Raw genomic sequence first — 57,671 nt, 5'->3', positions numbered from 1 at the left:
TTTACAAAAAATATCAATCCAAAAGCAAAATTTGAAATGTTTTTCAGAAAAACACCATTTAATAATGGATATATAATTTTATCAGGAATCCACACACTAATTAATATCTTAAAAGAATTACACTTTAACAAAGAAGAGATTGAATACCTAGAAAACCTTAACTATTTTGATAAAAAATTTTTAGAATATCTAAAAACATTTAAATTAAATATAAAAATAAATTCAATTGCAGAAGGGAAAATTGTTTTTCCTCATGAACCCATACTAATCATTGAAGGAAACTTAATTGAACTTTTACTAATAGAAGGACTAGTATTAAATACAATAAACTTTGAAAGCTTAATTGCAACAAAAACAGCAAGAATTAAAGAAGCTGGTGCTCAAAATCTAGCAGAACTTGGACTTAGAAGAGCACAAGGAATTAATGGCGCACTCTCAGCAAGCAAAGCTGCTTATATAGGAGGTGCTAATTTTACAAGTAATGTGCTTGCAGGATATAAATATAATATTCCTATAATTGGCACAATGGCTCATAGTTGGGTAATGAGTTTCCCAAACGAAGAAGAAGCTTTTTGGGAATATGCAAAAACATATCCAAATAATGTCAATTTATTAATTGATACCTATGACACTCTAAAAAGCGGACTTAAGAACGCAATAAAAATTTTTAAACAATTACAAAATCAAGGGAAAAAAAATTTTTCTGTTAGAATTGACAGTGGAGATCTTGAATATTTAAGCAAAGAAGTTAGAAGAAAACTTAATGAAAATGAACTATTTGATGTAAAGATTATAATATCAAATGAACTTGACGAAGAAATTATTATGTATCTAAATTCAATTCATGCTCCCATTGACTGTTGGGGAGTTGGAACAAATTTGGTTACAGCAAAAGGAGAATCTAATCTTTCGGGAGTATATAAAATGATATCTATTCAACAAAATGGCAAATTTATCCCCAAAATGAAAATATCAAATAACATTGATAAAGCAACACTACCTTCTCAAAAAGGAGTTGTTAGAATATATTCAAACAACCAAATGATTTTTGACCTAATTTTTTTAAAAGAAGAAGAAGAAGAAATAAAAAAAATTTTAAATTTAAAAAAACAATTTACAATCTTTCATCCTACACAAGATAATACTTTTAAAGAAATAAAAACTTACGATAGTTTCGAATTTTTAATACATACAATTTTTGAAAACGGCAATATCCTCCAACCCGACGAATTAAAATTAGAAAATATAAGGGTAAATGTTCAAAATGATCTTAAAAAAATTGATCATACCTATAAAAGACTCATAAACCCACATATATACAAAGTAAGTATTACTGAAAAATTAAAAAATCTAAAAAACACACTTGCTAAAGCAAATAATATAATATAATTCCATGTACAAGATATATAAAACAAACAAAATAAGTAATATTTACAATAAAGTTAACGAGCTAATTCGAAATGACAATTTATTTAAAAAAGAAACTATTATCCTTGTCAAAAATAACATTTTAAGTGATGAAATCAAAAAATATCTAGCAACCATAAATGGGATTTCCTATAATCTCAATATCAAACACAACACTATTAAAACGATATATAATATTTCAATAGAAAATCCAAATATAAAAAAATTTTTAGAAAACAATACTTTGCTTTTTTATACAGAAACAGAAACATTAGTTTTATACTATATATTAAAAGATAATCAAACACAAAACACCTCACAATTTCAATCAACAAAAAACAGATATGCATTTGCATCAAAAATGATTAACCTATTTCACAAATACTACTCTAAATTTTTATATCTAATTGATACTTGGAGATCAAATAACTTTTTATTTGAAGATAAAAATAAACATTACTATGAGTCAATACAAAAAGAAATATTTGAACAACTATTTGTAAATCAAATCAATATTCTTGATTTACAAGAAAAAATCAAAAAAGAAATAACAAATACCAAACAAGATATTGAAACAAAAAGAATAATAATAATTGGAGAGAGTAGAGAAATTGACAGGAAAATTCTTCACTCTCTGCAACAAATTTTCAACATTACAATATATGAATTAGTACTCAAAGATATAACACAAATTCACTCTAATCTTATAAATGAACTAATACCAATAAAAATCACCAAATTGCAACCAACCATACAACTTACAAAAGAAATTGATATTCAATCATTTAACGAAATAAACTTCTTATCAAGTTTAAAAAATAATATTATTAAAGATACACCTCTATCAAATTTAGACGATAGTTTTAAAATCATACAAGCAAAAACAAAAAAACGAGAAGTAGAAATTTTAATAAATAACATCCTACATTCAACACAAAATAACAATATTAACATAAATGATATAGTGATAACCTATCTTGCAAAAGATATGGACATGTATTTACCATATATCGAAGAACTTTTAAGTAAATACGAACTTGCTTTTACTATTCTAGATTCTCAAGATATCTTAAAGAGCAAAAGCATAATAGCATTAAAACAATTAATGAAATTATTCATCTCAAATAGAGGAACTATTAGTAATTTTAACAGAAAAGAAATAATTGAATTTTTAAGTAACATAAAAGTAATGAATAAATTTAATATTTCAACAAATGAATTAGAATATCTAATCAAATTTAGTGATGCTATGAATATAAATTTTGGCATGAACAAGACACATAAAGAAAAATTATCCTATGACCAAAATTTTTTAAACTCATGGGAAGATGGATTTAATAGATTTTTAATGTCTTTAATCTTTAATGATAAATATGAATGCAACAATTGTAATGAAAATATAAACTTTCAAGATCCAGAATCAATAATAAAATTAATAAGCATAATAAGAAGCCTATATGAAGATATCATGTATTTTAAAGACCAAAAATACACAATACATGAATGGGCAGAAATAATAGATATATTTATAGACAAATATATTAAGCTTGATGACGAAAATAGAATTGATGCATATATAAGTACAAAAATACAATACCTAAAAACTTTTTCAAAAGATGCTAATGAAAATCTTTATAAAGATTACATAATAAAAATCAAAGAAAAAAAAGTTGATTTTTCACTATTTAAAGCAATCTTTGAAGACACCATAACACAAAAAACACATCAATTAAATAATAAAAGTACAGGTATACTTGTAGCAAGCTGTGATAAAATTGAATATCTACAAAAATCCGAAATTCATTTTTTAGGAACTCACGAATTAGACTCAAATATTTATTTTGATAATATGGATTTATTAAATGAATACTATGATTATATAAATCTGGAACAAGAAAATATTTCAAACCTAATTAAAATAATTTTTGCAGCAACACAAAAATTGTATCTTTATTACTCACAAAGCCAATATCTAAATCCAGATATCAATAATCCTAAAATAATAAACAAAATAATAAATCACATCAAAGATACAGGATTAGATATAAAAATCGAAACACACCCAAATGAAAATTATGATCCTGAATATTTTAAATGTAACAAAGCCAATTACCTAATTAACTATGACACAGAAGCTTTTAACATTGCAAAATCACTACAAAAAGGTCAATCTTCAAATTTCAAACAAAAAAGACTTACCTTAAATAAACAAATTACACTTGATATAGAACATATCAATAAAGCCATAACCAATCCATACAAATATTTTTATGAAGAAATACTAAATGTACAAATTAAAGATACAAGTTATATTAATGATATTAAAGAGAAACAAGAAGAACAAATCATTGATATTGATAATTTCAACTATAAACTAATGAGTATAATATCAATACATGAATATATCAAAAATAACACTAACGAACACATATTAGAAAGAATAAATAATATAATCGAAAACCAAATTCAAAGAGGAATAATTCCCATAAACATCAAAAAAACAAAAATAAAAGAAGAATTCATAAGAAAATTATTGCAAATCAAAAATAATATTGATATTAATTTTCAAGATTTTTTTAAAATGCAAAAGGCTGATATTACATTAAATAAAAATATATTTATTGATTTTGAAGATAAAACACTGGAATTCAAATTAAATGGCAAACTTAAAAATATATATAAAATAGACAATCAATATTTTTACATCTATCTAGAAAAAAAAGACTATGGTCAAGACAAAATTATAAAAAAAATAAATCTATACATGCTAGGATTAATGATAAAAACTGCAATTACAAATATAAAATCCATTAAAGAAATAAAAATAAATTACGAAACTTCTAAATTATCAATTGAAAATCAATACACAAATGAAGAAATAAATCATCTAGACATTGAAAATTTATTAAAACAAATAGCATATATTTCAAGCCACCCTACTCCCATTTACAAAGATTTAATACAAAAAAGTTTGCTTAAAATAGAAAACATAAATGAATTACCCATAGCACTAAAAACACAAATAAAATATCAACAAAAAAGTATTAGTATCAACAAAAATATGGAATTCATTCTTAAAGATAAAGACATTACATGGTGTCCATATTACAATCGCTTTAGAGACACTCATGATTTAAATATAGAAGCTAATTTAGAAACATTACTTCAAAATTTTTATGCTAAATTTATTAAGGTATAAAATAATATGAAAGAAATAATAGATAAAATCAAAAACAACGACAAAATATTAATTGAAGCTTCAGCAGGAACTGGAAAAACATATACACTAGAACACATTATCACAAATCTACTTACAACTACAATGTATACTCCAAACGAAATTCTGGTATTAACATTTACAAAAAAAGCAACGGAAGAAATGCATACTAGAATATTAAAATCAATTGAACATATATATCAAAATGCAAAAACAGACAATTTATTAAAAAATATTTATGAACAATCAAACAAAATATTTATATCAACCATAAATAAATTTGCATTATACTCTCTAAACAATTTTCAAATAGAGACAGAAAATTTTTCAAAATACACAGTAAAAGAAAATTTTACATCAGAAATAGACGAAATAATTTATGAATTTTTAAGAAAAGAAAATTCACTCAAAAAAGAATTAAAAATTAAGGATGATGAATTTGAAATTTTCAAATCTAAATTTACAAATACAAAAGACATGATTCAAGCTTTAAGACAAAGTTATAAAAGACACAAGACAGAAGAACTTGGAGATTGGCTAGAAGCTCAAACAACTTTTAAACAAATACTTCAAAATAAAGAAAGATTACTTTGCAATTACAATATAATAATAGATGAATTAGAAGAAATGAGCACAGAAGAAAAAAGGGCTTTCCTCAACAAACATAATCAAGGAATAAAAATATCAGAAATAGAATATAGCCACGCAACGGATATAATACACATTACAGAAATACTTACAAACAATAAATTTTTATGCAAAATAATAGAGGCTAATTTAAAGAAAAATGTTACTCTATCACCCAAAGAATTAAGCATACAAACTTCTCTCATACAACTTAGCAATGAAACAAACACAAATAAAGAAAATAAAAACACACTAAAAAGATTTGTTATTCTCAAAGTTGAATACAAAATACTTCAATATATAGAAAAAGAACTTGAAAATATCATTAATACAACAAACGTAATAGACCAAAAACATATAATGACAAACTTTAAAAAACATTTAGAATCTTCTGAACATAAACTATTAACTTCAATTAAAAATAGACATAAAATCATACTAATAGATGAAGCACAAGACTTAGATCAAACACAAATAAAAATATTTGAATTGCTTAACTCTTGTGGAATCAAAATAGTATTTATAGCTGATCCAAAACAAATAATTTATACATTTAGAAATGCTGATATATCATTTTACAACCAAGGCATAAAAGATAAAATTAAAAAAGATGCAAGGATAACTCTATTAACAAATTACAGATCAAATAAAAAGTTAGTCAAACCTTTAAATATTATGTTTGAACGTATCTATAATAAAACACACACAGATAAAATTGAACAAATAGAATTTGTTCAACTGCAAACTGAACCTAAAAATGACAACAATAAAATCTTTATAAATGATCAAGAAATAAAAGCAATAAATATAATACAAGCTGAAGAAAATGATAATGTATTCCAAAAGACAGCATTAATAATAAAATATTTATTAATAAACGGAAAAATCTATGATAATAATCAACCAAGACAAATTGAAAAATCAGATATAAAAGTACTATGCAGAACAAGCAAAGAAATAAATTTCATAGACAGAGAACTTAAAAAGAATAATATAAAAACTCATAAAACCAAAGAACCTTTTTTTAAAACAAAAGAATTTAACGAAATTTTCTATCTAGTTAAATGTTTAAGTAAAAAGCAAGACTTTAAAACTTTAAATTACGTCTTAACTAGCAAAATGATCAATTTGCCATGGGAACTACATCTCAATTTAATTCAAAATAACAAAATAAAAAATATAGAAGAAGCCATTAGTGACATAATATATTTACTTGAAAATCAAGAAATAACATTAATGCAAGCAATAGATGAAATCATCTCAAAACAAGATTTATGGATCAATCTTGTAAAAGATCTCAATAATGATGAATTCACTAAATTTGCACAATCAAAACAAAATTACAAAGAAAATTTGATAAATGAAAATAAATTTGAAGAACTTCAAAACTATGAATCAAGCCTAAATTTCATTTTAAAAACTTACTATAAAGACAAAAACATAGAATCACTAATTTGTATTCTAGAAGATCTAATACTTGGAAGAGATATTGAAAATATTGAACAATATGAGGAACAAACTAATAATGACAATCAATCCATAGAAATTTTAACCATTCACAAATCAAAAGGTTTGGGTTTTAATATTGTATTTTTAATAGGTGATACTCAAAATAACGATACTCTAATAAAAAAAACAGACATATTTTACAAATATTACTTAAACAATAAAATAAAATATGATTTTTTAAAATTAAAAGAAAATCAACAATTGGCTAAAAATAAAATTTTAAATGAAGAAAAAAACATTTTTTATGTAGGAACAACAAGATCCAAGTTTGCACTATTTATTATCAATCAAGGCACAATAATAAATAAAATGTTAAGATCAGCAGAAATAAATACAATTGATGGAATAAATCTAAATTTTAATATACCTAACCTAAATAACTATAATCAATATAACCAATCAGACATCAATAATGATCAACAAAAAGCAATAACATTAATCCCTCCACCACCAATAAATAAATATCTATTTAGACAAGAATATATACATAGCTATACAAGTCTTACATCAAGCTATAATACTGTAAATCAAAATATAACAGATGATGAAACTTATGATAATGACGCAATTCACAACAAAAATACACTTCCAAAGGGAAAAGATATTGGAAATATTTTACATGAAATAATGAAAGACATAAATTTTAATGATGCAAAAGACAGTTTAAGCAATTTTAAAAAAAACAATAGCATGCTTGTACAACAAAAAATAGAATATTTCAATTCAAAATTAAATACACCTATGATACAAGAACTACTGATAAAGATGATTTATAATATGCTAAATAAAAAAATTAATTTTATTGATACAAAATTATGTGAAATTCAAGAATTACAAAAAGAAATGGAATTTTTAATCAAAATAAATACAAAAATTTATAAACAAATGTCCCTATTCAAACAATATAATAGATTAGATTTTATGTTAAATAACGGATATATAAAAGGAATTATTGACCTAATATTTAAAATAAACAATAAAATATATATTTTAGATTATAAAACAAACTATCTGGGAGAAAATCTGCAAGATTATCGATTATCCCACTTAACAAAAAAAATGAAACAAGAAAATTATGACTTGCAGTACAAAATCTATACATTAGGAATAAAAAAAATACTCTTTAAAAATAAAGAAGAATATGAAAAACATTTTGGGGGAGTAATATATCTCTTTACAAGAGCATTTCAAGAAGACATTCAAACACAAGATCAAACACAAAATGGAATTTACTCTACCATACCAAATTTTCAAGAAATAGAATTAGAACAAATATATTTACAACTAAAACATTAAAGGAACATATGAGAAATTATTTAGTCTTAAGAGAATTCCTACAAGAAGAGCAAAAAAACTACTTAAATCCAGAACTCAAAATTTATGAAATAATTGAAATTTTAAATATAAATGTAGAACAATATTACAAATCACATTTACTTACAAAAAAAATACAAAATGACAAATATGAAGAACTTACCATTTTTTTAATATTCATATTTAATTACTTCTCTAAAGGACACTTAAGAGCAAATATTGATCTACTAATACAAGATATTCAAAACACAATCAACTGTGCTTCACTCGAATTAGAAGAAGAAAATCAACACTATCAAAAATCAACACACATATTACAAGAACTTACAAAATTTTCAAAAGAAACTAAAATAAAAGAAATGATCTTATATTTAGAAAAAAATAATATAATAAAAAATTACAATCAAAATGAAAAAATAACAACTCCTTTAATATTAGAAAATAATATTTACATTTACACTCAAAAAAATTTTAGAGAAGAAGAAGAATTAATAAAACAAATAGACAAAAGACTTAAGAACAATAAAACAGAAATAAGTGATGATAGAATACAGAACATCATGGATCACTTAAATATTACAAATTTAAGTAAAGAACAAATAAACTCAATTAAAAAAGCTTTAAAAAGTAATTTTTTTATACTAAGTGGTGGACCAGGAACAGGCAAAACAACAACAATTAACTATATTCTCAAAGCAATTGACATACATTTAGATTGTAAACAAAACGTAGCTCTTGTAGCACCAACCGGAAAAGCAAGTCAAAAATTGAAATCAAGTATTAAAGAATCATTTAAAAACCTTGAAACACAACATAGCACAATACAAAAACTATTAAAAATGTCATTCATAAATAAAGACGACAAATATGATGAGAATAATCCCTTAGAATTCGAAATAATTATAATAGATGAAGCATCTATGATAGATGCAAATACCTTTTTAAGATTATTAAAAGCATTAAAGACAAATACAAAAATTATAATAACAGGGGATAAAAACCAACTTCCATCAATAGCTGGAGGAAATGTGTATTCCAGCCTTACAAAAATAAAAAAAATAAATGATGATAGTGTAGAAATACTGAAAAAAAATTTTAGAAGCAATAATGAAATAAATTTATTAGCCAAAGCAATATATAAAGAAGATATGGACTTAATTGAAACTCAATTTAATGATAGCAAAAACATAATTCTAAAAAACCTAAATAAAATAAATATTGAAAATGAATTATTAAAACATACAAAAAAATTATACAATAACATTCCTAATTTCAATCTTAACTCGTTAAATGACAAAGAAATTGAATCAATAATTCATACACTGCTTAGTAACACAATTTTATGTTCAAAAAATCTTGGAAAATTTGGCACACAAAAAATAAATGAAATAATTAAATTATATTTAAAAAAATTATATGGAAATTTAATTGGACAAATAATTTTAATTACTCAAAATGATTATAAAAATGACCTATTTAATGGGGAGAGAGGAATACTTTTTAAAGAAAATTCTAAAATTTATGCTCTATTTAAAAGAGAAAATGAAAAATACAAAAAAATAAACTTTAACTTAATAAATAAATATGAACTGAGCTTTGCAACGACAATACATAAAAGCCAGGGCTCTGAATACCAACACATACAAATTATAATAGAAAATCACCCTTTCTTAACAAAAGAATTACTCTACACTGCAATAACAAGAGCTAGAGAAAGTATAGAAATAATATCAAACAAAGAGATAATTAAAAATGTCAGTTTAAAGAAAATCAATAGAGACTCCAAAATTACAGAATACATAAACACGTTAAAATAAATTGACAAATAAAAAGAAAAACAATATAATCATAAGGTATTGCATTTGGGGGTGTAGTTCAGCTGGTTAGAATGCCTGCCTGTCACGCAGGAGGTCGCGGGTTCGAGTCCCGTCGCTCCCGATAATGGATTTCTAAAGCACAAAAACTTTAACAAAGATCGTATAAAAAATTAATGTTTATGAATGCTTAAATTAATCTAAAGAAATCTTTTCAAGATTTATCTTGCTTAAGATAGCCTTAACATCATCCAAATTGCAAAGTTGTCCCTTAAATGCTGTTGCGGTACCTGATGTAACTGCAAACTTAAAAGAATCGCCAAAAGAATGTCCCTTGTGATAAGCATATACAAATCCAGCAACAACAGAATCTCCTGCACCAATAGTACTCAAAGAATCAATTTTAGGCACACTAGCTATATAAACATCCTGATTATTTATAAAAATAGCCCCCTCACCTCCCATTGAGATTATGATATTTTGAACACCCTTTTCTACAAGTTTATGGCCAACATTAATTAAATCTTTATCAGAAGTCACATTTATACCCAAAAGTTCTTTAAGTTCATTAATATTTGGCTTTATCAAAAAAGGCTTAATTTTTATAATTTCTTGTAATGCAGGACCACTAGTATCAACAATAACCCTCAAATTACTTGACAAATTCTCAACTATCTCATTATAAGCTCTAAATCCAAGTGAACTTGGAATACTCCCAGACATAACTAAAATACCCACATCTAACTCTTTCAACTTCACAATTAAAGATCCAAAATCTTTCTCAAGAATAACAGGCGAATTACCATTAATTTCTGTTTCTTTTCCATATGACATCATTTTAATATTAATTCTAGTATTGTCAGATATATTAACGAAATTATGTCTTATTTTCATTAAATTAAGATAGCTCTTTATATAATCACCTGTAAAACCACCCAAAAATCCAAAAGCAATACTTTCCATTTGAAAATTTTTAAGCACATTACTTACATTTATTCCCTTTCCTCCAGCAAGAAAACTACTCTCAACAACATGATTAAGATGCTCCTGCTGAAACCCTTCTACAACTATCTTATAATCAATAGCAGGATTAAGCGTAAGAGTATATATCAATTAAGTCTCCTTTATTATTAAGTTGTTTAATTGTATTACTTAATTAATTAAGTAATACAATTAAACAACTTAACATATTATAATTATATGATATAATTGTAATATATAATTTCTATTATAATAGGAATTATACACTATATCAAGGAGCTTCCCTATGCAAGATTTATTTTCTAAAAAATTAATATTATTGAATTACGAAGCCAAAAGCAAAGATGACATAATTGAAAAAATGGCCGACATGCTAAATGAAAATGGATACCTAAGAAACAAAGAAAATTTTATAAAAGATATTAAAAAACGAGAAGAAATAAGCGGAACGGGTCTTGAAGAATATATTGCAATGCCCCATGCAAAAGGCAATTTTGTTGAAAAACATGGAATAGCAATATTAAGAGTTAAAGACAAAGGATTTGACTTTGGTGCTGCTGACTTAAAACCCTCAAAACTATTTTTTATGATAGCTGTTCCTGAAAATACAACTGGTAATGACCATATTAAAACAATTTCTTATCTTAATAACATATTTAATAACGACATCCTAAGACAAGAAATTATGAATACAAACGACAAAAATAGATTTTTAGAAATTATTTTAAATACTCCTAACAGTGATACAATAATGAATAAAACGAACCTTGAAAATTTTATTTTAGCAGTAACTGCATGTCCCACAGGAATTGCCCATACATATATGGCAGCCGATAGCTTAAAAAGAGCAGCAAACGAATTAAACGTCGAAATTAAAATAGAAACTAATGGCTCTAGTGGAATTGAAAATCCAATAAACGAAAAAGATATCAAAAAAGCAAAAGGAATCATTATTGCATCTGGTAAAGCCGTTAATAAAACAAGATTTAATGGTAAACCACTAATTGAAGTAGGGGTTAAAGACGGTATACACAAGGCAAAAGAACTCATTCAAGATATCATCAATAACAAAGCAAAAATCTATAGAAGCAACACATCACAAAAAACAGAAAGCTCAATAACAAATAATACAAGTAATACGGAAATATATAAACACTTAATGAATGGTGTATCTTTCATGCTTCCATTTGTAGTATCTGGAGGAATAATAATTGCAATATCATTCATGTTTGGTATTAAAGCTTTTGACCCAACCGATCCAAATTACAATAAAATAGCAGATATTTTAATGCAAATTGGTGATGGTAATGCTTTCTTCCTAATGATTCCAATACTTGCTGGTTACATTTCATTTAGTATAGCAGAACGCCCTGGTCTTGCACCTGGAATGATTACAGGACTAATGATGAGTAAAGGAAATGCAGGATTTCTAGGGGGAATATTAGCAGGGTTTATTGCAGGATATGTTACTTTAACAATAAAATCAATAAGTCAAAAAATAATACCAAAAAACATAAGCAGTATTAATCCTGTCTTAACTTATCCATTTTTCTCAGTACTAATAGCTGGATTTTTAACATATATATTATTAACACCAATTGCATATCTTAATTCGTCTATAACAAATATGTTAAATTCACTAAGTGGAACAAATATGGCATTACTAGGTGCATTACTTGGAGGAATGATGGCAATAGACATGGGTGGACCGGTAAACAAAGCAGCTTATGCATTTGGAATTGCAATGATAACTGCAGAAAACTATATTCCTCACGCAAGCGTAATGGCAGGAGGAATGATTCCCCCAATAGGAATTGCACTTGCAACCAGCATTTTTAAGAACAAGTTTTCACAAGAAGAACATGAAGCTGGCAAAGTTTGTTATGTTTTAGGAGCATGCTTTATAACAGAAGCCATAATTCCTTTTGCAGCATCAGATCCTCTAAAAGTAATACCTGCTTGCATAATAGGTTCATCTATTGGAGGTTTTCTATCTGCATTATTTCAAGTAAAACTTATGGCTCCACATGGAGGTATTTTTATTCTACCAATAATAACTAATCCATTAATGTGGATAGTATCAATCCTAATTGGAAGTTTAATAACAGGAGTATTAATAGGATTTATGAAAAGAGATAAGAAATAATTCTTATCTCTCATTTATATTTGAAATAAACATTTCAACAAAATTAATAAACTAATCTCAACTTTATTGGTTTTTGAAGACTTACAGTCTTAATCATATCTAAATTAAGTTCTAAGGTATTTGAATTAATTTGATTAAATCCAAGCTGTTCTTGAATTTTTCTTGATGTCTTAATTTTAATTTTAAAGTTAGAATTATCAATCAGAGCACTTGCATTATCAGTAAAATCTGATAAAAAATACATCAACACATCTCTATATTCTTTTTCAGACATTGGTATTTCTTCTGAAGGCAATAATGCCGCAAGTTCATCATTTATATATTCTTTATTCTCATTAATCACCTTAGTAACATTCTTTAAATTTAAATCAATATCAATAATATTCTTCCCATTTTTATTTTCTATCTTAAACAAAGGCAGATTTTCTTTTGCAAGATAATATCTTGCAACTTTTATCAAACTATCAAACTTAACAACTAATTTCAGAGAATCACCATTTGATTTAATATCTAAAAGTTTTAAACCTATTTTCTCCCCATCATCACGAAAATACTGCTTTATCTCATCAACAGGAAAAAGCGACATCTTGGCAGCATCACCTCCTACAAGAGTTGTAACAAGCTCTCTTCTGATCCTTTCAAATTCTTTATTAACATTAAACACTACCGATATTGTTCCGCTAGCATTATCTTGTAAATCAATTTCTGAAGACGCCGTACAAGCAATAAAGATCAAAGTAAAAAATATCAAGTTATAAAATTTATCCATTTAACAATCTCCTTAGCACATATACACAAACCTATATACATGCACAAGCTATTATAATAAAATATTAAATATTAAAACAATAAAACCAAAGGGGAAAGAACAAATGCATGATGCAACATTAGATATATCACATTTTCAAAATTTACTAGATAAAAGCTTAACACCATACCATCTAATCAATTATATCGAACAAAAATTATTATATTATCTTAATGCCAAAGAACTTAAACTTAATGAAAAATGGAAATTAGAAACGGGATATTATTACATAAAAAAAGAAGGAACAAGTCTTATTGCATTCAATATTAACACCAATAAAATACACGAACCATTTCTAATATCATCAGCCCATTCTGACAGTCCTGCATTAAAACTTAAAATAGAATCTAGCAAAAACGAAGGTAATGTATTCTCTCAACATATTGAAATTTACGGTGGCCCAATAATCTCAACTTGGACTGATAGAGACTTAAGTTTAGCAGGAATTGTATATTTCATGAAAGAAGGAATAATTAATTCACAATTAATCACAATTGACAATATCGGTACTATACCAAATGTAGCGATACACCTAAACAGAAAAGCAAATGAAGGATTTACATACAACACTCATGAAAATATAGTTGTTATAACAAGTTTTAAAAAAAGTATTAAAGAAATTATCCTAGAAAAATTACAAATATCTCAACAAGATTTCTTATCATGTGATTTAATATTCACAGCCTCTGAACCTTCTAAAATTATAGGCAGTGAAGGTGAATTTTTAGCATCAAAAAATCTTGACAACAAATCAGGATGTCATGCCATAATGAATGCATTTGTTCACACAAATAACAAAAAAAACAAAGTGGCTGTATTTTTTGATAATGAAGAAATTGGATCTCTAACGTCTAGAGGAGCTAATTCAACACTACTAACAGAAATTTTAGAAAGAATAGATTATGTCTTAAATTTAGGACAAGAAGAACATATGATCAAACTCCAAAAATCATTTAATATCTCAATGGATGGAGCACATGGAATACATCCAGGATACATATGTAAACATGACCCCTACTACAAAACAAGTCTAGGGAAAGGTGTGGCTATTAAAAGCAATGCCAATTTTAAATATGCAACAACAGCAAATGGATGGGCAAAACTTAAAGCTTTAGCTATAAAAAATAATATTAAAATTCAAGAAATACTAATGAAAGCAGATACAAATTCCGGAAGCACAATTGGTCCAATTGCAAACTCAAAAACAGGTATTGAAACAATAGATATTGGCACTCCAATGTGGGGAATGCACTCTTTAAGAGAAACTATTGCAATATCAGATCACATAGAAGCAATTAAACTTTTAAGAGCATTTTTTGAAAATTGGAATTAAAATCTGAAACACATAAAAGAAATAATTGTAGTTGAAGGCAAAGACGATGCTAAGAAAATAAAAGCTCTATTTAAATGCACTATAATTGAAACTGGTGGGTTATATCTACAAAGAGCAACTATTAATGTCTTAAAAAAAGCAATAGAAACAAATGGTATAATTATTTTTACTGATAGCGACAAAGCAGGAAGTATTATTAGAAAACAAATACTTAAAAGAACAGGTTATTTAAATGATAATAACAAAATTAAGCATGCCCATCTTAAAACTCAAAATCAAGAAGTTGAAATATCTTCTAAATCTGAACTAAAAGAAATTTTACAAAAAATAAGCACCTTTTATAATGAAAAACAAAAAGAAAATTTAAGTTTAAAAGACTTAATAGAACTTGGAATAACAGGACCCCAATCAAAAAAGAAAAGAGAACAAATACAAAAGCATTTTAACTTAGGAAATGGAAATAACAAAAAATTACTTGAAAGACTCAATTACTTTAATATAAAACGAAAAGACATAGAAAAAATAATTTTACAATAAAAAAACTCCCCCAGAAGGACTTGAACCTCCGGCCAAGTGGTTAACAGCCACCTGCTCTACCGCTGAGCTATAGGGGAATGAATACCTAAACATTATGCTAAATTGAAAATCTTTTGTCAAGTAGCCAAATTAATAACAAAAAATTAACAAATCTACAAAATTTTCAAAATGGCATCAGCAAGAATTTTAGAATCTAAATTTCTAAGCTTGGAAGACCTAATCGCCCAAGCTTCTTCATCAAACGCTAAATTTCTAACTTCAACCAACAATTTGGTTTTCACAATATTATTTTTCAACATATAAAGATTTTGTCCTTTAATATAAGGAGATCTTTTAAAATCTGCTGTCATTTTTTCAATAATACTCTTCGAATGAGTATCAAATCCTCCTTCATCCTCAGAATGATAATAAAATCCCATACATCTAGGAGCGCCAACACTATTATCAGCATGCAAACTAATATAAAGCATATCCTCTCTCTTAATATTTCTATATTTATTTACAAATTTATTTACAACAGATAATCTTTTCTTCAAACCTTCCAAAGTACCATTTATCCAAGAATCAACCGTATCTGTCTTATTTAAATCATAATCATTATAAACTTCATTCTTAACATTAACAAAAGTATTATTAGCCGTCACACTATCTCTAATTAAATGATCGGGAGATAAAATTGTCAGTTCAACATTAGCTCCATGTTCTTTAAGATAAACATAAAGCCTTAAAGCAATATCATAAACATATTCATCCTCAACAACAAAAATTTCATTATTAAGTCCATCTTTAGCCTTAACAATAGCACCAGGATCAAGTCCCCCATGTCCAGGATCAATTATTATTAATTTATTTTTTAAACTATTATTTTTAATCGGACGAGATTGAACAAGATTTTCAAAACTTTTAAAAAGCTGACTTGCTTTCTTATATGCATTAAGAGGAGAATGCCAATCCTCTGAATAAAATTCACTTGGCTGGCTTACTTTTTTAGGCTTATACCAATAATAAAAAATTCCATTAAATTCAAAGATAGGTATTTTAGGCTCAAGCACAACTAAAGAACTAATATCAAAGGCATTTCTATGTTCTAATACATTAGAAAAATCCAAATTCAACTTCTTATTCTTGGCAGAAACAACATTTGCAATAGCTTTAACTTTACTCTTAGAATTATCATCATCACCTACAATTCCATCTAAAACTTTATCATCAATAATTGAGCTTTTGCTCTTATCATAAATTTTAAGTTCCTGATTATACACGATATGATTTCCATTTAAATTATTCCAACTTTTTAAATCTTCAAGCAAAATTCCATATTGACGAGCAATACTATATAAGGTCTCACCAACAGACACTTTATGAGATATAAAAGTTTCATTATTTTTAGCCTTTTCCTCCAATTTCAAAACACTAGGAGTTGCTAAATCTGATTCTACCAATCTAGAAACATCTAAAATCGAATCTGCCTTTAAATTTATTGCATTATCTCCATTTAAACGAACAAGATGTTTTGCGGTAACACCATAAATATATGCTATCTTACCAAGTGTCTCCCCCCATCTTACATAATGAAAATGCACATTGCTAGAAGCTTTCTTTAAATATAATTTTTGTCCAATTACCAAATTTTTACTATCTAAAAAATTAAATCGCATAATATCTGAAATACTAATATCAAAATCAACAGAAAGTTTTGAAAGTGAATCACCTCTCTTAACTAAATATGGCTTTAAAAAATCAGGCTCATCTAAATTCAACCTAGAACCAACCTTAAGAATTTTAGAACTTAAATTATTCCAAGCAATCAATTCCTTTTCTTTTACGCCATATTTCTTTGATATATCTTCAATAGTATCCCCAACTTTAACAATATAAATTTTACTATCAGTGCCATATTTAACAACCTTTGCTTTCTGATTATATTTTTTAGTATTAACCTTCTTAGTATTAAGCTTATTTTTAGATTTAGAAGAACTTGGAATAAATAATATACGTCCAATTTTAATATTTTCTGATTTTAAATTATTTGCAATTTTAAGTTCTTTTACTGATACCTTATATTTAATAGAAATTGAATATAAAGTATCTCCTTTGACAACTTCATGCTTAAAATTAGCATACAAATCAATAAAAGTTATTATATATAAAATACTCCAAAACCATTTAATTTTCAAAATAAAAGGCCTAGTATTTCTCCTTAATTCCAGTATTTTGAACAGTATAATCATAAATGATCCAATAATAATCATACTTTTTTAAAAAAAAGGTATATCGCTTGGCAACATAAAAATGACCATCCTCAAAATACACATCAGAGACAACTCTACCCGTAGAATCTGTATAAGAAGTCTCAACAATAGAAAATTTACTTGGAACTTTTGAAATATAAGAATTACCATTATTCCACAAATATTCCTTATATTCTTCAATCATATTGTTAGAACCCGATTTAAGCTCTTGTTTATAAAGATATGATTTATTTTGATCATTTAAAATAAGACTTTCAATATCAATATATAAAAAGAATTTTTCTCTCTCTCCAAGTCGCAATGCTGAAAACAAATATTCAATAACCTTATCAGGAGATAAATTTTCTCGTTTTAAAACATTTTGTACCTCACGATTGGAAGCTAAATTAGAAAAGTCAAATTCTTCTGCAAGATTATCCACTTTAGGTTTCAAAAATAAGGTAATAACATTAGATTCTACACGTTTTTGAGGGTCTGAAATATTTGGGAAAAATACGCCTTTAACAAAGTAAACACCATCTTTATCAAATTGTACAAATTGATTTAAACTCATTACTACAGAAAATCTCTCATTAGGTCTTAAAATCAGAGTTCTAACAGGAATTGCAATATTTTTTGATCTATTTTTTACATATTCAAGTGATCTCTTAACCTTTATATTAGTAGTATCTGTAACATCAAAATCAAAACCAAAAGTATTAACATCTCCTACCTCAAGGGTAATTAAATCATCAGATGAATTACTAAGCAAAACTTCAATAGAAACATTACTATTCACACGATAAATTGATTGATTGAAAAATTTTATCTTAAAATCAAGACCCTTATAATCCCTAGGAAAAAATATCGAAGGAATAATCATAAAAAATATAACAAACAATAGCTTTCTAAATTCCATAAACCCCTCAAAATCTAACTAATATTATACATAACGAAACAGAACATATCTATTAATATATAATATTATACTAAACTACAAAAACAAAAAGGTAAAAAATGAATATAGAAAAAGAATTGACCACAAAATTAAAAAACAATCAAAATTTACAAAAAATGCAAAAATTTATTGAACAAAATATACATTTTACACTAACAGGATACGAAAAATTTTTTAAAGCTTTCTTAATTCACAAAATAAAAAAATATAGTAATAATAAAGTTATACTAATAGTTAAAAATGAAAATATATCAGATGAAATTAAAAATGATTTAACACAAATCACAGATCAAATATACGAACTTAATTACTTCAGCCCTCTTATATACAAAGGAATTGGCTCAAAAAGTAAAGTTTTCTGTGATCGAGTAAAATTTTTAATCAACTTTTATGAAAATAATCCTGGCATATATATTGTTTCATTAAAATCCCTACTTAGTAAAATTCCTACAAAAAAGGATCTATTTAATAACATATATAAAATCCAAACAGATAAAATAATTAACATAGAAAATTTTGAAAAAAAACTTATAAAAATGGGATACGAAAAAACAATGAGGGTTACATTACCCGGAGAATTTACAATAAATAACAAAATAATAGATATACATTCATTTAATCACAAAGAACCAACAAGAATTTCACTTAATAATGACAAAATAAAGCAAATCAATTATTTCAATCCCCTAAATCAATTAAAACAAAAAAATGCTATTTATGAATTTAACATAATTCCAAAAAAAGAAATAATTTGGAACAAAGAAAACATAGATAAATTAAAAAACTACATCAAAGAATCTGAATATAAACAATTCTTTAAACAAATTGAAACAAAATACAACGCAAGAACAGAAGAAGTATTTTATCCATTATTAGGAGAGACTCTCTTAAGTCAGGAAATAAATGAAAATACAATTACTATAAATTTTGAAATACCAAATTTAAAAGAAGAAATCAAACAGATATATAAAGAATACGATAGGCTCTACACTCAAGCAATAGAATCAGACCTAAAAATAGTATCACCAAAAGAAATCTTTATAAATCCCAACGATTTAAAATTAAAAACCAATATATATTTTATAAAAACTCCTATAAATCAGCAAACAGAAAAGCCGACAAAAGAAATTATAGAATTTAAAATTGAGAGCGAACGTAGATTTTTTTCAAATATTATACTTGCAAAACAAGAAATACAAAATTGGATTGATAATGGATTTCAAGTAATTATTACAGCAGAATCCAACTCACAAAAAGAAAAATTAAAATACATTTTTCAAGACATACCTAAAATCAAAGTTGAAGTTATTAAAATATCAAGCTCTCTTATAATAAACGAAGAAAAAATAGCTATTATTACTGAAGCAGATATTTTTAACAAAAAACAAAAAACAAATAAAACTTTCGAATCATCAAAAACAAAACCTATAGATTCATTTATTGAGATTGAAAAAAATAGTCATATTGTCCATATAAATCATGGAATTGGAATATTTAGACAAATAAAGAGAATCAAAACAAGTCTTATTGAAAAAGACTATATTGAAATTGAATATGCTGATAATGAAAAATTATTTATTCCTATTGAACAAACACACCTTATTCAAAAATACATTGGAAATGAAACTCAAAATATAAAACTAGATAGAATCAGTTCAAAAACCTGGGAAAAGAAAAAAGTTTATGCAACAAAAAAAATTGATAAAATTGCAGATCAACTTGTTTCACTTTATGCAGAAAGAGAAAATATTACAGGATTTCAATATCCTCAAGATGATGAATGGCAATTATTATTTGAATCAGAATTTCCATATGATGAGACTCCAGATCAATTAACAGCAATATCTGAAATCAAACAAGATATGATGAGTTCAAAAGTAATGGACAGACTTTTATGCGGAGACGTTGGATTTGGAAAAACTGAAGTTGCAATGAGAGCAGCATTTAAAGCTGTTATGGGGAAAAAACAAGTAGCAATACTATCTCCAACAACAATTCTTACAGAACAACACTTCAATACATTTAAAAAAAGATTTAAAAATTTCCCAATTCAAATTGCAATGATTAGCAGATTTATAACAAAATCAAAAGAAAAGGAAATTCTTCGCAATTTAGAAACAGGAAACATTGACATAATAATTGGAACACATAAGATACTATCAAAAAAAATAACATATAAAGATTTGGGTCTCATTATTATTGATGAAGAACAAAGGTTTGGTGTTAAAGAAAAAGAAAAACTAAAAGAAATAAAAGTCTCTGTCGATTCTCTTGTATTATCAGCAACTCCTATTCCTCGTTCTCTTCACATGTCATTAATCAAACTAAGAGACATTTCTGTTTTAAAAACTCCACCCCAAAACAGAATTAAAATAGAAACTTACGTTGAAGAATTTAGTGAAATATTAATTAAACATGCAATCGAAAATGAACTATCAAGAGATGGACAAGTTTTTTTTGTACACCATAATATTCAAGAACTAGATTCAATAAAAGCAATGATAGAAAAAGTAGTCCCTTATGCAAGAATTGCAACTATCCATGCAAAACTTACGGGTGAGCAAATTGAAAACATTATGCAAGATTTTATAAATAAATCATATCAAGTATTACTAGCAACAACAATTATTGAAAATGGAATAGACATTGAAAATGCAAATACAATAATCATCAACAATGCAAATAGATTTGGGCTTGCACAATTATACCAACTAAGAGGAAGAGTTGGCAGAAGTTCAAAAAAAGCATTTGCTTATTTTTTATATAAAGAAAATTCAAATCTCAATGAAGGTGCCATTGAAAGACTAAGAGCAATATCTGAATTTTCAGAACTTGGAGCAGGATTTCAAATTGCAATGAAAGACATGGAAATAAGAGGCGTTGGTAATTTACTTGGAAGAGAACAACACGGAGAAATTGAATCTATTGGACTAGATTATTATTTAACAATGCTAAATAAAGCAATTGAAAAACGTATGGGAAAAAATTCAAAAAAAAACGAAATCAACATTGAAATCAATTACAATGGATTTATCCCTAATAGCTATATAAATAATGAACAACATAAAATATCAATTTACAAAAAAATTTCAGCAATTCAAAGTGAAGAAGAAAATAACAAAATAAGATCTGAAATTTATGATCGATTTGGACCAATTCCTAACGAACTAAATAGCCTACTTATTTTATCGGAACTAAAATTACTTGCACAAAAACTTAATATTACAAGCCTTAAAGAAAGAAATGGATTACTTGAAATTGAATATTTAGACATAAATAGCATTCCTGCAGAAAAGATCATGAAAATTATTAAAGACAATCCTAATATCTTAAAATTAAATCAAGAATATCAAAACTCGGTTTTTCTAAATTTAGGAAATATTAAAGAAACAGATAAAATAAATTGGATATACAAAAATTTGTATCTATTATTATAATAATAATTAAATGAAAAATATAATAATACTAATAATAAACACGGGAAGTTCTTCATTAAAATTTACACTTTATGAATATCAGTATCAAAGTGAACAAATATTAGCATCAGGAATAATTGAAAAAATCAAAACAACCCAAGCAATAATCAAAATTAAGTTTAAAAATAAACTTTTAGAATTAACAAATTTAAACATTAAATCTCACAAAAAAGCACTAAAACATTTGATTAAAACTTTAACAAACAAAAAAACAAAAATTATTAATTATTTAGATCAAATTCAAGGAATAGGACACAGAATTGTACATGGAGGTGCACAATTTAAGAACTCAGTAATAATTAATCAAAATGTATTAAATGAACTAAAAAAAATATCTCATCTTGCACCTCTTCATAATCCAATTGCAATAAAAGTAATAGAACAAATGTTTATATTATTTCCAAATGCAAAACAAGTCGCATGTTTTGACACATCATGGCACCAAACCATGAATCAAAAGGCATTCTTATATGCCACACCATATTCTTGGTATAAAGACTATCATATTAGAAAATATGGATTTCATGGTCTCTCATATGCATATATAACAAAAAGAACTGCAATAATACTCAATAAAAATATAGAAGATCTAAATTTAATAATATTACACCTAGGAAATGGAGCAAGTATTAATGCTGTTCAAAAAGGAAGATCTTATGATACAAGCATGGGCCTCACTCCACTTGAAGGCCTTGTAATGGGCACAAGAAGTGGAGACATAGATCCTACCATTATCCCCTTAATGAGCAAAATACTAAAAAAAACTACAAAGCAAATTGAAAATATTCTTAACAAAGAAAGTGGTATGCTTGGTATATCATGCAAATCAAATGATTTAAGAGATATTTGGATAGAAAGTAACAATAATGAATATAATTCTAAACTTGCGGTTGAAATAATGACTTACAGAATAAAAAAATACATTGGTTCTTATCTTGCAGCTTTAGACTTTAATATTGATGCAATAATATTTACAGCAGGAATTGGTACTAGCGATTATGAGATAAGAAAATTATCCCTTCAAGGATTTGAAAAAATTGGAATTAAAATTGACTTTCAAAAGAATAATTTAGCAATAGATAAAAACACAGAATATGACATATCAAGTAATCAAAGTAATATAAAAATACTTGTAATCCCAACAAACGAAGAACTAACTATACTTGAAGATACCTATGATCTAATCAAAAACAATTAATCATAAATATACAAAAAATGGCTCTTTACTATAAAACATTTTTTTTAATTAGACAAATAACATTAATAGCAATTACTTATTGCATATTCCATATTAAAGCAAAACTTTATTTTTAACATCCTCAAGTATACCCTCTCCCTTAACAATCTTTAATAAAGCAAAAACAAATTTAAAAGACGTGCCAACACCCTTAGAAGTAATAAAATTATTACTAATAACAACATCTTCATTAACAAATTCACCATCAGTAATATCATTTTCAAACCCTGGATAACACGTAAATTTACTCTCACCCAAAAGTCCCTTTGCAGCCAGAACAACTACTGGCGATGCACAAATAGCCGCAATCAACTTGCCCTGTAAATTCATATTTCTCAAAATACTATCTAAATCCTTAGATTCAAAAAGATTTATAGCACCTGGCATTCCCCCAGGAAGTATTATCAAATCAAAATGATCTGCTGTGCAATTTGATATCTTCTCATCTGCCCCAAAAACAAAACCCCTAGAACTTGAAACAAATTTACTATCATTTAAACTTACAACTTTCAAATCAACATTACCACGCCTTAAAATATCCATAGGAACTACAGCTTCAATTTCTTCAAAACCATCTGCAAGTATAATTGCTACTCTCATAATACAAACTCCTTAATGCTGATGGAGGGACTTGAACCCACGACCTCTCGGATATGAGCCGAATGCTCTAACCAACTGAGCTACATCAGCCTGTAGCCATTAAAGTGTATAAATTCAAAGATATTTTGTCAATATAAATAGTACTATCAACAAACAAAACATTTGATATAAATTGAAAATAATAATTAATTTATAATTACAATATAAAAAATATACTCAAAAAATTTTAAAATAATAAGGAACTTGAAATAAGTAAACTTAAAACAATATGATATACTTATGAATCAAAAAAAGATTAGTATGGTTTCAAATGAAAAAAATTATTTATATAATTGTTTTTTTAATTAATAATAATTGTTTTTGTTATGACTTTTGGAGTACAGAAAATAAAGAAAAACTAATAGAACAAATAGTAAGTCAAATGAATGACAAAGAATTATTGGGACAAATGTTTATGATAAGTTATCCAAAAGAAAAAATAACAAACTTTACCCTAAACTTCATCAAAGAAAAAAATTTAGGTGGAATCAAAATTTTTGGATGGAATGCAAAAAATTTATACAACTTAATAGAAAGTATAAATAAAGCACAAACAATTTCTCAAAAGAATAGATTTAAAATTCCCTTATTTATAGCAACAGATCAAGAAGGTGGATGGACACAACATATAAAACTTAAAACATCAAAAACAATAGGAAATCTTGGAATCACAGCAACTCTATCACCAAATGATGCCTACTTTACTGGATATCATATAGCAAATGAATTAAAACAACTTGGAATTAACATAAATTTTGCCCCAATAACAGATATTTACAGTAATGAAGAAAACTTCATAATAGGCCCAAGAACATATTCAAATAATCCACAAATCGTATCTCTATTTGCATTGGCTTTCTATAAAGGACAAAAACAAGCAGGCATCATCTCAACAGCAAAACATTTTCCCGGACATGGCAATACTGTTATTGATTCTCATATAAAAATGCCAATAATCAATTCAGATTTCAAAGAAATTAAAAGAAATGAATTGCTGCCATATAAAATACTAATACAAGAAAACATTCCAATGATTATGAGCGGACACTTAGCATATCCAATGCTTACAAACGGAAAAGAAATACCTGCATCCTCATCAACTAAAATTATCAAGGAAATTCTTAGGCAAGACTTAAAATACGACAATTTAATAATAACAGACGACCTACTAATGAATGCAGTAAGATATCAAAATGAAAGCATTTATGACACAATTGAACGAATTATTAGAACAGAAACTGATATTTTATTAATATCATTAAATGAAGATATACAAAATAATGCTTACAATCAACTATTAAACCTCATGCAAAAAGACAATACAATAAAAGAAAACATTATTAAATCTAACAAAAGAATACTTAGAATAAAATTAGAATATCTAAAAGAAAAAAGAAACAAAGAAGAACTTTTCCCAAAATATGACAATGCTAAAGAAATACCTACTAAAGAAGCTGAATTTTTTTTTGAACAAAATACATTAAGAAGTATAACAAAAATAAAACTATCAAAAAAAATATCAAAGCATAAAAAAACGCTATTAATATCACCTTATAATACAATGATTAAAGAAGGTAAAAAAATATTTCAAAATAGTTATGGCTATTATTATAATTATTATCCACTAAATAGCATAAATATCACACAATTAAAAGAAATAAAAAATTTAATTGCACAATATGAACAAGTTATTTTTAATGTATCAACACCTGCTAGTTTAGAGTACATAAAAAATTTAAAAGAATATAAAAATAAAATAAGCATCATTGTATCTCTTACCCCCCAACACATTAAACAACTGAACTGGATAGAAAACATAGTAGTAGTATATGGAACTACAACACTATCATTTAAATCTGGATTTTTAACTTTAACAGAAGATTTTAATCCAAAAGGACAAATACCTTTAATGAATCTCAAGAATTAATAGCATCTTTAATATATGCAATTATTTGATTTTCTAAAAGGTTTAAAGCAGTATTTTTAATCTTAAATCCACTAGCATGTTTATGTCCCCCTCCTCCAAAATATTTTGCAAGTTCTCCCACGTCAAAATATTCCTTAGAACGAAGTCCTGCTAAAATAGAACCATCTTCTATTTCTTTCAAAATAATTAATATTTCATTATTTTCTACATTAGCAAGAAGTGAATAAAATAGTTCATTAACTCCACTAACATTATTGTCTCTCTTAGCATTAAAGGGTAAAACCGTTAACAATACCTTACCATCAAAATATGTTCTAAGATTATTTAGCATCATACTAAGCACATCTATTGAGGCTAAACTTTTAACAGATTCAATATAATTATAAATATCTTTAAGAATCAAGCCTTTAGATACAAGTCTAGATACCATTTCAAAGGGTGCAGGATCATCTCTTGAAATAAATCTAAAAAATCCTGTATCTGTACAAAACCCCACTAAAATATACCATGCCTCTTCCTTAGTAACTTCATATCCAAATGCTCTAATTAATTTTTCAATCAAAAAAGTTGTTGAAGGTGCACCAGAATCAATATATCCAAGGGTATCCAATTTGTCTCCTGAGGAATGATGATCAATAACAAGAATAGGCATATCTTTTACATAAAAAACAAATTCATCTCCAATGCGATCAAATACGGAGCAATCCAAAATAATAACAGCATAATCTAACAAATTAACATTCGGCCATTTAGACAAAAACTTCTCTTTAAAAGGAATTATTTCCTTTCTCACAAATGGACCTTCATTTAACAGAATAATTCCTTTGCCTATTCTGCGCAAAAAAGAAGCTAACGCCAAAGATGAACCTATACAATCAAAATCGGGATCCTTATGCCCAACAATGATAAAATTGTCATACTTTTTAATAAATTCAATAACATCAATCATAAAAAAACATTAACAAACCTTTCACATAAATCAATAATTACATCTCATAATTAAACATTTTACAATATTTTAATATAAAATTATAAACATTATGTTATAATTGAATACGTTATAAATTCAAGAGGTTTTATAAATGAATGATAATGGACAGGATGCAATTATAAAAGCATTTCAATTAGCTGAAACTGCAAGAAATAACGCATATTCTCCTTACTCAAAATTTAAAGTTGGAGCTTGTATTAAAACTAAAGACAATTTATTTTTTCAAGGTTCAAATATTGAAAACGCAAGCTTTGGAGCAACTAGATGTGCAGAACAAGCTGCAATAATAAACATGATATCATCTGTTGGAGTCCAAAAAATAGATTTCATATTAGTCACAACAATCCCAGCAAGTGTCCCATGCGCAATATGTCGTCAAGTAATGTCAGAATTTTTTGAAGAAGATACTAAAATATTAATAACAGATCCTAATCAATTTAACATGAATAAAAAAGTTTTTAAAATTTACACACTCAACGATCTACTTAAATTTCCATTCAATAAAGAAGAACTATCAAAAATATTTAAAGCAAATAAAACAACGTGACATATAAATCTTATATAAAAAATCAAGTCTCAATATCAACTCAAAATACCAAGAGAAACGATAGCCTTTGCAAACTCGCTTAACTGATTGGATTTCATAGTACATGCAGATGCATCAAAAATATCTAAAATAATTCTTTTCTCATCAAAATTAAATTCATGTTCCAAAATTTCTAATGACAAAAAATCAATCATTGGAATAAATTTATCAATAAAATCATATATTCCTTTATCAAAATCAAAATTTTCATAATAATAATTAAACATATTCTCTAAAGCCTTTTTATCAAAAACTTTAAGAAAATCGTAAAAAACATTTTCGACATTCTTTACATTATTCATTAAAACTTCATCTTTAGAAATACATCTTTTGCATTTTTTAACAAATAATTGAGATTGCAACATAAGACATCCCTCCAATTCCCTTTAGTAATATAATGAAATTAATTGAATATTAAAAAAAATAATGTTATCTTTACACATAATAGGATTATGCAATAAACTAAAGGAAAAGTGCAAATATGATTAAAATAATTAATAGCAAAAATATCAATAAATGCACTCAATTCAATCTTGAAAACCTACAAAAAAATGAAATTTATATAATTTATATAGAAAATAACGTTAATGCGATTTCATATTTAAAAGCAAAAATACAAGATAAAGAAATTCAAATCAATAATTTTTATATGGATCCAAATTTTCACTCAGAAGGAATAGAAAAAATATTAATTCGTAATCTAATCCACTATGGAAAAAAAAATAAAATACACAAGATATTATGCAAAATCAATGATATCAAAGAAGAGCTTAAAAATTTAGGATTTGTCAATAACAATAATGAATACGAAAAAGATTTAACTCATGAAATAAAAAAAGATACAATAATTATGAGAATAGGATTAATTTCAGTACTAGCAGAAGTAGCATCAATAACATCTAAACTTACCGTTGGCATTCTTTTTAATTCATTTGCTCTCATAGCAGATGCACTTCATGTTACATCGGATTTCATTTTATCGACAATTACATATTTTAGTTTAAAAATTACAAATAAACCAGAAACAATTCATTATCCTTACGGATATAAAAAAATGGAAAATCTAATAGCATTAATTATAGGAATCGCCATAATAATCTCAGGATTTACAATATTTATAAACTCAACAGGACTAAATCAAATAATCGATTTTCACAAAGAACCTGAACTGCATATGAATCATGAACATCATAGTAAAAAAAACATATTAGAAATATTTTCAAATAATTCTTTTAAAAAAAGCATTTGGATACCATTAATACCTTTTATATTCTTTTTAGTAAAGATAATCGAGCATGTAGTAAAATTCCAAATCGGTAAAAGATATAACAATTACTTACTTCTAGCATTATCATCATCCGACAAGAATTGCATATTCTCTCATGGAGGTACCACATTAAGTTTATTACTTGCAACTTATGTATGGACAGGTTTTGACAAAATAATATCCATATGTATTGGCTTTATAATGATTAAAGAAGGATTACACGTAATTATCGACAATGCAAATAATCTTCTCTCAAAACAAAACATAAACTTAAAAAGAGAAATAAAAAATACATTAAAAAATATTAATATCAATTTTAGAGAACTGAATTTTTATCATCAAGGAAATGAAATAAATCTTTACATCAAACTAGATTTAAAGTATGAAGATAACTTAGAAAAGTTAATACAAAAAGTAGATAAAATAAAACATACAATCAAAGAATGTCATCAAGAAATATACGAAACACATATATTAATATAAGAATATAAAATTAATTGACACTACAAACAAAATTATGTTAGACTATGTTTCAAGACGCAGGGTGGAGCAGCTGGGTAGCTCGTCGGGCTCATAACCCGAAGATCGCAGGTTCAAGTCCTGTCCCTGCTATTTAAATGTGAGGAATTAATGAATAGGAAAAGTATAGCTAAAGGAAAATTGGTTAGACGATTTGGGGTTAATATCTTTGAACAGCCAAAATATGACAAATTACTTAAAAAAAAAACCAATCCACCTGGAATGCATGGAAGATCTAGGCGAACTAAAGTTACAGAATATGGAAAACAATTAATAGAAAAACAAAAGGTAAAGTTTACTTATGGTGTTAGTGAAAGGCAACTCACTAATGTTTTTAAAGAAGCAAGAAGACAACACGGAGTCACTGGTGATAATCTCTTGGCATTACTTGAGAGAAGGATTGACAATATTGTTTATCGAGCTGGATTTGCCATTTCAAGAGCTCATGCAAGACAAATAGTTTCACATGGTATTATTATACTTAATGGAAGAAGAGTTACAATCCCATCCATTACTTTAAGAGCAAACGATATAATACAAGTAAAGGAAAAAGATAGCTTTAAAAAATTAGTCAGGTCTAATATAGAAAAAACATCTACTCTTAGAAAATTACCAGATTGGATAGAAGTAAACGCTGACGCCCTCAATGTCAAAATAATTCGAACTCCATCAAGAGATGAAATACCTACTCTTGCAAATGAACAAATGATTGTAGAATATTATTCCAAGAGAGCGTAATGTAACAAATAGCATGACTCTAGTCATGCTATTTATCTTTTTTTTTTTTAGTAAAATTCTTACCAAAGTTGTTATTTGAAAAGTTTAAAAAGTTATTTTTTGTTGGGTTTTTAATAATGCCTTAAAAATTTAAAGATGCCCTACTGCCTGAAGGTTTTCTAATTCCATCTTTCATAGCCCCTCCTTTAATAAATTTTATCACATAAACTTTAAATAATGTTTAAATAATCAAACACTTCTCTTAAATAAGAAACATACTTAACATCAATATTATCTTTAATATCTTCTGGAAGCTTAACATAATCTTTCTCATTATCTCTTGGAAGAATAATTTTATTTATACCATTTCTATAAGCCGCAAGAACCTTTTCTTTGATACCTCCAACAGAAAGAACTGAACCTTTAAGAGTCACTTCTCCAGTCATAGCAACATCCAAAGGTACTTTTTTATCAGATAAAACAGAAGCAATAGCTGTCGCAATAGTAATCCCAGCAGAAGGTCCATCTTTTGGTATAGCTCCCTCTGGAAAATGAAGATGAATTTCTGGAATTTCATTTATATCTAAATTAAGTTTTGAAGAATAAGTTTTAACAACAGAATACGCCAATTGTGCACTTTCTTTCATAACAGCTCCAAGACTACCTGTTAAAATAATGTCACCTTTCTTGTCAAACTTAATAGCTTCAACAGGAAGTACAGCACCTCCATAATTTGTCCAAGCAAGACCATAAACAAACCCAGAAGAATCAATGCGCATCAAATTAAACCTACTTTCACAATTTACATAACAATGAAAGTTATGCATATTAATTATCTTATAAATACCACGAATATCAGGATCATGAGTAAAGAGTAAATTATTACCATGTATCAAGGAACTTGGAAAATAAAAATTGCCTTCAATAATATCTTCCTTGGAATAACTATAAAGCAATTCCCTTAAAACCGTTCTAAACAAATTGGTCAATACTCTTTTTAAATTTCTAACTCCAGATTCCATAGTATAGTTTCTAATTATATGTAAAATAACATCATCTTCTATTCTGATATAAACTTTACCTAAACAACTCTCCTTAATAATATTTGGTATCAAAAAATTTTTTGCAATTTCTAACTTTTCAACACAAGAATACCCTTCTATCTTAATAATTTCCATTCTATCAAGAAGAGGCCTAGAAATTTCATTTATCGAATTAGCTGTCGCCACAAACAACACATTAGAGAGATCATAAGGAATCTCTAAATAATGATCAACAAACCTGGTATTTTGTTCGGAATCTAAAACTTCCAAAAGAGCAGCTTCCGGATTTCCTTTATAAGTACTATTAATTTTATCTATCTCATCAAGAAGAATAACAGGATTGGATTTACCTGCAACTTTGATTGCATTAATAAAAACCCCAGGAAGAGCTCCAACATAAGACCTACGATGTCCTCTAATTTCTGTCTCATCTCTAAGCCCACCAAGCGAAATTTTTGCAAATTCTCTAGAAAGAGATTTAGCAATAGATAAAGCAACAGAAGTTTTTCCAGTTCCAGGTGGACCTACAAGACACAAAATAGGAGCTTGGACTTTAGAATTAATATGATAAACGGCTAAAAAATTCATTATTTTCTCTTTAGCCTCATTCATACCATAATGAGAATTTTTTAAAATAATCTCAATTTCTTTTAAAGAATTCTTCATCACAGTATTTTCATTCCAAGGCAACTCAAGCAATAATTCAATATAATTCCTAATAATATTCACATCTAGTGAATTTGCATTTGTACGAGCCAATCTAGATATTTCTCTCTCAATTCTAGATTTAATATCTTTAGGAATATCTTTTACATTCAATCTCTCAAAATAGTCAGTCTCATCTTTACCTAATCTTTTTTGAATCTCCTTAACTTGTTCAGTCAAAAAATATTCTCTTTGTCCTTTATCAAGCTTAGACTTAACTTTACTCTTAATATCTTTCTTAAGCATTAAAAGCTCAGTCTCAATATTTAAATTCATGATTAATTTTTCTATTCTAACCTTAACATTTAACTCTTGTAAAAGTTCCACTTTAACTCTATATTCCAAATTTACATTAGAAGCTATAACATCAACAAATTTAGCCGGACTATCAAAAAAATTTATATTCTCATCATCTTTGGATGTTGCAGGAGGCAAATAAGATTTGTAAGTATTATAAGTCTCTTTTAAAAATTTAGCATAAGTAAAAAGTTCACCATTAATTTCACATTTATCAGATATAAAATCAACTCTTGCTCTAAAATAATCATTTTTCTTTAAAATACTCTTAAGAACAACTCTATCATGGAAATCAACCAAAATTTTTACCAAAGTCTCAGTAACTTTTATAACCTGAATAATCTTTGAATAAGTACCAATAGAATATAAATTATCTACATTAATCTTAGCATTAGCCGAAATAGATTCAAGATCCTTAACACAAAAAAATAAAATCAACCTGTCTTCTAACATAGACTGATATATTGCATTAATCGAAGCATTATCATCAAGACTAACCCACAAAGACACATTAGGAAAAAAAACATTGTCTTTTACAAGAATAATGGGAAGATCATCTTTTTTAGCATTAATTAGATTTAGAATTGATTTCATAAAGTTCTTTTGCCCAAGGCTTATTAACATGCCTTCCCGTTAAAATTAAGGGCTCAACGTTAGTATTTAAAACAGAATCTTTAGTCACAATAACTTTTTTAATTTGCTTACTAGAAGGAATTTCAAACATCACATCTTTAAGTAATTCTTCTAAAATAGAACGTAAACCTCTAGCACCCGTATTTTTAAGCATAGCTTCTTCTGCAATTGCATCAAGAGCATCTTTTTCAAATAAAAGATCAACATTATCCATCTTAAACATATGATAGTATTGCCTTACAATAGAATTCTCGGGCTCAACTAATATTTTCATCAAATCTTTTTTTTCTAATTTATCAAGATAAGAATGCACAGGAAGTCTACCTACAAACTCTGGAATAAGACCAAATTTAATCAAATCTTCCATTTCTAAATATTTTAAAGAATTATCTCCACCTGTATCCTTACAACTAGAAGATGAAAAACCAATAAAACTCCTATTAATTCTTTTCTTAATAATATTTTCAAGTCCAACAAAAGCTCCACCACATATAAATAATATATCGTGAGTATTAATTGCAATAGTTTCTTCATAAGGATGTTTTCTACCACCTCTTGGTGGAACATTTGCAATAGTACCTTCAATTATCTTAAGTAAAGACTGTTGAACACCCTCTCCAGATACATCTCTTGTAATTGAAACATTCTCACCTTTTTTTGCAATCTTATCTATCTCATCTATATAAATGATACCTCTTTCTGCAAAACTCACATCTCCATTAGCAGCATGAATTAGTTTAAGCAAAATATTCTCAACATCCTCTCCCACATATCCAGCTTCAGTAAGAGTTGTAGCATCAGCAATTGCAAATGGAACATTCATCTCAGCTGCCAATTTTTTTGCAAGCAATGTCTTACCACTACCAGTAGGCCCTACAAGCAGTACATTAGACTTCTCAAGCTCAACTCCAGTCTCTCGCTTACTTCCCTTAAAGATCCTTTTATAATGATTATAAACAGCAACAGATAATACCTTTTTGGCATCTTCTTGCCCAATAATATATTTATCTAAATGACTCTTAAGTTGCTTAGGAGTTGGAAGCCCTCTTGGAGCCTTATTACTTGCTGGTTTGTCTGACTCTTCTTTAAAAAGATTATGACATATTTTAGAACATTCAAAACAAATGGCAACAGACTTTGCTGAAATAATCTTACCTTCAGCTTCAGCCCTAGTACGACCACAAAAAGAACACCCTTCAATTTTTTGACTTTTACTTCTTGCCATATAATCTCACCTAAAACTCAAATTAATTCCTCACCAAAATGCTATCAATGATTCCATAATTCAAAGCACCTTCTGGTGTCATAAAATAATCTCTTTCAATATCAAGAGCTAATTTTTCTTTAGAAACTCCTATTTTTTCAGACATAATATCTATTATTAACCTCTTAAGTCTTATAATTTCATTCGCTTGTATACTAATGTCACTAGCTTGGCCACCTATTCCACCCCAAGGTTGATGAATCATTATCCTTGAATAAGACAACGATTCCCTCTTACCTACAGCTCCTCCCGCAAGTAAAAACGCAGCCATTGAAGCCGCTTGACCAATGCAAATCGTTCTCACATCTGGCTTGATATACTGCATAGTATCATAAATTGCAAGTCCTGCAGTAATACTACCTCCTGGAGAATTTATATAAAGATATATATCCTTTTTAGAGTCTTCAGATTCCAAAAATAAAAGTTGAGCAATGACTGTATCTCCTCTTAAATCATTAATCTCACCACTCAAAAAAATTATTCTATCTCGTAATAATCTTGAATATATATCAAACACACGTTCATAATTTCCAGTATGCTCTACAACAGTAGGCACCAAATTATGCATACATTCTCTTATCATTACTCACCTGTTTTATAATTAACAAAATCTCTAAAGGAAACTTTTTCAAGCTTAATTTCTTCCAAATCTTGTAAAATTTTCTCTTTAACCTTTTGTCTCTTAATTTCATCCTTTAAAAGTCCAAATAAATTTCTTTCTTTATAAAATTTCTTAACATCCTGAGGAGCCATTTTTAAATTTTGAGCCTGCTTAATAAGTTCATTCTCTAAATCAAGCTCCGTAACTTCGCTTGAATCATTATCTACCATTTTCTGAAAAACTAATTTAGATTTCAATTTATTAAGTACATTTTCCTTAAAAACATCATTAACACCCTCTAAACCTGTAGAAGAATTTTGCAACTGAGTAATGTTAATCTTATTTTGATGTGAAAATTCATTAATAACATTTTTTAATTCAGCTTCAAACATAGAAGATGGTACATCTATATTTACTTTTTCTGCAATACCAGATAATAACTTTGAAAGCTTGAGAGAGTTGGTCTTTTCCTGAACAACTCTTAACATATTTTCTCTTACATAATCCCTAAGATCTTCCAAAGTATTCAAACTATCTTTAACATCTTTTGCAAAAGCATCATCAAGCTCAGGAATATCACGTCTCTTTATATCCTTAACACCTATCTTTAATCTCTTAGAAGTATTAGCAAGTTCACTAAACTTATAATCACTACCATAATTTTTTTCCACTATTTTCTCTTCGTCTTTTTTCATTCCAATAATATCATAACCAAACCCATAATAATCATCAGACTCACCAACGGTAAGAACAAAATCTTGTCTTTTAGTTGCTAAAATCTCATTTAAAGAATCATCAAGTTCCACAAAATCGACTCTAACAATACTACCTACTTTAACACTACCATTATCCTCAACAATTATTGAATTTTCAAATTGTAACAATTTAAGCTCATCCTCTATATCAGAATCAGAAATAACAACTTCTGGAATTTCCACTTTGAAATTTGAAATATCAGAAATTTCAAATTCAGGATAAGATTCATAAACAAAAGTAAACTCAAAATCTTTATCAAAATTTATTTCCAATTTTTCATCTAATATTTTAGGAACAGCATAACTTAATGGCTTATAAATTGCACTTTCAAAGAATTCTTCCAAAGATTTATGAATTAGATTCTCTATAGCAAGAGCCCTAATATTGTCAGAATATTTACCTTCAATAATACTAAAAGGAACTCTACCCGTACGAAATCCTTTAACTTTAAGACGAGAAGAATAATCTTTCAAGATTTCATTATATTTTGCCTTAACAAATTCTTTTGAAATTTGAATAACAGCTTCAACTTTAGAACCAGGCATTAATTTTACATTACTAGTTAATATCACAATATTCCTCTAATTAAAATGATTTAACATTAATAATTCCCAAAATTAAGCGAAAGACGGGATTTGAACCCGCGCTTCCACCTTGGCAAGGTGACACTCTACCCCTGAGTTACTTTCGCACTTTTGCAGAAGGTGGGACTTGAACCCACATGCCTAAGGCACTAGATCCTAAGTCTAGCGTGTCTGCCAGTTCCACCACTCCTGCATACCTTAGGTAGTATACAAAACTTAAAAAGCTTTTGCAAGTACAAAACCAACACTTCACACCCAGCAGGATTCGAACCTGCAACCTCTGGATCCGAAGTCCAATGCTCTATCCAATTGAGCCATGGGTGTATTTAACAAAAAATAAAAGGTGACTGACGGGACTCGAACCCGCGACATCCGGAACCACAACCCGGCGCTCTAACCAACTGAGCTACAACCACCAATTACCCAATTACATGCAAATTTCATTTTATATATATTCAAAAATTAAGTCAACCAAAATATATATTCACAACCAAATAACATCAAAAAAACTCACATCTCACAAAGTTTCCAAGCTTTTCTTTAAAAAATCATAAACTCTAACAACTGAAGCAATATCAACACGTTCTCTTGGTGTATGAGGATAATTGATCCAAGGCCCAATTGTCACCGCATCTATTTCTCCAAATTTTTCAGATATTACTCCTGTCTCAAGACCAGCATGAACCATTACCGTCTTAGCTTCTTTCAAATACATATCTTTATATATATTTTTCAAATGACTTAGAAGTTTACTATGTTTCGATGGTTGCCAAGAAGAATAATCATAAATCATTTTAAAATTAGCACCTGCAAGCTTGCTAATAGATTTTAAATGACAACAAATATATTCCTTTTCAATATCTAATAAAGATCTTATTGTAAATACAAACTGATATTCATTCCCAACTTTCAACAGACTAGCAAAATTTAAAGATGTTCTAACAAGTTTTTCATCATAATTTTCAACCTTTTGAACTCCATGAAAAAACGCCATTCCCATATCTAAAAGTTTGCACTGATCTATGTCATCTAAAACATCACCACAAAAATTCACTCTCTTTAAAACAATTTCAAAACCAACATCAAGATTATGCATTTCGTGAACATAACACTTAAACATTTCTAATTCTCTCTCTAATAAAGAATAATCTTCATCTTCAATCAGTATTAATGCCTTCGACTCTCTAGGAATGGCATTACTTTTACACCCACCAGATATATGTCCAATCTCAAATGATATTTTTTCTCTAAGTGAATTTAATGCAAAAAAAATTAATTTCAAAGAATTAGCAAAATCAATATGAATATCTACGCCAGAATGGCCTCCTTGAAGTCCTGTAAATAAAATTTCAACACATGTCTTTTTTTTAGATTTTCTATATCGTGGCTTAAAATCAATATGAATAAGTCTAGAACCAGCACAACCAACCAAAAAATAGCCTTCTTCTTCTCCATCAAGATTAATTAACATCTTGCCACTGCATAAATTAGGATCAAGTCCAATAGCTCCTATTAATCCTATCTCCTCATCAACAGTAAATAGAAGTTCTAAAGCAGGATGTTTAAAAGCAGAAGATTCACTCATAATGGCAAGCATCATTGCAACCCCAATTCCATTATCAGCACCAAGAGTAGTACCTGATGCAAAAAAATATCCATCATCTTCGATGATCTTTATAGGATCTTTTTCAAAATCATGTACAACAGATTCATTTTTTTCACAAACCATATCTGTATGAGCTTGTAAAATAACAGGCAAAACATTATCACATTCATTAGCCTTAATCTTAACAACAATATTCCCAACATTATCTTCTTTAAAAGAAAATCCAAATTTTATGGCTTCTTGTTTAACAAAATTACTAATACCTTTCAAATTCTTTGAACATCTAGGAATTTGAGATATCTGTTTAAAATAATGTATTACAATATTTTCCATCTATTATTTCCAATAAAAATTTACAATTACGAACAAGTATAGTTACCATATATCAAATATAACACAACTTAAAAAATCAATTTTTAACAAAAACATACTAAATAACACATACTCAATTTATCAAGTTGATACATATTACAAATAAGATTTAAATATACACTAAATTGCATATAAAAAATTAAAAAACTTTAGCACCATCTGGATATTCAACAACAACCCTAAAATCCTCAGGATAAACAAAAATCTTTCTGGATTTAGAATGCCCCAAATCTTTAGCTAAAATTGGAATACCACATTTCTTTAACTCACTAAGTGCAAACGACGAATTTTCAACACCCACCTTTATTGTCCCTTTGGCCATAAAATTCGAACCCCCAAAAAGCTTGGCTTTAAGATTACTTTTTGATGCACCATTTTCTATCATAGCATCAATTAACATAGGAATAGCATAAACACCATACCTACCCTTTTTAAGGTCATCTACCACTAAATCGGATTTCACTAATACATAATGATTTAATCCTATAAGCTTACGAAATTCATCATAAAGAACAACAGAAACACAAGACCCAAGTATTGTAGATATAACCCTATCATTTGATACAAAAGCCTCACCCGGTATGATTATCGTAACATCTCTCTTTAATTTAAAATTAAAATGATTTAACATAAAATTAATCACTCTCTCAAAAAATTTTTATAAAACCATATAAAATACTGTTAAACGTTTTACTTTTCAAATACAATTAAACAAATAAACCTAATATTTATAATTGAAAAGTATTCAGGAATCAACCCTCTAAATCTTTAATCACTTCTCAATATAGCACGCAATATTTTAATGTTAGAATTTATTATCTAAAATAACCTCTCTTCAAAATCTATTCAAAACTATTTTAAAGAAAAAATAAATCACAACCCCATTATATCTTTTTTCATTTATTTTTGCCAATGCAAAAAAATTTAGAATAATGATCAAATCCATATTCAAACAATTTCTGTGCAATTAATGAACGTTTCTTCTCTCCAATATTATCAACTCCCTTACTAACCCCTAAAATAACAGCTATTAATCTTATATCATCTTTTTTAGCTGTGGCAACTAAATTCAAACCAGATGTCTTAATATAACCCGTTTTTAATCCATCAGCATAAGGATAATTCAATATCAAAATATTTTTATTATCTTGTTTCAAATTTAACATCTTTGAAGAAGAAGTACTACCCAAATTTTCAGGTTTTGGATAAATAAAATCTTTAAGAGAATGTATCTTCAGCATAAATTCAAATTCATCTATATAAGTTTTTGCAAATAATGCCATCTCTAATGCTGTAATTTTATTATTTTTACTATAACCTGATGTATCAACAAAACTTGTATTTATAAGTTTCAATTTAAAAACATTATCATTCATCAAATTAACAAAATTATTTAAATCTTTACCAACTATAAATTCTGCAATAGCAATAGCAGCATCATTACCAGAAGAAACTACAAGCCCCTTAAGCAATTCTTCAAAAGTTACCTTATGACCTTCTTCTAAAAACATTAATGAAGAATCTAAAGGCAAATTATAATATGAGGCAGAACTACTAATGGGAACAATAGCATTTAAATCTATATTTTGCTTTTTTGCCTCAACTAAAGCAGTATAAATAGTAACAAGCTTAGTAAGCGATGCTGGAGGAAAAACCAAATTTGGATTCTTGGAATAAAGAACGCATTTAGTATCACAATCAAGCAAAACGACTGACTTGGCATCCAAAACCACTTTTTCAATTTGCAACAAAGTAATTGAAAATAGTTTATAAGCATTAAATAAAAGAAACATGCTCATAATGATAAAAATAATTTTCATACAATAAATATTGTATATTATTGCATAAAAATTTGTTATAGAATTAAATGGTAAATAGAAAAAGGAGCTCACATTCAATTATGAATTTATATAATTTCATTAAAGCAGTAATTCCAATTATAATAATTATTATTGGGCTTGGAATAATAAAAAAACCAGCTTATTATGTCATACCAATATGTTTAATAGTTACTATTGCAATAGTTTTATTTGACAAAAACCTAGGAATAAGCAATACAAGTCTTGCAATTCTTGAAGGAACAATAATGGGAATATGGCCAATAATTATTGTAATAGTAGCTGCTATTTTTACATATAAAATGGCTGAAAGCCAAAATGACATGCAAATCATAAAAGCAATGTTATCAAATGTATCTTCTGACAGGCGAATAATCATTTTGTTGGTAGCATGGGGATTTGGTAACTTCTTGGAAGGAGTTGCAGGATATGGAACTGCTGTTGCAATTCCTGTATCAATACTAATAGCAATGGGATTTGAACCATTTTTTGCATGTCTTTTATGTCTAATCATGGATACATCTTCAACTGCTTATGGTTCGGTAGGAATTCCTATAATATCTCTAGCACAAGCAACAGAGTTAGACGTTAAAATGTTATCTTATGACATCTCTTTACAACTAATAATTCCAACACTTTTGATACCATTTATATTGGTTATTCTTGTAGGAGGAGGAATTAAAAGCCTTAAAGGAGGAATGTTTATACTAACACTACTATCAGGTGCATCTATTGCAATATCGCAAGTTTATGTTTCAAAAATCCTAGGACCAGAACTTCCTGCAATAATTGGAAGCATACCGGTAATGGCAATAATAATAATCTATGCAAAATTTTTTGACAAAGAAAATAAAACTTGCAATAAAATAAAAGTATCAAAAATGCAAGGATTCCTTGCCTGCATGCCATATATTTTAATAGTTTCACTTATAATAATTGTTTCCCCACTGTTTCACTCAATAAATAAATACTTATCAAACTTTAAAACAATTCTCGAAATTTATCCAGGAGCAAAGCCACTACAATTTAAATGGCTAACTTCACCAGGACTTCTAATTATTTTTGCAACCATAATATCTTATTCAATAAGAGGTGTCCCTATACTTGATCAACTAAAAACATTTCTCCTCACAATAAAAAAACTAGCATTGTCTTCATTTGTAATTATATGCATAGTATCAATATCAAGATTAATGACACATAGTGGAATGATCAAAGATCTTGCAGATGGCATCTCAACATTAACAGGCACATTATATCCACTATTTAGCCCATTAATTGGTGCTTTAGGGACTTTCTTAACAGGAAGCGATACTGTTTCAAATGTTTTATTTGGACCTTTACAAACACAAATTGCAACCAATATTGATATTAATCCATATTGGCTATCAGCTGCAAATACAACAGGAGCAACAGGAGGAAAAATGATTTCTCCTCAAAACATAACAATCGCAACAACAACTGCAGGACTTATTGGACAAGAAGGAAAATTATTATCTAAAACCATTATATATGCTATTGGATACATTTTAATATCGGGAATTCTGGTTTACTTCTTATTATAATAAATAATAAATTTAGATATATCATAATATTAACAAATAAGACTAACAAATAGTTGGTCTTATTTGAATAATCTATACATACCTTAAAATTACTTGAATTTTTACATAAGAATTAATATTATAAAATCATAAAACTCTTAATACCTAAAATATATAATAAATATATAATTATTAAAAGAAACTTCCAAAGAAGTTTATATCTTATAACAAAGGAGATATTATAATGACAAAAACAATAATATGTCTACTCGTAATAATATTAAGTCATATAATGGCTTTTGCTGAAGATAATGAGACTGATACTAATGGTAATAACTCAAGCAATACAAATACAAGCAATAATACACCCGAACTTAATCAAAATCTCAAACTCCCTATTACATTAACTTTTGACAACAGTAGCCAATTTAGATTTGATATGGATGAACTTGTTCCTGGTTTAGAAAATAAAACCAATGTGGGAATTAAAATTACACCATATATAAATACAAAAGAAGTAGGTAATAATGATCCTCTCTCAGCTTATGTTAAAGTAGAAAGTCTATGCTTAAACGCTAGTGGAAAAAGTAATACACCAATAAAATTTAGCGTAGAAAATATTACAGCACAAATTAATATGTACGATTTTTACCTTAAAATGGAATCAATGACTGATTTTAACTTTAATCAAGAATCATTATTTAGTTTCGCACCAATAAGTAAAATTCAAAGCCAATATTACGGTTTCCCAAACAAGGAAAATGCAACAACAAGAACAATTCTTTCAAGAAGTACAGCTAAAAAAATAGGAACTCTTCAATTTGGATACAAACTTCCATCACAATTAGAACTCATACTATCAATTGGAGCAACAGGAACAGGAAATAGAAATAATAAAAAAAATGACAAAGATTCTGAAGAAGATAAAAAAAATAAAGAGGCAATTCCTTATAACGATACTTACAAAGGTATACTTTATGGTGCGCAAGTCAAATGGAAACCAATACAAAACAATTTAACACAATATAATTCAAATATCAGTGTCAAAAATCCTCTTGAGTTAAATTTTGGAATATCAGGAGCAATCGGAAACTCAACATTCAATAATTCCTCAATAACATATGGTCTTAAAGATACATCTGTCACAGACTCAGATCTTGTAAATCCAACTCTATCAAATGCATCTATAATAACTTCCATTGGAGTTAGTTACAAACTTGGTCTTACAAAAATTAACAATAAAAATACTTATCTATTACTAAATGCCGGTTCCGATTTAGGAATAGACCCATTTGCAAGTGATTTTTCTATACTTGGACACATATCTAGAAAAGCAAACACAGATGAAAAAAAGCAATTTGATCCAGTAAGCAATAAGCTTCAATTCGATATAAAAAGAACCCCCAATTTTGAATTCTCTGTGGGAACTGGTATAGGACTTGCCTGGAATACAGATGAAGGAGAAGAAGAATCTTGGGAAATTAGTGGAAGTAAATCTTATAACAAACGAATATTTGGTGCACAAGATAAAAAATCCGGCATCGGATTTGGAATTAATTATGGAAAAAGTCTATATAGACCTACATCTTCAAATACGTTAATACAAAACATCGCCAAAAAATCATTTCAAACATTGAATGCAGAACTTTCAACTTACGAAGATAATAAAAAAGGTATTATCCCTGGACTTGGTTGGATAGCCTCAATAGGCACTTATGATCTCTTAAGAGACAAACCTAAATCAGATGACATAATAGCAGCTCTTACTCCAAACACTAACACCACAAATAAAACCAACATTGAATTTGCTAGCGCAACTCAACTTGGAGGTGCATTATACCTTGATTATGCAATACCTTTAAAATCTATGTCACCAAATACATATATAATTCCATATGTAGGTGCTCATATGCTAGGAACCCTTAATTTTCAAAAAAACACTTTATATCTAAAAGCTGGACTAGAATTAGAAAACTTAATTAAATTAACAAACATAGTTATTGGATGGGATTCAAACAATATCCTGGCATCCAAAGATCAAAATGGAAGTGTATTTATACTATTTAAAATATCTATTTCTTAATAAAAAAAATTGTTTAAAGAGTAAATTTACTCTTTAAACAATTTTACCCATAAAATTAACAAAACCTACAAATTATTTAATTTATGCCAATTCATTCCTACTTTAAATTTCTCTCTTTAGAAATTCTTTCATAAGCATCCTGAATCCTAATAAATTTTTCATTTGCCTCTTTTTGTTTAACAGGTTCATTTTCAAATTTATCTGGATGGTATTGTATAACCAATTTTTTATAAGCTCTCTTTATATCATCATCACTAGCATCATATTTTAACCCCAATACTTCATAAGGATTAACAACCTTTATATCAACATTCTTATAAGAATCATAACTTTCAAAATCAAGTTCAAGAAATGAACTAACATATAAAATAAATTTATCACCTTCTAAACTTTTATATCTAGCTAAATTATTAATTTCTTTTAAAACCGACACAAGCCACACAAAAAGGTCTTTACGTTGGAAATAGCCAAGTTTTAGAGTATATAATATTTTGTCTGCATTCCTATTCTGTGTTACGGAAAAATGAAATAGATTATAAAGTTCACTCTTATCTCTTTCAGATAAATTTAATGAATTCATTATAAAACTAATATAATTTAATTGCTCACCGGTCATCGATCCTAAAATAGAAATTAATTTAGCCATTAGTAAAAATGATAATTTATAAAACTCAAATTCCCTTGATTTAGAATAAAAATAATCCCTTGTAGTAGTAGATATCCTAAATCCACCTAAAATGCTATAAATTATACTTAAAATAAAAAATATAAAAAATATGCCTAAAATAAAAGGACTAAAAATCAAAATAAATGGCAACAATAAAAAGATAATCTGAAATAAATTATACACTGCAACAATCAACCTATAAATGCAAACTAAGGCATATCAAAACTACTAATAAACCCTATAACTTCTTGTTTTATCTTTCTAAGTTCATCAGTAGATTTTGTCTTTAAAGCTCTAATAATAAAATGAGCAACTTTAATAGAATCATCTCTATTTAAACCTCGTGAAGTAATAGCAGGAGCACCAATTCTAATTCCAGAAGCTACAGAAGGATTTTTAGAATCAAAAGGAATTGCATTTTTATTAAGCGTAATATTTACACTTTCAAGAATCTTCTCAGCATCAGCTCCCGTAATACCTAAACCACTAAGATCAACCAAAAACAAATGATTATCTGTACCACCACTAACTATTCTAAGACCCTCTGAAATAAAATACTCAGCCATAGCTTTAGTATTCTCTATAACCCTAGAAATATAATCTTTAAACTCTTTATTTAATGCCTCTTTGAAAGCCACTGCTTTGCCCGCAATAACATGCATTAAAGGTCCACCTTGAGTTCCTGGAAAAACACAAGAATTAACAGCTAAATCTAAAGTTCTCTCTTTATTATTATAATTGATCATCGTATTAAACTCTTTACCTGCAAGAATTAAGCCTCCTCTAGGACCTCTTAAAGTTTTATGAGTAGTACTTGTAGTTAAATGTGCAACATCAATAGGAGAATTATGAAAACCCGTAGCAACAAGACCTGCCGTATGAGCAATATCACATAAAAGATAAGCTGAAACTTCATTTGCTATTTCACGAAACTTCTTAAAATCAATTTCTCTTGAATAAGAAGATGCACCAGCAATGATCAAATTTGGCCTACATGCCTTAGCTATGTTTCTAACATCATCGTAATCAATCATCTCAGAATCTCTTGAAACACCATAAGAATATGCATCAAAAAACATACCAGAAAAACTAACCTTACTACCATGAGTCAAATGACCACCATGAGACAATTCCATCCCAAGAATTTTATCCCCAGGCTTAATAAGTGACATTATAGCAGCCATATTAGCTTGAGAACCACTATGAGGCTGAACATTAGCATAACTTGCACCGAATAATTCCATAGCTCGTGATATGGCTAAATTTTCAATATCATCAACAACAGAACATCCACCATAATATCTCTTTGAAGGATACCCTTCGGCATATTTATTGGTCAAAACACTTCCAACAGCTTGTCTCACATCTGATGAAACAAAATTCTCTGAAGCAATTAACTCAATATTTTCTCTCTCTCTTTTAGCTTCTCTTTCAATTAAATCAAATAGAATGTTATCTATCATTACTATTTTCCTCCAAAGTAATCTTATAATTCAAAGAATGATCATGACTTGTTAAGCTTTTATATTTAAACAACACCAAATCAACATATTCATCTAATAATAAATCATTATCATAATCTTCTCTATATCCATAATGGATATAATTCTCTGACATATTCAAAAAATAATTTGAGCTATCCTTAAATAATACTGCATTTATTATATCAAAATAAATAAAACCAATATGCTCTAAAAAAAACTCACACCAAATATGTTTTTGAAGTTTGGAAGACTTATTATCGAAATAAAATCCAACAGCATTTCTTAAAGGTATATTATGTCTAAAAAACAATAAATTAGTAAGCAAAATTAAATTATCAACTGAAATTTCTTTCATCTCAATAGATTTATCTAAAGCTAAATCATTATTTACAAGTGTAAAATATGATACTAAAGCATCAATAATAGATTTTGCTAATTCATAAGCGGAATCTTTATTATTGACATTCAAATTAATTGAAGTTAAATCAAACGAATCATAAGATAAATAATGATCTCTTTTATCTAAAACATAAGTTTTAAACTCACGTATATTAGCATCTGTACTTACCCTAATACCCTCCAAAGCTTTCACATCAAAAATATCTAAATTTAACTGAAAAGTCTTAACTTCAAAGTTAAAATGATACTTATCTGATTTCAAATTTTTAAAAAACAAATTATCTAAATTCAATAAAGTTCCATTATTATCTACAAACTGAATTTTTTGTCTTTCATTTTCAACTGGACTTAAATAAAAAATATTAAAATTAATATTATCTAATATTTCATTAGAACTATCATTCTTATTCTTTAAAAAAGAAATTTCATGGGAAATTTTAAAATTTTTACCCTTCTGTAAATTCCATGCAAAAAAATTTTCATTAAATTTAAAAGGAAGTTTATTGCTCTTAAGTTCATCAACCACTACAAAAATTTCACCATTAATATTCAAAGTTTTAGGGGGAATAAATCTTATCTCCATCTCACTTAAACTCAATATATCTCTAGAGAGCACTTTATAAAGTTCGTGTTTGGTTTGAATAAATATCTCAACAACTCCAGAATCTGACGTTAAATTTTTACCCCTCAATACAACAGGAGTATTTGTCATTACAACTAAATTTTCCTCTAAAAAAAGAAAAGGACTATTGTCTTTTTCAAGTTTTATTGGAACTTGTCTACTAATAACAAGAAAAAGCTCATTACTAATACCTTGCCTATTTTTTATAAAAACAAGCCCAGAATTAATTTCATTAGTAATTTTAAAAACTACTCTCTCATTGCTCCAACTAATAATACTACTTTTCACTAAATAATGATCATTAATATTAACTTCTCCAATTTTATCACCCAAATTACGTCCTTTAATCACAATTACATTTTCATGAGAAGCAGGCATAGGTGATATTTCATAAATTACAGGCTTTAAATAAAACAAAAATCCAGAAAAAACAAATAAACCAAAAAAAATTAAAAAAATTAAACTTAAAATAAAATATTGTCCCCTAATAAATACTGCCAAAAACTATCCTCGCTTAACTTTAGTACCCTCTTCAGTATCAATTAATATAAAACCTTTAGAACGACAATATTCTCTAATCTCATCAGCACGTTTAAAATCTTTTTTCAATTTGGCAAGTCGTCTCTCTTCAATCAAAGAATTCATAACATCATCAATAACTATCCTACTCATGTCAATTTCTCTCAAAATTTCTTCCCGTAATCCAAGAGACAAAACTTCATCAAATTTAAATGCAAGTTTAAGTTTTGAAAGAGAGCTTAAATTATTATCCCTCACAATATCCCAAAGCAAAGCCAACACTTTAGGAATATTCAAATCAAAAGCTATTCTTTCTAAAAAACTATCATAATATTTATGTTCCAATATAAACTCAATATTTTCATCATCCTGACTAAGTAAACTAATATCAAATTGACTTAATGAAGAATAACAAGAGGTCAACTTACTAAGCAAATTTTCTCTAGCCACTTTGCAAGCTTTTAAACTATGAAATGTAAATTTAAGTTGTGTCCTATAATGAGCAGTTAAACAAAAATATCTAAAATCTAAAGGTGAAAATCCCTCATCTTCTAAGTTTTTTATAGTAATAAAATCATTATTTGACTTTGACATCTTTTCATTTTCCATAATCAAAAATTCACCATGAATAAACATGTCACACCAGTTTTTACCTAAATAACATTCCATTATAGCTATTTCATTTACATGATGCACTCTAATATGATCAATACCTCCCAAATGAATATTAAGAGTACTATTAAAATAATTCAAATTCATTGTTGCACATTCTAAATGCCAACTTGGATAGCCAAATCCCCAAGGAGAATCCCACTTCATTTCTTGATTTTGAAATTTTGAATTTGTAAACCATAAAACAAAATCTGATTTATTCCTTTTTGAAAAATCTAACTCAACTCTAGAAACGGAATTTTCATTAATATCATTTAGATTAATGCCAGCCATTTGTCCATAATTTTTAAAACGAGAAATATCAAAATAAACATTACCATTTACAAAATAAGTAAATCCATTCTTTTCAAGAACTTTAACTACTTCTATCATATCCAAAATATATTCACTTGCAACAAGTACTTTATCAGGATATAAAATATTTAACTTTTTACAATCATCAAAAAAAGCTTTTGTAAAAAATCTGCTAATATCATAAACAGTAAGACCTCTCTCTTTTGCAGCCTTTACTACCTTATCTTCTCCATCATCAAAATCACCTGTTAAATGCCCAATATCAGTAATATTCATTGCATAATTAACATTATACTTAAATAACTTTAAAGATTTAATAAGAAGATCTTCAAAAATATAAGTTCTAAGATTGCCTATATGGGCATAATTATAAACAGTAGGACCACAAGCATAAATCTTAGTTTCACTTAAGTTCTTTACTTCAGATAAACATTTTGTTTTTGTATTGTATAACTTAAGAAGCATAAATACCATCAAAAATTAAGTTTAAAATTCAAAAGATATCCTAAAAAAATTAGGACTGACACAATCTTTATATAACTTATTATAACAAGTCTATTACATTTGAAACAATTTGACAAATCTAAATTATTCTATATAACCATATTACATCTAAAATATAATTAAAATTTGAAAAAAATAATAATCCAATATAAAATGAATAACATGTTAGAGAACATAAATAATTTTCTTAAAAAGATAAATATTCAACCTCAAACAACAAATCTGGCAAATTATACAACTTATAAAATAGGGGGTATTTCTAAATTATTCTTAATCCCTAAAACAATCGAAGATACAAAACATATATTTAAAACAGCAATACAAGAAAAAATTAAAATATTTATTTTAGGGGGAGGCTCAAATATATTAATAAACGATGAAGAAGAAATTAATTTTCCTATTATCTATACTAAACATTTAAATAAAATTGAAATTCATGACAATCAAATTACTGCAGAATGCGGAACCAATTTTAACGATCTATGTAACTTTGCATTGAAAAATGAATTAAGCGGACTAGAGTTTATATATGGACTTCCTGGAACACTTGGGGGCGCAATTTGGATGAATGCAAGATGTTTTGGAAGTGAAATTTCTGACATATTAGATAAAATCATCTTCATAGATGAAAATGGAAATTTTATATGTAAAAAATTTAACAAAAATGAATTTGCATATAAAATTTCGCCTTTTCAAAACAAAAATACTGCAATATTAAAAGCAACGCTAAATTTAAAGAAAGGTAATAAAAAACATATTGAAAAAATTATGAAACAAAATAAGCAAATAAGAATCAATAAAGGACATTACCTCTTTCCAAGTAGCGGAAGCACATTTAAAAACAATAAAAATTTTTTAAAACCCACTGGACAAATAATTGAAGAATGCAATTTAAAAGGACTTCAAATTGGAGGAGCAAAAGTATCACATTATCATGGCAATTTTATAATCAATAATAATAACGCTACCTCTAGAGAGGTTAAAACACTTATTGATAAAATAAAAACTCAAGTTCAAATAAAAACAGGATTTTTACTTGAAGAAGAAATACTATATATAGGATTTAATCAGAAAAATTAAACTACACATCCCAAAATTCTTTATTCATATTCTCAACAACATTTCTCATTCTAGCAATTTTTTCTTTAAACTCATTAATCAAAAGTATATGTTCACGTAAAGTTTCTAATGCATCTAAACTCATTTTAGAAACCTCAAATTCACTCAGATCACTATTCAAATTATGAAATTTGCCACTAATAACAAAATAACTATTAAATATTTCTTTACACATATTTTTAGTGTCTTTAATTTTAATGTCATGAGCTAAATACTGCTCTTTAAATTCACCTATTTCTCTCACATGTTTAGCAAGAGTAACATTAATTCTCTCATGTTGCATAGAATTATTATTAATATTATCTTGAATATCAATGAAATCTTTATAAATAGAATCAATTTCTGCACTTATAACTGAAATGATATTATTAACCTTTTTAAGTTCATCCTTGATAGTCGTTGAGTACTTACCAGAATTAATAGCAAGTTTTCTAATTTCTTCCGCAACAACCGCAAAACTCTTACCAGCATCCCCTGCTTTTGCTGCCTCAATAGCTGCATTCATTGCAAGCATATTAGTCTGAGCTGATATTAACACCAAAAGCTTATTTGCACTTTGAAGATTGTTGGTTTGAGACAAAAGGTCGGAGAAATTTTTATTTACACTATCAAATACAGAATTCAATTCAGAAACTTTACTCTTTACTGTATCAATACTTGCAGAATTTGACACTACAACTTTATTAAAAACTTCTAAATTTTTATCTATTGAATAAAAAGCATTAGTATTCTCTTCAAATTTAGCAGCAATATCCAATATATTTTTATTATGCTCATTAATTGGATTAGATGTCGATTCAAAATCTTTTAAAATATTCATAACTGCTTTTTCAAATTTAGAAAAAGCATCTCCTATACCATCATAAGTAGTAAGACTATTATGCACTCTTTCTATACTTTCTTCTGGTATATTAATTTCGTTTAAACGTCCTCTTAATTCCTGTACATAAAATTTAATATTATTAACGATATTAGTAGTCTTTGAAAACAAATTATCAAATTCAGTATTAATATAAGAGAAGATAAAAGATTTATATTTGAATTCTGAGGTAGAATCAAGCTTTAAAATATCCTCTCTTTCCTTTTTTTGCTCAATTAACATTTTAAAATCACTAAAAAAGGGTAAAACAAACTTGATACATAGACAAAATATGATAAGACAAGCAACAAATACAAAACCTAAGAAAAATATTGCATTTGATTGAAATTTCAAAGGAACATGATTCATATTAAAAATAACGCCTTGAACTACCTGTCCAGCAATCTGAGAAGTACTTAAAAAATAAGAAGAAGTATTATGCTTTAAAATTTTTTTTACAATATTAGGATCGCTTCTAACACCTTCTATAACACTACTTAGCACACTATTTGCATAATTTTCTGAAAAATTATTAACATTTAAGTCATTAAGATTTAACAATAAAGGTTGAAAATCTCTATCAATCATAAAAAATTCATAATTTTTATTGCTAAGTTTAAAATAAGAATTTAATTGATTTGCAATATCAACAAATAAACTATCAAAACAAACAAAAAAACAAATTACTCCTAATACTGTATGATTATCATTTATAAGTGGCATACTTACAAGAGAATAAAGCTTATTTCTTACCCTCTTATAACTTGAATAATAAACACTACTCTCCTTTACAGGTACAAAATAAATTGGATCCTCAATAATGTTATTTATATCTAAAAATGAAAAATTTTTATTTGAAATTAAAACATTTTTTCCTACAGGAATATAAAAAACTCCCTCTAAAGAATTAGCTTCAAGAGGAATATGTTGAAAAATTTTACTTATATCATTAAATCCTTTAGAACTTAAAAAAAGAGCAATACTTGTATTTAAATCTATAAATCTTAAATCGACATTTGAAACAAAATTATTTGAAACCTTATGTAATACATTTAAAACATTATTATCCTTAATCAAATTTTTCAAAACACTAACAGCACCATCATATTTATTCTTGATCTTAAAAGCCACATTACTTGAAAAAAGTTTAAAATCAGCCTCAATACGATTTAAATATTCATGTCTATAATTTAAATAAGCTTGACCTAGAAACAAAAAACCAAAGCAAATAAAAATAAAAAGCATGAGATAGAGAAAAAATCTCATATTTTTTAATTTAACACTTACCAAATCCTCACGCATAAAAAATTCTCCAAAATTCAATCCATAAAAATAAAGTTTCAAGCCATGTTAACGAATTATAGTATAATATAAATAATTAATAAATATTCACTAAAATATACATTTCATTAATTAATAATATGTATATTATTATATAATAAAACATATATAATACTAGTGAGTTATGATATTTTGTAAAAAGTTTTGCGAGGCTTTAAATGAAAAGAAACCATTTTAGTTCTACTCTTTTTTATAAATTTAATATTGTTATTGTAATTTACACAATAATTATTGCTATGACGATTTTTATATTATTAGAACGTGGATACAGAAAAATCATAACAACAGAACTTCAAAATTTCACGAAATTTGTAAATAACATAATGATAAAAAGTTTCTCTAGAGATACAAGAAACATGTTAATAGCTATTGATAACTTTGCAAAACATCACAATCAAAATATAAATAAACAACAAAATGAACATTTCAAAAATATCATAACTAGTGAACAGTTAAGTTCATTTCCATCTTATATAAAGATATTAGAATACACAGATAAAAATGGTAAAATATTATATTCAAATAATGAGAGGAGGCTTCATACCTACATAAATCTGCAAGAAATGCAAAAAGACAACAACATAGGCAATCATCATACGCTTATACTAAACCAAGATTTAACAATAATAAATAACAAATACTATATACCAATGATTTACAAACTTCCTCAAAAAGAACAACACGATTTCTATGACACAAATGATGCAAACATAAAATTAGAACAAAGTGAACGAATGGATCATAATGGATATGTTGTTTTATATGTAGACATATTAGAACACATTAAACAACTTAGAAATAATATATTTATGCTATTAGAAAGGTCTTTACTGGAAAAAGACAATCATCACAAAAGTTCACACTACTTCAATATATATGCAATGAACAATCAAGGAGAAATTTTTGGCGAAAAAAACGAAGATACACTTAAGCCTATCAAATTATCCATAAATGACCTATTTGAAAACAATACAAATATAACAAACCCACTACTTAATGCAATGACTAAAAGAAAAAGCAATTACAATATTAGCAACAATAATAACATAATATCTATAACAAGACTTACATCTTCATCTTGGTATCTAGCAATACAAATGAATCATAACAATATATTTTCAAACGAACTTAATAACATCAAATTAATGTCAGCATCAATAATAATTTTGTTTATAATAGTGTTTATATTAATTATGATAATTATAATTAAAAAATTAATCATATCAAAAATAGAAAAACTTAATAATATTATTCCAAAAGTTAAAGAAGGTGATTTAACTATTAAAATTAACTCAAAAGGAAAAGATTCAATAAGTGCAACCATAAATCATTTTGGATATTTCATTGAAAACTTAAAAAACGTAATAAATTCGCTACAAGGCAGGGTCAAGCTGTTAAAAGACAATGGTGATTTATTATTTAACGAAATAAATAAAGCTTATGATACAATAACAAATTCAAATAGATATATAGAAAAAACACAAGGAGAAATAGAAAAACAAGTTGAATTTATTTCAAACACAACAAATACAATTGAAAATCTATCTAAAAATATTGCATCACTTGATAATTCAATCGAAACCCAGGCTTCAAGCGTTGAAGAATCATCTTCGGCTATTGAAGAGATGATAGGAAGCATACAATCAGTTACAGAAATAACACAAAAAGCAGCAAAAAGCACAGAAGAGCTTAAAGCCTTCTCTGATGACGGAAGAAAAAAACAAGAAGAAATCATTATGCAAATCAAAGATATCTATAAAAATTCAACAAGACTACAAGAAGCTAATGCACTAATATCATCTATAGCCAGCCAAACAAACTTACTATCCATGAATGCTGCTATTGAAGCATCTCATGCTGGAGAAGCTGGTAAAGGTTTTGCAATTGTTGCAGAAGAGATAAAAGATCTTGCAGAACAGGTAACTTCACAATCAGAATCAGTAGCAGCATCAATAAATGAAATAATGGATTCTATTAACCAGACAGTTAAAACATCAGAACTAACAAATAAAGCTTTCAATCAAATATTTAATTCAATAAACCTTGTGGTTCAAGTCATAGAAGAAATAAATCATACCATGCAAGAACAATCAATCGGTAGCCAAGAAATTTTAAAAGCTTTAAATACAATGAGAGAAATAACATATGAAGTAAAAATAGGTTCAAATGAAATGTTTAGAGGAAATAAAGAAATAATAAACACAGTATCAGGTTTAGGAGAAATTAATATTACTGTCTCAAACTCAATGAAAGGATTAAAAGAAGAGATCAAAAAACTAATAGAAGCCATTGAAAGTATCAAAACTTTTGGAACAACAAATTCAGATCATATTACAAAAATTAACACAGATACAAATCAATTTAAAACAAAATAATTCAAGGTAAATTTTATGAATAAAACAACATTCTACATAACAGACAAGTACTTAAAAACATCTTTAATGTTATTTCCAATTTTTGCATATACTAAAAATTTTTTAGAAGGAACAATAATATCAACTTGGATATCACTATGCATTTTATTGCCAGCAGTAATTATTAAAAAAATAGAATTTAAAAATCACATACTAAAAATTTACCTACTAATAATAGGACTAGTTATCAGTATAACTTATCCATTTATGCAATATGTAACGCCTATTCTTTATGAAAATTTACGATTTTCAATACCTATTTTGACAGTTATAATAATCTCTTTTCACAAAAATGAACCTTTTAAATCGCCAAGCATATGGCAATACTCAAAATCACCCATAATAATATTTATATCACTAAGTACAATAATTTCATTTTTCAGAGAAATATTAAATACTGGCAATTTGAAATTGTTTAATATTACATTTCAAATTATCAAAAATTACAACATAACAAAAATACCAGCTTATAGTTCAAATATTTTTTTAATAACATCTTTAATCTTTCTATTAATTAACATATTAAAAAACATTCAAGGACAAAAGAATGATTAAAACAATAAAAGCAGATCTGGAAAATAAAATTCAAAAAACAATAAAAGAACTTGCATTAAGTTCAAATATCAAATTAGACAAAATAAATATAGTAATGCAAAAACCCCCAAAAAGTGAAATGGGAGATTTATCAATACTAATATTTGAATTTAGCAAAATATTAAAACTAAGCATACCTGTAATCACTCAAGAGATAATAAAACAAATTGGAAATGAATATAAAACAAAATCAATGGGTCCCTATTTAAACATAAAATTTAACAGAAAAGAATACATTCAAAACACAATCAAGAAAGTCAATAAAGAAAAAGAAAATTATGGTGCTAATAACTCACTCCAAAATAAAAAGACAATAATAGAATTTTCATCACCAAATACAAACAAACCATTACACGTAGGACATCTTAGAAATGATATTATTGGAGAAAGTTTGTCAAGAATATTAAAGGCTTCTGGTAGCAAGGTAACAAAAATAAATCTAATAAATGATAGAGGAACACACATTTGTAAATCAATGCTTGCTTACAAAAAATTTGGGAATAATATAACCCCTGAAATTGCACAAAAGAAGGGAGACCATTTAATTGGTGACTTTTATGTAAAATACAATGAATATGCTAGTCAAAATAGTGAAATAGCAGAAAATGAAATACAACAACTACTATATCAATGGGAACAAGGAGATGAAAAAACAGTTCAACTTTGGACAAAACTAAATAAATGGGCAATTGATGGCATTAAAGAAACATATAATACTACAAACATTACATTTGACAAAATTTATCTTGAGAGTGAAATATTTAAAATTGGACGAGAAGTTGTAATTAATGGATTAAAAGAAGGTTTATGTTATAAAAGAGAAGATGGAGCAATATGCATCAACATACCTACAGAAACAAACAATATAGACAATCAAAATTTTAAACAAAAAGTGCTCTTAAGAGCTAATGGCACATCTATTTACTTAACGCAAGATCTAGGGAATATAGTAGCTAGAAAAAACGAATTTGATTTCGATGAAATGATTTATGTGGTTGGAAGTGAACAAATTCACCACTTTAAAACTTTATTTTATGTTGCAGATAAATTAGGAATTACTAACGAAAATAATTTAATACATTTATCATATGGAATGGTAAATTTGCCTGAGGGCAAAATGAAATCAAGAGAAGGAAATATAATTGATGCTGACAATTTAATTCATGATTTAAGTCAATCAACTATGTTAGAACTCAAAAAAAGATATGAAAATGAACAAAACTTACAAAAACTGGCATTAAATATATCATTGGGAGCCATTCACTACTATTTATTAAAAACAGCAATACACAAAGACATATTATTTAACAAAACAGAAAGTTTATCATTTACAGGAAATTCAGGTCCATATATTCAATATGTAGGAGCAAGAATTAATAGCATACTTGACAAATATAACAATCTAAATTTACCTAACAAAAATACTAATTTTGATTTACTAATAAATGAAAACGAATGGGAAATAATTAAAATTATCTCCGAATTTGAAGAATATATAATTAAAGCATCAAAAGATCGCAATCCGTCAATAATAGCTAATTATTCTTATTTACTTGCAAAAAACTTTAGCACATATTATCAAGACACAAAAATAATAGATAAAGATAACCTTGAACTCACACACGCAAGAATTGATCTAGCAAAAGCAGTCTTACAAACAATAAAAAACTGCATGCATTTACTTAATATACCTTACATACAAAAAATGTAAATTTTATAAATTTAAATATACTAAAAATCTATTATAATAATTCACAATCATCTTTATTAAAGATAGACATTATCTTCTTATTATATTTCTCAAGTATATAATACCTCTTAAGTTTAAGAGTATTAGTAAGTTCGTCACCAATAACAAAAGCATCCTTTAATAAAACAAATCCAACAATTCTTTCAAAACTTTTAAATCCAGATTTAGGATTAACAATATCCAAAATACATTTAGAATAAAATTTATTCACAAGTTCATTGGATAATAAATCATCATGAGAAGAAAATGCTATTCCACTAGAAATAGCCCATTTTTCAAGAACTTCAAAATTAGGTACAATAATAGCTCCTAAAAATTTTTGATCTTGTCCAACAACCACAACATTTTCAATAAACACAGATTTTGATAAAGCTCGCTCAATAGGTTCAGGCTCAATATTTTCTCCACCTCTTAGAACAATTGTATCTTTACTCCTTCCAACAATTGAAATTTCATCATTAATCGTCGCACAAACCAAATCTCCCGTTTTAAACCAACCATCTCTTGTTAAAACTTCCCTTGTCATAGTCTCATCTTTAAAATAACCACTCATAACCTGCGGGGATTTTACCCAAAGTTCACCTTTCTCACCTGGTGGCAAAACATTACCATTATGATCAACTACTTTATACTCAATATCTGGAAATAAAGGCCCAACAGTATTTGCAACAGGAGACTTAAGACGCCTCACACTCAAAACAGGTCCCGTTTCTGTAAGACCATAACCTTCAAGAACAACAATACCTACAGCCTTAAAAAAATAATCAACATAATCTACCAAAGCTCCCCCACCAGAAATACCAAATATAAATCTTTTTCCAAGTGCTTTTTTTATCTTTTTAAAAACCAAAATATGTCCCAAAAAT

38 protein-coding genes, 8 tRNA genes and 1 pseudogene (2 of these 47 running past the window's edge) are annotated in these 57,671 nt (G+C 27.1%); 21 read left to right on the top strand and 26 right to left on the bottom strand.

Features of this window, described 5'->3' with window-relative positions:
• The 5 genes from BRE_RS03230 to BRE_RS03210 all read left to right on the top strand — a co-directional run.
• Positions 1-1,389 carry the 3' portion of a nicotinate phosphoribosyltransferase gene (locus BRE_RS03230; protein ID WP_012539050.1) on the top strand. 57 nt of this gene lie to the left of the window's left edge, so the window shows 1,389 of its 1,446 coding nt (coding positions 58-1,446); its start codon lies off the left edge, out of view; its stop codon occupies positions 1,387-1,389.
• A 4-nt stretch (positions 1,390-1,393) separates the two neighbouring features.
• Positions 1,394-4,606, top strand: a complete 3,213-nt coding sequence (locus BRE_RS03225) for a PD-(D/E)XK nuclease family protein (protein WP_012539049.1) — start codon at positions 1,394-1,396, stop codon at positions 4,604-4,606.
• 6 nt (positions 4,607-4,612) lie between these two features.
• Positions 4,613-8,056 (top strand): exodeoxyribonuclease V subunit beta, encoded by a 3,444-nt coding sequence (gene recB, locus BRE_RS03220; RefSeq protein WP_012539048.1) that lies wholly within the window; start codon positions 4,613-4,615, stop codon positions 8,054-8,056.
• Between the two features lie 8 nt (positions 8,057-8,064).
• Positions 8,065-9,891, top strand: a complete 1,827-nt coding sequence (recD, locus tag BRE_RS03215; RefSeq protein ID WP_012539047.1) for an exodeoxyribonuclease V subunit alpha — start codon at positions 8,065-8,067, stop codon at positions 9,889-9,891.
• Positions 9,892-9,938: 47 nt separating this feature from the next.
• Positions 9,939-10,012: transfer RNA gene (locus tag BRE_RS03210), tRNA-Asp, on the top strand.
• Positions 10,013-10,083: 71 nt separating this feature from the next.
• Here the strand turns inward: BRE_RS03210 and pfkB are convergent.
• On the bottom strand, positions 10,084-11,001 hold the full coding sequence (pfkB, locus tag BRE_RS03205) for a 1-phosphofructokinase (protein WP_012539046.1): 918 nt from the start codon (positions 10,999-11,001) through the stop codon (positions 10,084-10,086).
• 154 nt (positions 11,002-11,155) lie between these two features.
• Between pfkB and BRE_RS03200 the strand changes: the two genes are divergently transcribed.
• Entirely contained in the window at positions 11,156-13,015 is a 1,860-nt protein-coding gene (locus BRE_RS03200) for a fructose-specific PTS transporter subunit EIIC (RefSeq protein ID WP_012539045.1), read from the top strand.
• A gap of 43 nt (positions 13,016-13,058) precedes the next feature.
• Here the strand turns inward: BRE_RS03200 and BRE_RS03195 are convergent, their stop codons facing one another.
• Complete coding sequence (locus tag BRE_RS03195; RefSeq protein WP_012539044.1) at positions 13,059-13,784, bottom strand: hypothetical protein; 726 nt, start codon at positions 13,782-13,784, stop codon at positions 13,059-13,061.
• Between the two features lie 103 nt (positions 13,785-13,887).
• Here BRE_RS03195 and BRE_RS03190 point away from each other — a divergent pair, with 103 nt between their 5' ends.
• Both BRE_RS03190 and rnmV read left to right on the top strand, forming a co-directional pair.
• On the top strand, positions 13,888-15,156 hold the full coding sequence (locus BRE_RS03190; RefSeq protein WP_012539043.1) for a M18 family aminopeptidase: 1,269 nt from the start codon (positions 13,888-13,890) through the stop codon (positions 15,154-15,156).
• A gap of 3 nt (positions 15,157-15,159) precedes the next feature.
• The gene (gene rnmV, locus BRE_RS05990; protein WP_081434519.1) at positions 15,160-15,693 is read left to right on the top strand and encodes a ribonuclease M5; all 534 of its coding nucleotides are present in this window, start codon (positions 15,160-15,162) and stop codon (positions 15,691-15,693) included.
• Between the two features lie 5 nt (positions 15,694-15,698).
• Here the strand turns inward: rnmV and BRE_RS03185 are convergent.
• From BRE_RS03185 to BRE_RS03175, 3 genes are all read right to left on the bottom strand, one after another.
• A tRNA-Asn gene (locus tag BRE_RS03185) sits at positions 15,699-15,770 on the bottom strand.
• Positions 15,771-15,845: 75 nt separating this feature from the next.
• Positions 15,846-17,924, bottom strand: coding sequence for a LysM peptidoglycan-binding domain-containing protein (locus tag BRE_RS03180; protein WP_041178200.1), 2,079 nt, complete (start codon positions 17,922-17,924; stop codon positions 15,846-15,848).
• Positions 17,881-18,843, bottom strand: a complete 963-nt coding sequence (locus BRE_RS03175; protein ID WP_012539041.1) for a hypothetical protein — start codon at positions 18,841-18,843, stop codon at positions 17,881-17,883. Before BRE_RS03175 ends, BRE_RS03180 begins: the two co-directional genes overlap by 44 nt.
• 98 nt (positions 18,844-18,941) lie before the next feature.
• On the opposite strand from BRE_RS03175, the gene mfd reads away from it, so the two are divergent.
• Both mfd and BRE_RS03165 read left to right on the top strand, forming a co-directional pair.
• Positions 18,942-22,319 carry a transcription-repair coupling factor gene (gene mfd / locus BRE_RS03170; RefSeq protein ID WP_012539040.1) on the top strand — a complete coding sequence of 1,126 codons (3,378 nt, stop codon included), beginning with the start codon at positions 18,942-18,944 and terminating at the stop codon, positions 22,317-22,319.
• Between the two features lie 19 nt (positions 22,320-22,338).
• Positions 22,339-23,556: an acetate kinase gene (locus tag BRE_RS03165; protein WP_041178199.1), complete on the top strand. Its 1,218-nt coding sequence runs from the start codon at positions 22,339-22,341 to the stop codon at positions 23,554-23,556.
• Positions 23,557-23,649: 93 nt separating this feature from the next.
• Here the strand turns inward: BRE_RS03165 and BRE_RS03160 are convergent, their stop codons facing one another.
• Entirely contained in the window at positions 23,650-24,195 is a 546-nt protein-coding gene (locus BRE_RS03160; RefSeq protein WP_012539038.1) for a DJ-1 family glyoxalase III, read from the bottom strand.
• A gap of 16 nt (positions 24,196-24,211) precedes the next feature.
• Positions 24,212-24,285 (bottom strand) — tRNA-Met (locus BRE_RS03155).
• Between the two features lie 331 nt (positions 24,286-24,616).
• Between BRE_RS03155 and BRE_RS03150 the strand changes: the two genes are divergently transcribed.
• Positions 24,617-26,161 carry a glycoside hydrolase family 3 N-terminal domain-containing protein gene (locus tag BRE_RS03150; RefSeq protein ID WP_049752021.1) on the top strand — a complete coding sequence of 515 codons (1,545 nt, stop codon included), beginning with the start codon at positions 24,617-24,619 and terminating at the stop codon, positions 26,159-26,161.
• Here BRE_RS03150 and BRE_RS03145 read toward each other — a convergent pair.
• Entirely contained in the window at positions 26,151-27,110 is a 960-nt protein-coding gene (locus tag BRE_RS03145; RefSeq protein ID WP_012539036.1) for a DHH family phosphoesterase, read from the bottom strand. The genes BRE_RS03150 and BRE_RS03145 overlap by 11 nt on opposite strands.
• 133 nt (positions 27,111-27,243) lie before the next feature.
• Here BRE_RS03145 and cdd point away from each other — a divergent pair, with 133 nt between their 5' ends.
• Entirely contained in the window at positions 27,244-27,699 is a 456-nt protein-coding gene (cdd, locus tag BRE_RS03140) for a cytidine deaminase (RefSeq protein WP_012538362.1), read from the top strand.
• Between the two features lie 35 nt (positions 27,700-27,734).
• Here the strand turns inward: cdd and BRE_RS03135 are convergent, their stop codons facing one another.
• Positions 27,735-28,103, bottom strand: coding sequence for a hypothetical protein (locus tag BRE_RS03135; protein WP_014696446.1), 369 nt, complete (start codon positions 28,101-28,103; stop codon positions 27,735-27,737).
• Between the two features lie 116 nt (positions 28,104-28,219).
• Here BRE_RS03135 and BRE_RS03130 point away from each other — a divergent pair, with 116 nt between their 5' ends.
• From BRE_RS03130 to rpsD, 3 genes are all read left to right on the top strand, one after another.
• A complete protein-coding gene (locus tag BRE_RS03130; RefSeq protein WP_012539035.1) occupies positions 28,220-29,488 on the top strand; it encodes a cation diffusion facilitator family transporter in 1,269 nt (422 codons plus the stop codon).
• Between the two features lie 55 nt (positions 29,489-29,543).
• A tRNA-Met gene (locus tag BRE_RS03125) sits at positions 29,544-29,617 on the top strand.
• 18 nt (positions 29,618-29,635) lie between these two features.
• Positions 29,636-30,262 carry a 30S ribosomal protein S4 gene (gene rpsD / locus BRE_RS03120; protein WP_012539034.1) on the top strand — a complete coding sequence of 209 codons (627 nt, stop codon included), beginning with the start codon at positions 29,636-29,638 and terminating at the stop codon, positions 30,260-30,262.
• Positions 30,263-30,471: 209 nt separating this feature from the next.
• Here rpsD and lon read toward each other — a convergent pair whose 3' ends face one another.
• The 11 genes and pseudogenes from lon to BRE_RS03065 form a co-directional block, all read right to left on the bottom strand.
• On the bottom strand, positions 30,472-32,880 hold the full coding sequence (gene lon, locus BRE_RS03115) for an endopeptidase La (protein WP_041178144.1): 2,409 nt from the start codon (positions 32,878-32,880) through the stop codon (positions 30,472-30,474).
• Positions 32,855-34,144 carry an ATP-dependent protease ATP-binding subunit ClpX gene (gene clpX / locus BRE_RS03110; RefSeq protein WP_012538357.1) on the bottom strand — a complete coding sequence of 430 codons (1,290 nt, stop codon included), beginning with the start codon at positions 34,142-34,144 and terminating at the stop codon, positions 32,855-32,857. The genes lon and clpX overlap by 26 nt, the downstream gene beginning before the upstream one ends.
• Before the next feature lie 22 nt (positions 34,145-34,166).
• Positions 34,167-34,751: an ATP-dependent Clp endopeptidase proteolytic subunit ClpP gene (gene clpP / locus BRE_RS03105; protein ID WP_025400847.1), complete on the bottom strand. Its 585-nt coding sequence runs from the start codon at positions 34,749-34,751 to the stop codon at positions 34,167-34,169.
• Between the two features lie 14 nt (positions 34,752-34,765).
• Positions 34,766-36,112: a trigger factor gene (gene tig / locus BRE_RS03100; RefSeq protein ID WP_012539032.1), complete on the bottom strand. Its 1,347-nt coding sequence runs from the start codon at positions 36,110-36,112 to the stop codon at positions 34,766-34,768.
• A gap of 48 nt (positions 36,113-36,160) precedes the next feature.
• A tRNA-Gly gene (locus BRE_RS03095) sits at positions 36,161-36,231 on the bottom strand.
• Between the two features lie 5 nt (positions 36,232-36,236).
• Positions 36,237-36,317, bottom strand: a tRNA-Leu gene (locus tag BRE_RS03090).
• Between the two features lie 57 nt (positions 36,318-36,374).
• A tRNA-Arg gene (locus tag BRE_RS03085) sits at positions 36,375-36,448 on the bottom strand.
• A 17-nt stretch (positions 36,449-36,465) separates the two neighbouring features.
• Positions 36,466-36,541 (bottom strand) — tRNA-His (locus BRE_RS03080).
• 100 nt (positions 36,542-36,641) lie between these two features.
• Complete coding sequence (gene pepD / locus BRE_RS03075; protein ID WP_012539031.1) at positions 36,642-38,063, bottom strand: beta-Ala-His dipeptidase; 1,422 nt, start codon at positions 38,061-38,063, stop codon at positions 36,642-36,644.
• 178 nt (positions 38,064-38,241) lie between these two features.
• Positions 38,242-38,733: a chemotaxis protein CheD gene (locus BRE_RS03070; RefSeq protein WP_038366465.1), complete on the bottom strand. Its 492-nt coding sequence runs from the start codon at positions 38,731-38,733 to the stop codon at positions 38,242-38,244.
• 243 nt (positions 38,734-38,976) lie between these two features.
• Positions 38,977-39,922: pseudogene (locus tag BRE_RS03065) on the bottom strand (D-alanyl-D-alanine carboxypeptidase family protein); the annotation flags it as partial.
• Between the two features lie 80 nt (positions 39,923-40,002).
• Between BRE_RS03065 and BRE_RS03060 the strand changes: the two are divergent.
• Together BRE_RS03060 and BRE_RS03055 are read left to right on the top strand one after the other, a co-directional pair.
• The gene (locus tag BRE_RS03060; RefSeq protein WP_041178143.1) at positions 40,003-41,505 is read left to right on the top strand and encodes a lactate permease LctP family transporter; all 1,503 of its coding nucleotides are present in this window, start codon (positions 40,003-40,005) and stop codon (positions 41,503-41,505) included.
• A 223-nt stretch (positions 41,506-41,728) separates the two neighbouring features.
• The gene (locus tag BRE_RS03055; RefSeq protein WP_012539029.1) at positions 41,729-43,567 is read left to right on the top strand and encodes an integrin-binding adhesin P66 family protein; all 1,839 of its coding nucleotides are present in this window, start codon (positions 41,729-41,731) and stop codon (positions 43,565-43,567) included.
• Between the two features lie 97 nt (positions 43,568-43,664).
• Here the strand turns inward: BRE_RS03055 and BRE_RS03050 are convergent, their stop codons facing one another.
• From BRE_RS03050 to BRE_RS03035, 4 genes are read right to left on the bottom strand one after another with little or no spacing between them, the layout of a single operon-like run.
• A complete protein-coding gene (locus BRE_RS03050; RefSeq protein WP_041178197.1) occupies positions 43,665-44,417 on the bottom strand; it encodes a J domain-containing protein in 753 nt (250 codons plus the stop codon).
• A gap of 26 nt (positions 44,418-44,443) precedes the next feature.
• Positions 44,444-45,697: a serine hydroxymethyltransferase gene (glyA, locus tag BRE_RS03045; RefSeq protein ID WP_012539027.1), complete on the bottom strand. Its 1,254-nt coding sequence runs from the start codon at positions 45,695-45,697 to the stop codon at positions 44,444-44,446.
• Positions 45,687-47,240 (bottom strand): DNA-binding protein, encoded by a 1,554-nt coding sequence (locus tag BRE_RS03040; RefSeq protein ID WP_012539026.1) that lies wholly within the window; start codon positions 47,238-47,240, stop codon positions 45,687-45,689. Before BRE_RS03040 ends, glyA begins: the two co-directional genes overlap by 11 nt.
• Positions 47,241-47,243: 3 nt before the next feature.
• Complete coding sequence (locus BRE_RS03035) at positions 47,244-48,689, bottom strand: cysteine--tRNA ligase (RefSeq protein ID WP_041178196.1); 1,446 nt, start codon at positions 48,687-48,689, stop codon at positions 47,244-47,246.
• 201 nt (positions 48,690-48,890) lie between these two features.
• On the opposite strand from BRE_RS03035, the gene murB reads away from it, so the two are divergent.
• Entirely contained in the window at positions 48,891-49,808 is a 918-nt protein-coding gene (gene murB / locus BRE_RS03030; RefSeq protein ID WP_041178142.1) for a UDP-N-acetylmuramate dehydrogenase, read from the top strand.
• 1 nt (position 49,809) lies between these two features.
• Here the strand turns inward: murB and BRE_RS03025 are convergent, their stop codons facing one another.
• The gene (locus BRE_RS03025; RefSeq protein ID WP_041178141.1) at positions 49,810-52,008 is read right to left on the bottom strand and encodes a methyl-accepting chemotaxis protein; all 2,199 of its coding nucleotides are present in this window, start codon (positions 52,006-52,008) and stop codon (positions 49,810-49,812) included.
• 197 nt (positions 52,009-52,205) lie between these two features.
• Between BRE_RS03025 and BRE_RS03020 the strand changes: the two genes are divergently transcribed.
• From BRE_RS03020 to argS, 3 genes are read left to right on the top strand one after another with little or no spacing between them, the layout of a single operon-like run.
• The gene (locus tag BRE_RS03020; RefSeq protein WP_012539022.1) at positions 52,206-54,422 is read left to right on the top strand and encodes a methyl-accepting chemotaxis protein; all 2,217 of its coding nucleotides are present in this window, start codon (positions 52,206-52,208) and stop codon (positions 54,420-54,422) included.
• Positions 54,423-54,437: 15 nt separating this feature from the next.
• Positions 54,438-55,016, top strand: coding sequence for a hypothetical protein (locus tag BRE_RS03015; RefSeq protein ID WP_012539021.1), 579 nt, complete (start codon positions 54,438-54,440; stop codon positions 55,014-55,016).
• Positions 55,009-56,766, top strand: a complete 1,758-nt coding sequence (gene argS, locus BRE_RS03010) for an arginine--tRNA ligase (protein WP_012539020.1) — start codon at positions 55,009-55,011, stop codon at positions 56,764-56,766. Before BRE_RS03015 ends, argS begins: the two co-directional genes overlap by 8 nt.
• Positions 56,767-56,797: 31 nt before the next feature.
• Here argS and BRE_RS03005 read toward each other — a convergent pair whose 3' ends face one another.
• Positions 56,798-57,671: the 3' portion of an AMP-binding protein gene (locus tag BRE_RS03005; RefSeq protein WP_012539019.1), read on the bottom strand. 1,058 nt of this gene lie beyond the right edge of the window; 874 of the gene's 1,932 nt are visible here — the last part of the coding sequence; its start codon lies off the right edge, out of view; its stop codon occupies positions 56,798-56,800.

The sequence above is a fragment of the Borrelia recurrentis A1 genome (assembly GCF_000019705.1).
Lineage (GTDB): Bacteria > Spirochaetota > Spirochaetia > Borreliales > Borreliaceae > Borrelia > Borrelia duttonii.
The sequence above is the reverse complement of the archived record's forward strand: the minus strand, read 5'-3'. Positions and strand labels throughout refer to the sequence as shown.

Coding starts and splice junctions, on each gene's coding strand:
- murB (WP_041178142.1), top strand. CDS start 48,891: ATGTTAGAGAACATAAATAATTTTCTTAAAAAGATAAATATTCAACCT.
- argS (WP_012539020.1), top strand. CDS start 55,009: ATGATTAAAACAATAAAAGCAGATCTGGAAAATAAAATTCAAAAAACA.
- BRE_RS03025 (WP_041178141.1), bottom strand. CDS start 52,008: ATGCGTGAGGATTTGGTAAGTGTTAAATTAAAAAATATGAGATTTTTT.
- BRE_RS03190 (WP_012539043.1), top strand. CDS start 13,888: ATGCATGATGCAACATTAGATATATCACATTTTCAAAATTTACTAGAT.
- BRE_RS03070 (WP_038366465.1), bottom strand. CDS start 38,733: ATGTTAAATCATTTTAATTTTAAATTAAAGAGAGATGTTACGATAATC.
- BRE_RS03150 (WP_049752021.1), top strand. CDS start 24,617: ATGAATGACAAAGAATTATTGGGACAAATGTTTATGATAAGTTATCCA.
- BRE_RS03175 (WP_012539041.1), bottom strand. CDS start 18,843: ATGGAATTTAGAAAGCTATTGTTTGTTATATTTTTTATGATTATTCCT.
- BRE_RS03160 (WP_012539038.1), bottom strand. CDS start 24,195: ATGAGAGTAGCAATTATACTTGCAGATGGTTTTGAAGAAATTGAAGCT.
- cdd (WP_012538362.1), top strand. CDS start 27,244: ATGAATGATAATGGACAGGATGCAATTATAAAAGCATTTCAATTAGCT.
- BRE_RS03225 (WP_012539049.1), top strand. CDS start 1,394: ATGTACAAGATATATAAAACAAACAAAATAAGTAATATTTACAATAAA.
- BRE_RS03060 (WP_041178143.1), top strand. CDS start 40,003: ATGAATTTATATAATTTCATTAAAGCAGTAATTCCAATTATAATAATT.
- BRE_RS03200 (WP_012539045.1), top strand. CDS start 11,156: ATGCAAGATTTATTTTCTAAAAAATTAATATTATTGAATTACGAAGCC.
- BRE_RS03130 (WP_012539035.1), top strand. CDS start 28,220: ATGATTAAAATAATTAATAGCAAAAATATCAATAAATGCACTCAATTC.
- lon (WP_041178144.1), bottom strand. CDS start 32,880: ATGAAATCAATTCTAAATCTAATTAATGCTAAAAAAGATGATCTTCCC.
- clpX (WP_012538357.1), bottom strand. CDS start 34,144: ATGGCAAGAAGTAAAAGTCAAAAAATTGAAGGGTGTTCTTTTTGTGGT.
- BRE_RS03145 (WP_012539036.1), bottom strand. CDS start 27,110: ATGATTGATGTTATTGAATTTATTAAAAAGTATGACAATTTTATCATT.
- clpP (WP_025400847.1), bottom strand. CDS start 34,751: ATGCATAATTTGGTGCCTACTGTTGTAGAGCATACTGGAAATTATGAA.
- BRE_RS03015 (WP_012539021.1), top strand. CDS start 54,438: ATGAATAAAACAACATTCTACATAACAGACAAGTACTTAAAAACATCT.
- BRE_RS03055 (WP_012539029.1), top strand. CDS start 41,729: ATGACAAAAACAATAATATGTCTACTCGTAATAATATTAAGTCATATA.
- rpsD (WP_012539034.1), top strand. CDS start 29,636: ATGAATAGGAAAAGTATAGCTAAAGGAAAATTGGTTAGACGATTTGGG.
- BRE_RS03135 (WP_014696446.1), bottom strand. CDS start 28,103: ATGTTGCAATCTCAATTATTTGTTAAAAAATGCAAAAGATGTATTTCT.
- BRE_RS03020 (WP_012539022.1), top strand. CDS start 52,206: ATGAAAAGAAACCATTTTAGTTCTACTCTTTTTTATAAATTTAATATT.
- glyA (WP_012539027.1), bottom strand. CDS start 45,697: ATGATAGATAACATTCTATTTGATTTAATTGAAAGAGAAGCTAAAAGA.
- pepD (WP_012539031.1), bottom strand. CDS start 38,063: ATGGAAAATATTGTAATACATTATTTTAAACAGATATCTCAAATTCCT.
- recD (WP_012539047.1), top strand. CDS start 8,065: ATGAGAAATTATTTAGTCTTAAGAGAATTCCTACAAGAAGAGCAAAAA.
- BRE_RS03180 (WP_041178200.1), bottom strand. CDS start 17,924: ATGATTATACTGTTCAAAATACTGGAATTAAGGAGAAATACTAGGCCT.
- BRE_RS03035 (WP_041178196.1), bottom strand. CDS start 48,689: ATGCTTCTTAAGTTATACAATACAAAAACAAAATGTTTATCTGAAGTA.
- mfd (WP_012539040.1), top strand. CDS start 18,942: ATGAATATAGAAAAAGAATTGACCACAAAATTAAAAAACAATCAAAAT.
- BRE_RS03195 (WP_012539044.1), bottom strand. CDS start 13,784: ATGGATAAATTTTATAACTTGATATTTTTTACTTTGATCTTTATTGCT.
- recB (WP_012539048.1), top strand. CDS start 4,613: ATGAAAGAAATAATAGATAAAATCAAAAACAACGACAAAATATTAATT.